Here is a 57014-nt window from a genome sequence, read left to right as displayed (position 1 = left end):
GAACAAGCTACGGTGCTGGTGACATCGCTCGGACTGCACGTTCGCGGGTAGGCTGCGCTGGGCGTCGGAGGGTTGGCGAAAGGAGTCCGCGATGGGTGTCATCACGCCGGGGTTCGCCGGTCGCGCCCGCGGCGGCAACCCGCGGCTGCCGCCCGGCCAGTACCTCACGGAGGACTTCCCCGTGCTGTCGGCGGGCCCGACGCAGCGCGTGCACCTGGACAAGTGGGAGTTCGCGGTGACCACGGAGAAGGGCGAGAAGCGCTCGTGGTCGTTCCGCGAGCTGACCGCCCTGCCGAGCGAGAAGTTCACCGTGGACATCCACTGCGTCACGCAGTGGTCCAAACTCGACACGCGCTGGCGCGGCGTGCCCGTGGAGACGCTGATCGGCGACCTCGACACCGCCGCCGACTACGTGCTCGCGCACTCCTACGGCGGCTACACCACCAACCTGCCGCTCGCCGACCTGCTCGACGGGCAGGCGTGGATCGCGTACGAGTACAACGGCAAGCCGCTCACCCCGGAACACGGCGGGCCGGCGCGGCTGCTGGTGCCGCACCTGTACCTGTGGAAGTCGGCGAAGTGGGTGCGCGGGCTGGAACTTGCCACGAAGGACGAGCCGGGCTTCTGGGAGTCCTCCGGCTACCACGACTACGGAGACCCATGGCGCGAACAGCGGTATCAGGGCGACTAGCTTGGCGCGTCGCGTACCTCGCGGAGATCCGCCAGGAGACGCCGACGGCCCGCACCCTCGTGCTCGACGTCCCCGGCTGGCCCGGCCACCTCGCGGGCCAGCACGTCGACGTCCGCCTCACCGCCGCCGACGGCTACACCGCCCAGCGCAGCTACTCCCTCGCCGCGCCCTCCGACGGCGACCGCCTCGAGCTGACGGTCCAGCGCGTCCCCGGCGGCGAGGTCTCGGAACACCTCACGGGCCCCTACGCCGTGGGCGACCCCGTCGAGATCCGCGGCCCGATCGGCGGCTGGTTCGTCTGGCGCCCCACCGACCCCGCCCCCGTCCTGCTCGTCGCGGGCGGCTCCGGCGTCGTGCCGCTGATGGCGATGATCCGCGCCCGCCGCGCCGCCGGGAGCCGCGCGTTGTTCCGCCTGGTGTACTCCGTGCGGACCCCCGCAGACCTCTACTACGCCACCGAGCTGCGCAAGCCGTACGCCGGCCTGGACGTCACGTACGTCTACACCCGCGAACTCCCCGACGGCGCCCCGGGGATTCCGCGGCGCATCAGCGTCGCGACCCTCAACACGGCGAGCTGGCCCGCGGACTTCGGGCCCACCACGTTCGTCTGCGGGCCCACCGCTTTTGTGGAAACGGTGGCCGACGCTCTGCTGGCTTTGGGCCACTCGCCGCACTCGATCCGCACGGAACGCTTCGGCCCCAGCCGCGACTGACTGAGGCGCCTGCTGTGGCTTAGGACAGGTCGGGTTTGGCGAGCAGTTCCCGGAGCGTCGCGAGCAGTTCACGCCGGTCGGCGGCGCCGTCGCTTCCGGGTGGGGATGGTCGTGCGCCGCGCCGACTTCGCCAGTGGCCGCGGGCTTGGGCAGCTGCCGGTGCGCCGGGGCCGGCAGCGTTGTGCGGGTTCGGCCCCAGCGGCGACTGACTGACGCGCCCGCCGCGCCTCAGGACAGGTCGGGTTTGGCGAGCAGCTCCCGGAGCGTCGCGAGCAGCTCACGCCGGTCCGCCGCACCCAGCTTGGCCCGGATCCGCGCCATGTGGTGTTCGACGGTTTTGCCGGAGATGAACAGCTTGCTGCCGGCCTGTTTGTACGTCAGGCCGTCGACGACGAGGCGGGCGACTTCGAGCTCGCGTTCGCTCAGGGTGCTGAGGCCGGGGGCGGCGCCGGGTTCCGGGGTGGCGGATTCGCGGCGGCCGGTGCCGGCCTGGAACTGGCGGGCGGCTTCGAGGAGCTGGACCATGGCTTTGCGGTCGGACGTGCGGATGGCGGCCTGGCCGGCCAGCCGGGCGGCGTCCCAGCAGAGGTCGAGTTCGTGGAGTTCGGCGGCGGCCGCGGAGACCTCGTCGTGGTCGAAGGCGCCGCCGAGGACCGCGAGCCAGCACGTGGCGGCGCGGGCCAGCGCCGCGGGGTAACGGCCGTGGCCGGCGAAGCTCGTCAGGGCGGCCAGCTGGTGGGAAGCGGTGTCCAGGTCTTCCACGGTGATGGCGGCGTGCAGCTCGTGCCAGCACAGGGAGACCGTCCACAGTGGAGGGTTGCCGAGCTCGCCGAGCATGGCGTGGGCGTGGCGAAGCTGCCGCGTGAGCTTCGCGTGCGCGCCGGTGCGGGCGGCGGCGATGGCCAGCTCGCCCAGCGGCAGCAGGGTGAACAGGTCGGTCTGCTGCCGCATTGACGCCTGGTACGCGCGGTCCCACGACTGCTGCAGCCCCACCAGGTCGCTCGCGCGCCGGGCGAGGCCGAGTTCGAGCGTCGCGAAGAAGAGCTCGTCGCGGGCTTCGAGGCGGGTGCCCGCCACGGCGTCGCGGTGTTCGGCGGCGGCCGTGAGGTGCCCGCTGGTCATCGCGACCCAGCCGAGCAACAGCCGGTGCCGCGCGGTGAGCAGGTCGCCGCCGACGTCGCTGGCCAGCGCGCGGTCCAGCACCGATTCGGCCAGCCCCAGCTCACCCGAGTGCAGCCCGACGAGCGCGGCCAGCGCGGCCGGGCTGTCCGGCAGCGGGGCGCCCGTGGCGGCCGGCTCCAGCATCGCGGCCGCCCCGACGAGCGCCGAGAGCGTGTCCGCGCCCTGCCCGCTCACCGAGTCGACGATGCCGCCGGCCGTCCGCGCCACTGCGCCGGCGAACAACGTCGGCGCCACCCCGGGCACGGGCGCGTCCACCAAGGTCCGCGCCGCGTCCAGCTGGCCGGACCCGACGAGCGCGATCGCGGCGAACGCGTTCGCGGCCCCGCGCCCGGCCCACCGGTACACCTCGGGCCCGCGGGCGTTGTTCCACGAAGGCGCCCAAACCTCCCCGGGCACGGGCGCGTTGTGGCCGGGTGTCGGTCGGGGCGCACCCCAGGTCGACGCGGTCAGATCCGGCCCGGCGTCACCGTCGCCGAAACCGGGCGCACAAGCGTCCGCCGCCGCGGCCCACCGATAGAGCTCCGCACTCCGCGCCAGCTCACCCCGGTGCGCCAGCACCGTCGCGGCGATCTCCGCCCCGGCGGCCCGCGCCTCGGGATCGTCGCCGCTCAACATCCCGTCACCCAGCCGCAGCGCCGTGTCCAGGTCACCCGACAACGCCGCCGCCCGGGCCCACCCCGTCGTCACGGCCGTGTCGCGCGCCCCCGCCTCGGCGGCGGCTTCGAACAGCCGCGCCGCCAGCTTCGTGTCCCCGGGCAACGCCTCACCCGCGGCCGCCGCGAAGGCAGCCGCCGCGCTCGCACCCGAACTTCCCGTGTCCAGCAACGACTTCGCCAGCTCCAGCACGGGCAACCCGCCCCGCAGCTGGATTTCCACGAGCTGCTGCAACACCGTCAGCCGACGAGCCGGCGGTCCGTACGTCCGCACGGCCTCCGCGGCGACCGGCAACAACCCGTCGTTCGCGTCGAGCAGCCCCGTCGCGCGGGCACCGTCGACGACCTCGGGCAACCGATCCGGCGCCAGCTCCAGCAAGGCGCACAGCAGGTCGAGATTGCGGCCGGCCCCGGCCTCTGCGGCGATCAAGTACCGCAGCACGTCGTCGTCGAGCTCCGCCAGCTCGGCCCGGAACTCGCCGAGCTGCCCGGTCACCGCGCGCTCCACCAGCCGCGGCACCCCGCCGGTGCGGGAGTGCAACGCGGCGGCAGCCGTCCCGTCGACGAGCCGGCCCGTGAGCTGCCGCGCGAGCGCCCCGACCTCCTCGGCGTCCAGCGGCGGCAGCGCCACCTGACGGGCGAAGGGTTCCGCCAACGCGCGCAACGCTTCCGAACGCGGGTTCGGCCGGTGCGCCAGCACGACCGGTCCCGCCAGCGCCGTCAGTCTCGCCACGTCCTCCTCGCCGAGCTGGTCGGCGTCGTCGACGAGCGTCGCGTCGACGCCGGCCTCGCGGCAGCCCGACTCGAGAGCGCCGAGCAGCGTGGTCTTGCCGTAGCCACCGGGCGCGACGACCACGAGCCGCGCGGGCGTGGCGGTCGCAGCCGCCAGCTCGGCGAGGAGCAGGCGCGCAACGGGGTGGACGGCGTCGGTGCCGGTTTTCGCCAGCAGTGCGTTCAACAGTGACCTTCACCGGTGGGGGCCGCGCCCGGGCGGGCGCATGACGTGAGGGACGCGGGGTGGGCCGGGGCGGTTCCCTTGTCCGCCGTGGCTTCGTGGGAGGAGAGGGCGGCGATCAGGACCGAGGAACCGATCGCGAGCACCGCGGCGGCCGCGGCGAGCGGACGCCAGCGGCGCAGCAGTTTCGCGGCGCCTTCGGACGGGGGCAGTTCGAACGGCGTGATGTCCACCGGCGGCGGGGAGGGCCGCTCGGCGAGCTCGGGCACCGAGTCGACCTTGGGGATCAGGGTCGTCTCCGCGACGGGCTGCTCCCGCCGGGCGGGCGGGCTCATCCGTTGAGCGGCGAGGCTACTGGCTCCGAACGCGGCCGTGAGCGGGGGCTGGGGTGAGGCGAACACGGGGCACGGCAACCGGCCCGGCAGCGCCCCCGGCCCGGGTTCACCGGAGAACACGATGCCCGCCAACGCGTCGGGCAGCACCGAAATCCCGTGGGCGAGCGCGAAAGCCGTGCTCACAGCCGCCGCGGGCGCCACGCCCTCGGTGCTCGTGCGCGCCACCCAGCCGCCCGAGCCGGACGCCGTGGCGAGCGTGACGGTGACGCCGTCGGGCCCGAACTCGCACACCGCCGCCGTCCGGTCGCCGGGTCCGGGATCGGGCAGATGGGCATAAAGGGCGCCAATGGAACTGGGCACCAAAGTCACGGCGGCGAAGCCGGATTCACCCAGCGCTCGTCGCAGAAGGTCACGCCGGTAGTCGCCCCAATCACCGGGGTGAGTGACGACGAGGTGGCGGGGTGCTCCTCCGAGTTGAGCGCCCGCGTGCTCCGCGATGCCCTCGACGAGGACTGCGGTGAGTGACTCCGGCGAGAACCGCTCGCCCCCGACGAACACGGGGACGTCGTCGCCGATGCGGCGGTGGAACCCCGTCAGCAATCGAGACGGAACGCTCGTTCCGGCGCGCGCCGCAGCGTCGCCGGTGAGCAGATAACCCTCATCGTCCAGGAATAACGCGGTGGCCGCGGCCGGCGAACTCTCGCCGAGCCACAGCGGTTCGGGGGCGCCCCAGCCGTCGGCAAGCTTCCGGCGGGTGGCGGCGTGGGTCCGGGCGTGGGCGACATCGATGCCGAGCACATAGGGCAACGCCGCTTCCTCCCTTCGTCGCACCGGGACGGGCCAAGGAGAGCAATCCGCCCCCTAGGGGAACGCCATCCTCACCCGTTCGGGTCATCCGGGCAAGCTCGGGTGGGATTTACCCAACCGAGCCCCCGAACGGATGAGCCCGTAACTCCCTAACGATCTCATATCGACCCCCTAACGGCTGAGCGAGCTGCGACTGTTAGTGAACGCCGATGTGAACGGGGGTGCGGAGCCGGTTTCGAGGGGCCGTCCCGGAGGGGTGCGCAGCCGGATCCCCGGGCCCCCGGCGATCCTCACGCGTTCGGGTCACCGACGACGCGCGAATGTCGGTTTTAACCCCACTGGTGGGCCGATGAGTCACCCCCGCTCCCTAACGGGGAGCCGCCGACCCCCTAACGGCGGAACGCGCGACAACTGGGAGTGAACCCCGATGTGGACCGGGCGCCCCGTCTCTACCTTCATCGGCAACCTGGCCGGGGACGGCCGGGCCAATCCCCCGCAGTCAACACCTCTGGAGATCCCCACATGGACCCGGTGCAGACCCTGCACGATTTCACGCTCACCCTGCTCAGCGACCCGATGTCGCTGGCCGCCTTCGCCCAGGACCCGCAGGCCGCCCTGCAGGCCGCCGGCCTCGGCGACATCAGCGCCGCCGACGTGCACGAGGTCATGCCGCTGGTGCTCGACTACATCCCGGTCGACGACCTGGGCGCGCTCCCCGCCCTGCCGCAGGCGGGCGACCTCACCGGTGTCCTCGCCGACGGCCCCGCGGGCGCCATCGAGCAGCTGCAGGCGCTCACCTCGTCGCTGGGCCTGCCCGGCGTCGACGGCCTCTCGGTCCCGACCCTCCCGGCCGTCCCGGGTCTGCCGGCGCTGCCGGCCGTCGGCGAGCTGCCCGCCGTGGGCGACCTCCCGGTCGTGGGCGAGCTGCCCGCCGTCGGCACGCTGTCCGGCGTGACCGACCTGCAGAACACCGCCGCGGGCGTCACCGCCCTCGCGCAGGACCCGACCAGCGCCTTCGGCCTGGTCAACGACCTCTCGGGCGGCCTCGACGCCGGTGCCGTCAGCGGCGCCGTCGCGCAGGTCCAGGACGTCGCCGGCCAGGTCACCGGTGCCGTCGACGGCTCCGCGCCGCTCCACGCGAGCGACCTGCCGGTCGCCGGTGGCGCCATGGCCCCCGTGGGTGGCCTGACGAGCAACCTCGCCCAGGCCGCCGGCGGCGTCGAGGGTCACGTCAGCGACCTCGCGGGCTCCGTCACCGACCAGGTCGGCAACCTCACCAGCGGCCTCGGTGCCGGCGGCCTGGACCACGCCGTGGGCGGCGTGACCAACGAGGTTCAGGGCCTCACGCACTCGGTCGTCCCGGACCTGGGCGGCGAGCGCGCCGACACCCACACCGGCACCGATGCGCACACGGGCACCGACGCCGGCCTCGGCGCGGTGCACGACACCGTCTCGGCCGTCACGGACCTGGGCCAGCACACGCTGGGCATCGACCTCCAGGCCGGCGTCGAGACCAGCCACGGCGGCGGCGGGCTCGACCTGCACCTGTGATCCGCAGGCATTGACGGGAGTGGCTCCGCGGTCTGGGTGCGACCGCGGAGCCACCACCCGGTTCGCTCACTCCTCGTGCACGGGGGACACTCCTTCGACGTGACCGCTTCCGCTTGGCTCGAAGTGCTCGACGAGACCTTGGACGCCTGCCGGTCCCACGGCCGCGAAGACCTGGTGCAACGCCTGCGCCGGCGCCGCGACCGGCCGCCAGGCGCGACCCGAGTCGCCGTGCTGGGTTTTCCCAAGCAGGGCAAGGGCTACCTGGTCAACGCCGTGCTCAACGCACCCGTCTGCGCCGTCGGCGACGCCGCGACGCCCGCCGTGCCGGTCGAGATCGGCTACTCGGCCGAACCCACGGCCACGCTCGTGGGCCGCGGCAACGAACGCGTGCCCGTGCCGGTCGAAAAGCTGACCGGCGAACTCGGCGCACGCCCCCCGGGCTCGCTGCGCCGTGTGGACGTCGGCGTGCCGCGCGAACTGCTTTCGGCGGGCCTCGTGCTCGTCGACACCCCCGCGATCGGCGACCCGCGCTCGCCGCGCACCGCCGCCGCCCTCGACGTGCTGGCCGACGCCGACGCCGTCGTGCTCGTCTCCGACGCCACGACCCCGCTCAGCGAGGCGGAGGTCGCGCTCGCCCACCACGTCCGCACGTGGTGCCCCCACGTCGTGGTCGCCCTGACCAAGATCGACGTCTGCCCGAGCTGGCGCGCCGTCGCCGAACGCGACCGCGCGCTGCTGGCAGGCGCCGGCATCGACTCGCCCGTGCTGCCCGTGTCGGCCACCGTGCGCATGGCCGCGGCGAAGGCGGGGGACCAGGACCTCAACTCGCGCTCCGGCTTCCCCCCGCTGCTCACGTGGATCGCCGAGCAGGCCGCGCGGCCGCCCGAGCACACGAGCGCCGTGCTGGCGGCCCTGAGCGTGCGTGCGGCGACCGCCGAGCTCGTGGAGATGCTGCGGGCCCGTGCGGAGCTCGCCGGGCAGGACGCGGGCGTGGACCAGACGACCCTGCTGCACCGCGCGCAGCGCAAGGCCGACGAGCTGCGCAAGCGCAACACCCGCTGGCAGAACCTGCTGGCCGACGAGATCGCCGACCTGCAGTCCGACGCCGAGTACGACCTGCGCGAGCGCACCCGCAAGATCGTCGAGACCATCGACGAGACCTTCGACAAGGGCGACCCGGTGAAGGTGTGGGACGAGTTCGGGCCGTGGCTCGACAAGACGCTCGCCGAGGCCGTGGAGACGAACTACAACTTCACCGCCGACCGCGCGGAGTGGATCGCCCAAGCCGTCGCCGCGGCGTTCGGGGCGCAGTACGACCTGCACGATCTGCGGCTCGGGGAATCGGGTGCCGAGCTCATCGCCGACGTCCGCCAGCCGCGCATCGAGGGGTTCAAGATCGGGCAGAAGCTGTTCACGGGTCTGCGTGGTTCCTACGGCGGTGTGCTCATGTTCGGCCTCGTCACGAGCCTCGCCGGGCTGCCGCTGATCAACCCCGTTTCGCTCGGCGCGGGCGCGGCCTTCGCGGCGAAGACGATCAGCGACGAGGGCGGCATGCGGCTGCAGCGCCGCCAAGCGGTGGCGAAGATGACCGCGCAGCGCCACGTCGACGACGTCTTCCTGCGCTTCTCCAAGGAGTGCCGCGACGCGATCCGCCATGTGCAGCGGAAGCTGCGCGACCACTTCACCGGCTTGGCCGAGGAGCTGGCCGACCAGCTCGCGCGCGAGCGCGAGACGATCATCGCCGGCTCGGCCGAGCGCGAACGGCGGATGGTGAAGCTGCGCCGCGAGATCGAGCGGCTGGCCGGTCTGCACCAGCGCGCCGGCGAGCTGGGTGTGCTCGCGGGCCGCGCGCCGAGGGAGCTGCCGGCGTGACCGAGGACGTCCGCGGCCTGCTGGCCGAAGCCTGCGGCCTCTACCGCGACAGCTCGCGCGCGGCCGCGTCGCTGCACGAAACACTCAACCACCTCGACGAACCGCTGCGCGTCGGCATCACCGGCGCGCCGGGCACGGGCAAGTCGACGCTCGCCGCGGCACTCGGCGAAACGCGGTCGTTGCGCGATCTGACGCTCGTCGACGACCCGTCCGCCTCGGTGGTGACCGACGCGACCGTGCGGCTGCTGCGCCACCTCGAGCCCGACGAGCTGGCGAGCACGCACCCGGCCGCGCGCTCGGCGTTCGCGCGGCAGACGGCCGTGGACACGGTCCTGGTCCTCGCGCGCGCCGACGAAACGGGCGCGGGCCGCATCGACGCGCTGCTCACGGCCAAGCAGCTGGCGCGCCGGGCGTGGCGCGAAGACCCGCTGTGCAGCGGAGCGCAGGGCGTGATCGCCGTGGCCGCGCAGCTCGCGTACGGCGCCCGCGCGTTCACCGACGACGAGTTCGAGCTGCTGGCCGCGTTCGCCGCCGTGCCGCGCGAGGAGCTGGAGCGCTACCTGCTGTCGGTGGACGCGTTCACCGATCCCGCGTTCCCGGGGCCGGTTTCGGTGGACACGCGGCGTTCGCTGGTTTCGCGGTTCGGGTTGTTCGGGGTGAAGCTGGCGCTGACGTTGATCCGCACGGGCAGCGACAGCCGCGTGAAGCTGTCCACGGAGCTCGTGCGGCGCAGTGGTCTGGGGGAGCTGCGGGACACCGTCGCGGGGTGCTTCGCGGCGCGCGCTGAGGCGCTGAAGGCGCGTACGGCCGTGGTGCGGCTGGAAACCGTGCTGCAGAACGAACCGCGGCCGGGCAGTGACCGGCTGGAGGCGCGCGTGGAGCGCTTCGCGGCGACCGCCCACGACTTCACGGAGCTGCGCCTGATCGCCGACATCCGCGGTGGCCGGACCGCGCTGTCCGGTGACCCCGCGGACGAGGCCGTGCGGCTGCTGGGGGCGCAGGGGACGACGCCGGAGGAACGGCTGGGCCTCGACTTCGAGACGGACCCGCGGGAGGTCTACGCCGCCGGTGCGGACGCCGTGCTGCGGTGGCGGCACGAGGCCGAGCGGCAGGATCGCCCGCCGGCCGAGCGCGCGGCCGCGCACGTGGTGGTGCGCAGCGCCGAAGGGGTGCTGGCGCTCTTCGCCTGAGCGAGTTTCCCCTGGCCGGGGTGTTGACGGCGGGGGTTTCGGCGTCGCACCATAGAGCACTCTATGGCGCTGGTGCCTGCGAAGGGAGCCGCTGCATGGCTGTCGACGAACGTCCCGACTTCCGTCTGCTGGGAGACGTGCTCGAACACTGGGCGCGCGAACGGGGCGACGAGCCGGCGGTGACCTTCGGCGGCGTGACGCGGACCTGGGCGCAGTTCGACGAGCGCGTGCGGCGGCTGTCGGCGGCGCTGGCGGCCGACGGCGTCGGGCGCGGCGACCGGGTGGCGTTCGTGGACAAGAACCACCCGGCGTGCCTTGAGGTGTCCTTCGCGGTGGCGGCGCTGGGAGCGGCCAACGCGATCGTGAACTGGCGGCTTTCGCCCGACGAACTGGCTTACATCCTCGCGGATTCCGGTGCGGAGATCGTGTTCGTCGGGGCGGAGCTGGTGCCGGTTCTGGAGGAGATCCGGGATCGGCTTCCTGCTTTGCGGCGGTTCGTTGTCGTGGGCGGGGAGTCCGGCGCTTTCGAGGCTCTGGTGTCGGCGGGCGATCCGTCCTCTGTGGACTTGCCGCCGGTGACCGAGGACGATGGCGTGCTCGTGATGTACACCAGCGGTACCACGGGATTCCCGAAGGGCGCGGTGCTCACTCACCGCAGTGTGCTGAAGCACGGCACCGCCGTGGGCACGGCCTTCCCGATGGCCGACGGCGACAAGAACCTCGTGGCGATGCCGCTGTTCCACGTCGGCGGAACCTGTTACGCCATCCTGGGTTTCCTCACCGGCCTGCCGACGATCATGACCCGCGAACCGGACGCCCCGTCGCTGTTCGGCGCCCTGGCCGCGGGGGCGACGCACGCCTTCCTCGTGCCGGCGGTGGTCGGCGCGATCGTGCAGGCGGGGGAACAGGCGATCGCCGGGTTCTCCCGGCTGAAGTACCTCGGTTACGGCGCTTCGCCGATGCCGCTCCCGCTGCTGCGCACGGCGTTGGCCGCCTGGCCGGACATGGAGTTCGTGCAGGTGTACGGCATGACTGAGTTGTCCGGCGCCGTGACCACTCTCGACGGCGTCGCGCACCGCGACGCGTCTCGCCCCGAGCGTCTGGCTTCGGCCGGCACGCCGGTGCCCGGGGTCGAGGTCCGGATCGTCGACCCGGCGACGTTGGCGGACACCGAGTCGGGCGAGGTGTGGATCCGCACGGACCAGCGGATGTCGGGCTACCTGGGCAAACCCGAAGCCTCCGCCGAGACGATCGTCGACGGCTGGGTGCGCACGGGCGACATCGGCCGCGTCGATGACGGTGGGTTTGTATTTCTCGAAGACCGCGTGAAGGACATGATCATCACCGGTGGCGAGAACGTCTATTCGCCCGAGGTGGAGCGCGTGGTGGCCGAGTTCCCCGGCGTCGCGGAGGTCGCCGTGATCGGCGTGCCGGACGAACGGTGGGGCGAGCAGGTGAAGGCCGTTGTCGCGCCGGTGCCGGGCGAGGTGCTCGACGTGGACAAGCTGCTGGAGTTCTGCCGGAAGCGATTGGCGCACTTCAAGTGCCCGGGCAGCGTTGACGTTCTCGAAGCATTGCCGCGCAACGCGACGGGGAAGATCCTCAAGCGCTCACTGCGGGAGCCCTATTGGCGGGATCGGGACCGCAACGTCTGATGGCCGCGGTGACCCGGGAGCAGTACTTCGAAGCAGCGCTCGGCGTGCTCGCCGGGGATGGTTTCGCCGGTTTGAACGTCGGCCGTTTGTGCCGCGATTTGGGTGTGACGAGCGGATCCTTTTATCACCATTTCGGCGGCTGGTCGGCGTTCGTCGAGGATCTACTGGTCTTTTGGGAGAACCGGCAGGTTTTGATCCTGGCCTCGGGTTCGTTCGGCCGCGCCGGCCCTGCCGCTGACTTCGCGGCGCTCATGGAACTGACGCTCGGCCTGCACCACAAGGCCGAGGCCGCGATCCGTGCCTGGGCGGCCAACGACGAGGCCGTGCGCGCGGCCCAGAAGCGGGTGGACGACGCCCGGCTGAAGACCGTGGGGCGGGCAGTCAAGGGATTGGTCGGGGACGCCGCCCTCGCTCGCACCCTCACCGCCCTCGGCCTGGCGATGCTCGTGGGACACCAGCAACTCGCGGCCGCCGGTGAGGACACGGACCTCGCCGCCTTGATCGCGGAGTACACCTGGCTGGTGCACGCCCGCGGCTAGGCGTTGCCGATGACCTTCCTGACGCGGATCTCCAACACCACCCGCTTGGGATTCGGCTTCGGCTGACGGTACCTCGCGGCGTACCGGTTTTCGGCATCCTTGACGGCTTCCGGGTCGTCGCGGAGGACCATGAGTCCTTCCAGCGTGGACCAGACGGGGCCTTCGAGCTGGCAGACCGCCGCCGCTACGCCACTCTCGCCCGCGGCCTTGGCGAGGCGCGCCTTGTGGGAGTCGGAAAACGTGATGACCCTCGCTACGCCGGCCTCGAAGTCGACGGTGACTCCCACCGCCACGACGTGCGGCGTGCCGTCCGGCCGGACCGTGGTCAGCGAGGCCAGCCTCCGCTCGGTCCAAAAGGCCCGGAACTCGTCGCTGCGGGCGGTCAGATCGATCTCCATACCGGCCACGCTAGCTGGCGGCGCGGATGGCTTCGGTGGGGGATGGGGTTCACGTGCACCGGTCAATGCTCGTCGCAGCGATATCCTTCGGCTCGACCGCAGCGACCCGAGAGGTGATCACCTCGGTAACGATGGAGACGTCCGCCGGCCTCAACCTGGAGAACCCCACCGAGAACAACATCGCTGCTGTAATGGAATCCCTGCCCCGCGGCGGTCACCTGATTCTCGATGGTGGTGTCGAGAACACCTACTGGCAGGTTTGGTATACCCCCAATGGCACTTATCAGCTTGGGTATCGCGATGGCGCCCCCTTCCCGTCATTACCAGACGCTGACTGTTTCCCGCGACAAGATCACTGCCGCGGCCGCTGATGGCTTGCCGGCGACGAGTCTTGGAAGCTGGCGTTTACCTGGAAGAACATCGGCGACTGGTTTGAAGGTGCGGCCGAAGGCTAAGCGGCCGCTTGGCATTCCCGAGCCATCTGCTTGGTTGTGCGGATGTCGTTGCATTGCCAAGCCCCCACTAGGACTGCAACGAAGACTCCTTCAACATCCTTTCCCCCGGCGCCCCCCCGATTCTTTACCTTCTCTAGGTGCTCGCTTTGTGTCAAGGTACGCTTTCCAGCCTTGACACAAAGCGAGCACCGTAGAACGATAGAAAAATCGGGGTGGTGATATGTGCAGTTCTTTTCCGCCGTAGGCGGGTCTTTTTCTTTCCTGAAGAGCATCGCCTTCGGCGAAAAGAAAAAGAAGCTCGACGAGAGCTCCCCGAAGCCGACAATTGTGGCTACGGTTCGGGGCTGGTTGTCAAGGCGGGAAAGCGTACCTTGACAACCAGCCCCGAACCGCGCTGAGGCTTCTTGTCGGGGAGCCGGGAGGGAAAGGGGAGGGGGGTGGGAGGTCTCCCGCGGTTGGGAGGGCCTGTTGCGTTTTGTGGTGGGGGAAGGGTGTGGCTTGTGTGGTGAGGAACCAGGGGTGGTCGGGAAGGGGGCTCCGTTTCGGAGGCCGTGTTGCGTTGCGTTGTTGGTACGGGTGCCTTGAGTCGTAGGGGATGGGTTGAGTTGTGTTGCGAGAGGTGGGTCAACTCGCGTTGCTGGGGTGCGTCGCGTTAGGTCTTGGGGAGTGGGCCGCGTCGCATTGCCGGGGCTGGTCGGTCAGCATTGCCTGGTGAGTCGCCCAGCGTTGCCGCGGTGGGTCAAATCGCGTTGTCAAGCATGGGCCGAACCGCTCGAATCCCACCGCGAATCAACCACCCCACCACAGACCCTCCCCAGCCTCACACCACCGAACTCCCCAACTGCACCCCATTCCATATCCCACTCAGCGATAAAATCCCATCCCCCATCCAGCTGCCCCCGTTCCCCTGAACCCCAGCCTCCAGGCCGTCAACCTGCGAAAACCCCGGGCAAAACTCCCCGACCTCGTCCACACTGTCCGTATGGGACCACAGCCGCGGACGTTCGATGAGCTCTGTCGTGCCTTGGACCGGGGGCGGCGTTTCAAGTACCTGCCCTTCTGGGGGCACCGGCCGGACCCGGGTGGGCGGATTGGGGCCGGGTGCCTCAGTCAGTGGTGGCCGGCTGGATTCGAGGTGGACGGTCGGCTCTTCGCGACCGCCGAGCACTTCATGATGTGGCGAAAGGCAACCCTCTTCGGAGACGACTCCACGGCGGAGCGCATCCGAGCCGCGAGGCATCCCGGAGCGGCGAAGGCCCTGGGTCGTGAAGTCAGAGGGTTCAACGACGAAGTGTGGAACGCCAACCGGTTCGACATTGTTGTCGAGGGGAACGTGGCGAAGTTCGGGCAGAACGCCGGGCTGGCCGAGTTCCTGGCCAACACGGGGGAGCGCGTGCTCGTCGAGGCGAGTCCGGTGGATCGGGTGTGGGGGATCGGGCTGGCGCCGGACGACCAGCGCGTGGGTGAGCCCCGCGCGTGGCGGGGGCTCAACCTGCTGGGGTTCGCGTTGATGAAGGTGCGTCAGGACGTGGGGACGCGAGGGCGCAAGCCGGCGGCCTCGTAGATCGCGTCGACGACGGTCATGGTTTCGATGGCGTCCGATGGGGGCGTCAGGCTCGGCACGTCGCGCAACACTGCGTCGGCGAAGGCGTCCAGTTGGTGGGCGTACGAGGGCCGGTGGGAGAAGCGTTCCACTGAGCGGGAATCGCCGCGTCGAATGGACAGGCGGTGCCAGAACTGCGGTGAGAGCGGGTTGATCGCCCGCAGTTCGCCAACGCTGCAGACGACGCGGGCGCTGATGCGCAGGACGTCCGACGACCACAGCGAGGCGCGCACGCGGCCCGTCGCGCCGGACGGGAAGCGCAAGGACGCCGTCATGGCGCGGTCGATTTCCGGGGAGCGCAGCTTGGCGCGAGCGTCGACGACAGTGGGGGTCGCGCCGCCCAGGACGCGTGCCATGTGGACGGCGTAGCAGCCCGCGTCCATGGTCGCGCCGCCCGCCAGGGACGGGTTGTAGCGGATGTCCTTGAAGCGCGGCAGCGGGAAGCACACCGCGGTCTCGATGTGCTGCACCTCGCCCAGCTCGCCGGACGCCAGCAGTTCCTCCATGCGCCGCGTGAACGGGTGGTAGCGGTAGTGGAAGGCCTCCATGACCACAAGCCCGGCCGCTTCGGCCGCGTCGGCAACCAGGCGGGCCTCGGAAGCGTTGGCGGTGAAGGGTTTCTCGCAGAGCACGTGCTTGCCGGCGGCCAGGGCGGCAAGGGTCCAGCGGCCGTGGAGGCCGTTGGGCGTCGGGTTGTACACGGCGTCGATGGACGGGTCCGCGAGCAACTCTTCGTAGGTCGCGTGTACTTCGGGGATGCGGTGCTTCGTGGCGAACTCGTGGGCGCGCGAGATGTCGCGCGCCGCGATCGCCGCGATGTCGACGTCCGGGTTCTCCCGGGCCGGCTTGAGCAAAGCTTCCGGGACGATTCCCGCGGCTCCGAGCACTCCGATGCGCATGATCGAACTTTAGCGAACCAGCGGACTTCAACTGTCTGTTGACCACTTCAACAACCAGTTGTACCGTTCCGCCCAACCCGACGTCCTGGAGGTCCCCGATGCCGTCGCCGTCCCGTACCCGCGCCTGGCAGGCTGCCCTGCTGACCGGTGCGCTCGCCCTCGTCACCGCGGCCTGCGGAGGTGGTCCCGACGGCGCCGGCGGCACGCGGCAGCCGGCCGGCGGAGGAGCCTCGCCCATCCCGGACAACGCCGCGCTGATCGCCGCCGTAAAGGCGGACGCGCAGCTCACCGCCGCCCTGCCGTCGGCCGTCACGCAGGCCAAGACGCTGCACCTCGCGTCGAACATCCAGTCGGCGCCCAACAACTTCTACTCGAGCGACGGCAAGACGCCGATCGGCTACGAGGTGGACCTGGCGAAGGCGATCGGCGCGAAGCTGGGCGTTTCGGTGTCGTATGAGGACATGGCGTTCGGCTCCCTGATCACGAGCCTGCAGTCCGGCCGCGTGGACCTGACCATGGCCGCGATGAACGACACGAAGGAGCGCCAGCAGCAGATCGACTTCGTCGACTACTTCTCCTCCGGCATCACGATCATGGTCCGCAAGGGCAACCCCGACGGCATCACGGGCCCGGACACGTTGTGCGGCAAGAACGTCGCCGTGGTGCAGGGCACGAGCCACCAAAAGTTCGCCGCCGCGCAGAGCGCCAAGTGCACGCAGGCGGGCAAGCCGGCGATCACCGTCACGGCCACCGACTCCGACACGCAGAACCAGAACCAGCTGCGCACCGGCCGCGTCGCCGCGATTCTCAACGACCTGCCCAGCGCCGTCTACATCTCGCGAACCGCGGGTGACGGCAAGTTCTTCGAGGTCGTGCCGGGCGCGCCGATCGGGGGCGGGCCGTACGGCATCGGCTTCACCAAGACCAACACGAAGCTGCGCGACGCCGTGAAGCAGGCGCTGCAGGAGCTCGTCGCCGACGGCACGTACGGCAAGATCCTGCAGGCCTGGGGCGTGGAGCAGGGCGCGGTCAAGGAGGCGGCCGTCAATGGCGGGAGCTGAGCCGCTGCCGATCGTCCGGCTGAAGCACTGGGGCCGCTGGGTTTCGGGCGTGGTCATCGTCGCCCTGCTCGTGCTGCTGGGGTTCGCGCTCGCGCAGGCCCAGATCGAGTGGGACTCGGTGCCCGACTTCGTGTTCTACCGGGTGATGGCCGTCGGTCTGCTCAACACGGTGGTGCTCGCGGTGATCTCGCAGGCCGTGGCCATCGTGCTCGGCATCCTGATCGCCCTGTTGCGCCGCAGCGCCAACCCGGTGGCGAAGTGGTTCGCGGCCGCGTACATCTGGCTGTTCCGCGGGCTTCCGGTGCTGCTGCAGATCCTCATCTGGTACAACCTCGCGCTGATCTTCCCGACGATCTCGATCCCGCTGCCCTTCGGCGGTTACCTCGTCCACGAGCAGACGAACGTGCTGATCAGCGCGTTCACCGCGGCTCTGCTCGGCTTGGCGTTGAACGAGAGTGCCTACATGGCCGAGATCGTGCGCGCGGGTCTGACCAGTGTGGACCTCGGGCAGACGGAGGCCGCGAAGTCCATCGGCATGACGCCGGGCGCGACGCTGCGGCGGGTGGTGCTGCCGCAGGCCATGCGCGTGATCATCCCGCCGACCGGCAACGACTTCATCAACATGCTCAAGGGCACGTCGATGGCGTCGGTGATCGGCGTGACCGAGCTGATCCACGCGGCCAACAACATCTCGTCCAACAACCTGCTGGTGATGGAAACGCTCATCGCCGCCGCGATCTGGTACATGGTCGTGGTGACGGTGGCCGGCGTCGGGCAGCACTACCTGGAACGCTCGTTCGGCGCCGCCGATCGCGGGCCCGCGGCGAGGGTGGGGAAGGCATTGCGGGGGATGCCGTTGGTGAGGAGTGCCCGTGTCTGACCCATTGCTGCGCGCGGTCGGGGTGCGCAAGAGCTACGGGAGTACCGAGGTGCTCAGGGGCATCGACCTCGAGGTGCACCGGGGGCAGGTGGTCTGTTTGCTCGGGCCGTCGGGGGCGGGCAAGAGCACTTTTCTCCGGTGCCTCAACCACCTCGAAACCATCGACGCCGGACAGGTGTGGGTGGACGGCGAGCCGATCGGCTTCCGGCTGCGCGGCGGGAAGCTGTATGAACTGCGCGAAAAGGACGTCGCTCGCCAACGGCGGGACATCGGCATGGTGTTCCAGCGGTTCAACCTGTTCGGGCACCGGACGGCGCTGGAGAACGTGGTCGAGGGACCGGTGCGGGTGCTCGGGATGAACCCGTCGCGGGCCCGCGAGGAGGCGTTGGAGCTGTTGGACCGCGTGGGGCTGGCCCATCGCGCGGACGCGCACCCGGCGCAGCTTTCCGGCGGGCAGCAGCAGCGCGTGGCGATCGCGCGGTCGCTGGCGATGAAGCCGAAGCTGATGCTGTTCGACGAGCCGACGTCGGCGCTCGACCCGGAGCTGGTGGGGGAGGTGCTGGCGGTGATGGGTACGTTGGCGCGGGAGGGAATGACGATGGTGGTCGTGACGCACGAAATGGCCTTCGCTGCCGAGGCGGCCGACGAGGTGGTGTTCCTCGCCGACGGCGCGGTGGTCGAGACGGGCCCGCCCGAGACCGTGCTGAAGAACCCGGCGCACGAGCGCACCCGCCAGTTCCTCGCGCGGGTCCTCTCGTGACGCGGATCTCGCCCCGGTACCTCCTGCAGTTCGACGAGCCTGCCGGCTACCTCGACTTCGCGCGGTTCGGGCCGCCGTCGCACGCCGTGCTCGACACCACGGCGAACCTGCTGGAAGCGGCGACGAAGGCCGGCCCGTCCACTGTGGACGAGCTGATGCGCCAGGAGACGCGCGCGAAGGCGGCCGCGGCGCGGCTGTGCGGGAGCGACACCGACCACACCGTGCTGCTGCCGCACACGAGCCTGGGGTTGTTTCAGGCGGCGTTCAATTCCCACGGCGAGGTACTGGTCTCGGCGGGAGAGTTCCCGGCGAACACGTATCCGTGGGCTCGTGCTTCCCAGGCCGGGCGGGTGCGGGTCCGCCGCTTGCCGGCCGGGTTCGTCACTCCTTCCCGGGTTGCCGAAGCGCTGACGGCCGAGACGACGGTGGTGTCGGTGAGCGCCGTCGACTTCCGCTCCGGCTACCGCGCCGACCTCGCCGCGTTGCGCGAGGTCGTGGGCGATCGGCTGCTGGTCGTCGACGGGATCCAGGGCTTCGGCGTGATCGAGGCGCCGTGGGAGGCCGCGGACGTGCTCGTGGTCGGCGGCCAGAAGTGGCTGCGCGCCGGCTGGGGCACGGGCTTCGCGGTGCTGTCCGACCGTGCGCTGGAGCGCATGGACCCGATCCTGTCCGGCTGGACGGGCGCGCGCGACCCCGGCCTGTTCGACGACGAGATCCACCCCGCCGACACGACCGCCGCGGGCTGGTCGATCTCGAACCTGAGCCCGATTACGTCCGGTGCCTTCGCGGCGGCTCTGGAGCTGGTGGAGGAGGCGGGCGTCGGGGCGATCGCCCGCCGGATCGGCGAACGCGTGGACGCCTTGGAGGAAGTGCTGCTGTCGCTGGGCGCTTCGGTCGTGTCCGCTGTGGACCGCCGGGCGGGGATCCTGGCCTTCGAGCTGCCCGGCCACCCGGCGGAACAGGTGGGTGCTGCTTTGTCGGCGGCCGGCATCGCCGCGACGGTCCGGCCGGAACACGTCCGCCTCTCGCCGCACGCGTCAACGCCGGTTTCCGCCGCCGAGGCCGTCCGGTCCGCTTTGGACGGTCTCCTGCGCCCGCGTACCTCGGTGACTTTTCCTTCGGCGGTTTCGGGTGGTGCGACACACGCGTTGCTCGCCGCCCTGATCCCCGCCGTCGACGGCCTGGCCGCCATGCTGGGCCCCGGCAACGAGGTCCTGCTCCACGACCTGTCCCGCCTGCCCGACTCCATCGTCGCCATCGCGGGCGACGTCACCGGCCGCGCCGCCGGCGGGCCCATGACGGACCTCCTGCTCGGCCTCGTCCGCCGCGGCACCACGCAGGACCTGACCAACTACCGCACCCACGGCCCGGACGGCCGCGCGATCCGCTCGTCCACCCTCTTCCTCCGCGACGCCGACGGCGTGGCGGTCGGCTGCCTCTGCGTGAACAGCGAAACGTCACCGTCCTCGGACGCGGCTTCCTCGCGGCCCGAGACCTTCCCACCCGACGTCGACAGCCTGCAACGCTTCCTGGTCGAACGCGCCATCGGCAAGGCGGGCATCCCCGTGGACCTCATGAAGAAGCGCCACAAGGCCGCCGTCGTGCGCGAACTCGACGAGGCGGGGTTCTTCCTCATCAAGGACGCGGTGGACCACCTGGCCACTCACCTGGACGTGACCCGGTACACGATCTACAACTACCTGAACGAGATCAGAGCCTGACCGCCGCCGGCTGGGTTGACGGGGGTCCCTGACCGACGCCGGGACCCCCGGACACCTCACTTCAAGAACGCCTCCACCGCATCAGCCGCCGCCGGGATGCCGCCGTGGGCGCGGATTTCCGTGGACAGCGACGACAGTCGAGAGGCCACCTCGGCGGAGCCCGCGACCTCGTCCACCGCCGAGCGCAAAGCGGCGGCGGTCACCGACGAAGCAGGCAGGTGCCGCCCCACGCCGAGGGTCTCCAGTTGCGCCGCGTTGCCGAACTGGTCGGCGGCCTGCGGGATGGCCACCGTGGGGACGCCGTACCACAGGGCTTCGGTGCAGCTGCCCATTCCGGCGTGCGTGACGAAGGCCGAGGCCGCCGACAGCACCGCCAGCTGCGGGACGCGGGAGTGCACCTCGAACGACGGTGGCAGCGGGCCCAGGTCCGAAGCGGACACGAAAGCGCCGATCGACATCACGAGATGCCAAGGCGAGTCCGTGAACGCCTCCAAACAAGCCCGGTACACCGGCAGCTGGTCGGTGAACGCCGTCCCGAACGAAACCAGCAGCACCGGTTTCCCCGACGACGGCGGCGTCCACGACTCGGCCAGTCGATCCGGCGACAGGCACGGCCCGACGAACTGGACGTGCGAGCCGACCCGGGAGGCGTTGGGCTGCATCGCCCGCGGGATCAGCGACAGCACGCGAGGTGGGTGGGACAGCCAGGTCCACGCCTCCTCGGTCTCGCCGTTTTCCCGCAGCCACGCGGTCATCGTGCGGGCGTAGTCCACACCGGACGGTGACGCCTTGATCGGGTCCATCACCGACGCCATGTCCTCGTCGTAGCCCTCCCATGCGACGAGCGTGGGCGACAGCTGCACGGCGGGCACCCCGTAGCGGGACCCGAGCAGGGGCGCGCCGAGGCCGCCGATGTCGTAGAGGACCAGGCCGGGGCGGTCGTCGTCGAACGTCGACAGCAGTTGCGGGTGCACGGCGATCGCCTCGTCCAGGAAGACGCGCATGGCGTCGGCCGGGTCTTCGGGCCACACGCCGGCCTCGCCGAGGGGCAGGAGGGTCGGGTGGGTCACGACGTGGGCGCCAGTGGGGGCGACCAGTGATTCGAGAGGCGAGCCCACCACGTAGCTCACCCGGTGCCCGCGCCGCACGAGTTCGGTGATGACGCCGAGGGACGGGTAGATGTGGCTCGGTGCGGTGGTACCGACCATCACGATGTGTTCGCGCATGAACGACTCCGTCAAAGGGGGAGGACGCGGCGCGCAGGGAAGACGGCCGCGAACGCGCGGCCGTGAAGAGTCACGCCGGGGCTAGAGCTGCCGCAAGCGCTGGAAGATCGTCATGGTGGCCACCGTAACGGCGACCCGGCGCGGGGACCAACCGAATTTCCGACGTCCACCTTTCGTAGGGACTATCGGGCAGAGCGCCGCGATCAACCGGCCGGGCGCGGCCGAGGCGACTAACGTCTGGCGGACCCGACAGACGAGAACCCCGACAGAGAAGGAACTCCCGTGAGACGTGCTGTCTTCGCGGCAGTCGCCGTCGCGACGCTGGCCTCGCTGGTCACCGCGCCCGTCGCGTCAGCGGCGCCGGCCACCGCCCCCGCCGCCTACACCCCGCCGCCCGTGGCGTGGGGTCAGTGCGACAACGCCGGCCTCAAGGCGGCCGGTGCCGAGTGCGGTTTCGTGACCGTGCCCCTGGACTACAGCAACCCGGGCGGCCAGAAGGCGCAGCTCGCCGTCAGCCGCATCAAGCACAAGACGCCGGACGCGCAGTACCAGGGCGTCATGCTCACCAACCCCGGTGGCCCCGGCGGCTCGGGCCTGACGCTTTCGCGCGTCGGAGCCAACGTGCCCAACCACGCGGGCGACGCGTACGACTGGATCGGCTTCGACCCGCGCGGCGTCGGCTCCAGCAAGCCCGCGCTCTCGTGCGACAACAGCTACACGAGCTTCGACCGGCCCTCGTACGTGCCGTTCACGCCGAGCCTCGAGAAGGCGTGGCTCAACCGCGCCAAGGGCTACGCCGAGGACTGCGCCAAGAAGAACCCGAAGGCGCTGCTCGACAACCTGAAGACCACCGACTCGGTGCGCGACATGGACTCCATCCGCGCCGCCCTGGGTGCCGACAAGATCAACTTCTACGGCTACTCCTACGGCACCTACCTCGGCCAGGTCTACGGCACGATGTTCCCGCAGCGCGTGCGCCGCATGGTGCTCGACTCGACGGTGGACCCGCGCGACGTCTGGTACCAAGCGAACCTGAACCAGGATGTGGCGTTCGATCGCAACATCAACATCTGGTTCGGCTGGCTCGCCAAGTACGACAGCACCTACCACCTGGGCAAGACGCAGGCCTCGGTGAAGGCGACCGTCGACCGTGAGCTGGTGAAGCTCTCGCTCAAGCCCGCGGGCGGCCAGATCGGGCCCGACGAGCTGACCGACGTGATCCAGCAGGCCGGCTACTACCAGCTGACCTGGCTGGACGTGGCCGACGCGCTGTCGGCGATCGTGACCAAGGGCGACCCGACGGGCGTCAAGGCGCTCTACGAATCCGACAGCGACAACGGTTACGCCGTGTACCTCGGCGTGCAGTGCACCGACGTGCAGTGGCCGACCAACTGGAACCAGTGGCGCCTCGACAACTGGAAGACCTTCCTCAAGGCGCCGTACTTCACCTGGCAGAACGCCTGGTTCAACGCGCCCTGCGTCTACTGGCCCGCGAAGGCGAGCAAGCCCGTGCAGGTCAACGGCAAGGGTGTGCAGAGCGTGCTGATGATCGACGAGACGCTCGACGCGGCCACGCCGTATGAGGGCAGCCTCGAGGTCCGCAGCCGCTTCCCGGGTGCGTCGCTGATCGCGGAGCCGGGTGGCACGAGCCACGCCATCACGCCGCGCGGCAACGCGTGCGTGGACACCAAGATCGCGGACTACCTGGCGACCGGCGCCCTGCCGGCCCGCAAGCCGGGCCGTACCGCCGACGTTGAGTGCGCGCCGCTGCCGCAGCCGCAACCGGCCCCGTCGGCGTCCGCGCAGGCGAAGGCCAAGGCGGACCTGCTTCCGCTGCTGGGTCACCTCTGACCAGCTGAAACACCGGCCGAAGCGCCGGGTGGGGCACTGTCCCCGCCCGGCGCTTCGTCGTTTCCAAGGCCCTCTAAAGACCTTGATGAACCAAGTTCGCGGCGCGTAGGACTTTTCATCGCAACGAGGTTTGTGTTACAAAGTTCCTCAGCAGGTTTGCAACGCAAAGTCGATGGGGGACGGGATGAGTGAGGCGTTCGGTCTGAGAGGCCTGACGAAACGGTTCGGGCCGGTGCACGCCGTCGAGGAGCTGACCCTCGAGGTCAGCCGCGGCGAGGTCGTGGCGCTGCTCGGCCCCAACGGTGCCGGTAAGTCGACCACCATCGACATGCTGCTCGGGCTCACGCGGCCCGACGCGGGCGAGGTGCGGGTGTTCGGCGGAGACGCGCGGGCGGCCGTCGACGCCGGGCGCATGGCCGCGATGGTGCAGAACGGCTTCCTGCTGCGCGACACGACTCCGGCGGAGCTCGTCGGGCTGATGCGCTCGATGTACCGCAAGCCCTTGGCGGCCGCGGAGGTCTTCGAACGCGCGGGCATCACGGACTTCGCGAACCGCCGCTGCGGCAAGCTTTCCGGCGGCCAGCTGCAGCGGGTGCGCTACGCGCTGGCCCTGGCCGGTGACCCCGAGCTGCTCGTGCTCGACGAGCCGACCGCAGCCATGGACGTGGACGGCCGGCGCTCGTTCTGGGCCTCGATGCGCGAGTTCAGCGCAGGCGGCCGCACGGTGCTGTTCGCCACGCACTACCTGGCCGAGGCCGAGGACTACGCCGACCGCGTGGTGCTCGTGCGCCACGGCCGCGTGGTCGCCGACGGCACGGTCGCCGAGGTCCGCGCCGCCGTGTCCGGACGCGTGCTGCGGGCCGTGGTGCCCGGTGCGAGCGAGGCCGAGCTGGCGGCGCTCGCCGGGGTCACGACCGCGCGCGTCCAGGGTGGCCGCGCGGAGCTGGCGTGCGTCGATTCCGACCTCGCGATCCGCGCGCTGCTCACCACGTTCCCGGACGCGAGCGACATCGAGATCACCGCCGTCGGTCTGGAAGAAGCCTTCCTTGCCCTGACCGGCGACCAGCACACCGACGAACCGGAAGGAGCCCTGCGATGAACCTCGTTTACCTGCGCCTGGAAATCGTCCGGATCGTGCGCAGCCCGCAGTTCGCGCTGTTCACGATCGCCGTGCCGCTGGGCATGTTCCTGCTCTTCGGCGGCCTGTTCGGCGACTACGTCGGCCCGGACGGGGTCCGGGCGAGCACCACGACGATGATCAACATGGGTGCGTACGGCGCCTTGAGTGGGGCCCTCTTCACCGGCACCCGAGTGGCCACCGAACGCACCGACGGCTGGCAACGGCAGCTGCGCCTCACGCCGATGCGCGCGCCGGACTACGTGCTCGTGAAGATCGCGTCCGCCATGGCGATGGCCTTGCCCGTGCTGCTGGTGATCTTCGTGGCCGGCGCGCTGCGCGGAGTCGACATGACGGCCTCGCAGTGGGCGCTCGCCGCGGTGTCGCTGTGGCTCGGCGCGTTGCCGTTCGCAGTGCTGGGTCTGCTGCTGGGGCTGTTCGGCAAGGGCGACACGGTCGGCGCCATGACGGGCGCGTTGATGCTGCCGCTCGGGGTATTCGGCGGGTTGTGGATGCCGCTGTCGATCATGCCCGGCTGGATGACCACGGTGGCGCACTTCTTCCCGACGTACTGGCTCGGCAAGGTCGGCACGCTGCCGGTGACGCACTCAGGTGGTCTGGGACTCGCGGTGGGTGTGCTGGCGGCGTGGCTGGTGGTGCCAGCCATCGTCGTGGTGCGACGGTTCCGGTTGGACACGGCCAAGGTCAGCTAGTTGACGGCTGTTACCAATCCGACCAGAAGTAGGCGGGCACGGAACTGGACGTTACCGTGTGTGGCAGCCCTTCCCGCCGTGACTGTGGTCGGATTGGTAACCAGCGGCACAGTAGCTTCCGTGCTGCATAGGGGTCAGCACGGTGGGAGGGCGAAGCAAGGTGGATGACGACGAAGAGCAGCCGATGTCGGCCGCCGAGTCGCTGAACCTCATCGCCCGGCAGAACGAGCGGACGCGCCGGGAGCTGGGGGCCAGCCCGGCGCGTCTGCTCGGCGTCTGGGCCTTCACGTGGCTGGTCGGCTGGGGGCTGGTGTACCTGGCCGACGACAGCCACGCGAGGCCGCTCATGCCCGGGTGGGTCGCGGGGATCGTGGTCGCGGTGCTGTTCGTGGCTGCGATCGTGTACTCCGCCTACTACGGCAGCCGCATCAGCCGCGGGATCCGCGGCCCGTCGCGCCGCACCGGCGCGATGTACGGCTGGAGCTGGATGATCTCGTTCGCCGCGCTGTCGCTGATCAACATCCGGGTGATGAACCTGGGTGACCTCGACCCGCACACGATCTCGCTGCTGTGGTCGGGCACGTCGCTGCTGCTGACCGGCGTCCTGTACCTCGCGGGCGGGATGCTGTGGCAGGACAAGCTGCAGTACGGCTTCGGCGCGTGGATCGTCGTCTGCGGCGGCGCGAGTGTGCTCGTGGGCGTGCCGGGCAACTTCCTCGTGCTGTCGCTGGCTGGCGGCGGCGGGTTCCTCGTGGCATCGCTCGTGTACTTCATCCGGGAACGGCGCTCCGGTCCGACGCGAGTGGCCGACCGGTGACCGAGGCGAGCCTGCCGGAGCTCGACCCGGTGATCCACGCCCAGGCCAGGCTGCGCGTCACCGTCGCGCTCGCCGGGCTGCACCACGGCGACCAGATCACCTTCCCGAGGCTGCAGCAGCTGCTCGACATGACGGCCGGCAACCTCTCCACGCACCTGCGCAAGCTCGAAGACGCCGAGTACGTGGAGATCACCAAGGCCTACGAGCACCGCACGCCCGTCACGCTCGTGAAGCTGACTGCCAAGGGCCGCGCGGCTTTCGAGTCCTACACGACGGCGTTGCACCGCCTGCTGGACGCGACCGGCGGGAGCTGACGTGACCCGCTGGGTCGTCCACCTCGACCTGGACGCGTTCTACGCCTCGGTCGAGCAGCTCACGCGCCCGACGCTGCGGGGCCGCGCGGTCGTCGTCGGCGGCACGGGGCCGCGTGGTGTCGTTGCCGGGGCGAGCTACGAATCCCGTGAGTACGGCGCGCGTTCGGCGATGCCGATGTCGCAGGCGCGGCGGCTGTTGCCGCCGGGCGCGGTCGTCCTGCCGCCGCGGTTCCGGTTGTACGAGACGTTGAGCAAGCAGGTCTTCGAGATCGTCGCGGACGTGGCGCCGGTGCTGGAGCGGATTTCCCTCGACGAGGCTTTCGCGGAGCCGCCTTCGCTGGCCGGCGCGTCGGTGGACGAGGTGACGCGGTTCGCGGAGGACCTGCGGGCGCGGATTCGTGCGGAGACGGGGCTGACGGCGTCGATCGGGGCCGGCACGGGCAAACAGGTCGCGAAGATCGGCTCGGATCGGGCGAAGCCGGACGGGCTGCTCGTGGTGCCGCCGGGCACCGAACGGGAGTTTCTGGCGCCGTTGCCGGTGCGGGCGTTGTGGGGGATCGGGCCGGTGGCGGAGGCGAAGCTGCGCACGATCGGCGTGCTGACGCTGGGGGAGCTGGCGGCGTTGTCGGAGCCGGACGCGGTGGCGACGCTGGGCGGCGTGGTCGGGCGAGAGCTGCGCAAGCTCGCGGGCGGCACGGACGCCCGGCCCGTGGCCGAGCGTGGGGAGGCCAAGCAGGTCAGCGCGGAGACGACGTTCGACGTCGACATCGTGGACCTGGGCCGGCTGCGGGCGGAGGTGCGCAAGATCGCGGCGGGGGCGCATTCGCGGCTGGTGAAGGCGGGCCGGGTCGCGCGCACGGTCGTGATCAAGCTGCGGCACACGGACATGAGCACGGTGACGCGGTCGGAAACCACGGCCTCGCCCACCGACGACCTCAACCAGCTCGCCGCCACGGCCGAGCGGTTGTTGCTGGACCCGCAGGAGTTCGGCGGCGTGCGGCTGGTCGGGGTGGCGTTCAGCGGCCTTTCCGTGCCACATCAGGACGCGTTGTTCACACTTGCCGTGCCTGGGAATTCGCCTGAACCCGTCGTGGCCGTGGTCCCGTCGCCGGGTGGGTCGGCGCCGGTGTCGTCGAGCGGCTGGCGCCCGGGCGACGACGTGGTCCACCCGGAGTTCGGCACCGGCTGGGTCCAGGGCGCGGGCCACGGCCGCGTGACCGTGCGCTTCGAGACACGGACTTCCGGCCCGGGCGTGGCGAAGACGTTCGAGCAGACCGACCCGGCGCTGACCCGAGGCGACCCCCAGGACTGTCTCAAGTAGACGGAAGGGGCCGCCACTGCCAGAGTGGCGACCCCTTCACCCAAAGCACCTCAGCTGGCAGACGGCAGAGCGCAACCTGGGGTGAGGTCGGCGACCTGCTGACCGGCCAGGAGGAACGCGCCGACGCCGGCGGCCGAAGTGTCGGTGGCCTTGGCCGAACCCGGTCCGTCGGTCTTCGGCTGGACGTAGCCGACGAAGCCGTCGGTGGTCTCCGCCTTGGTGGACAAGGACTTCCACGCCCGGTCGACCACCGGTGTGAACCAGCGGCTGTCGAGGACACCCGCGTTGACGCCCCACGCGAGGCCGTAGGTGATCAGCGACGTGCCGCTGCTCTCCGGGCCGCCGAACGGGTTGAGCAGGTTGGCGTTCCAGAAGCCGTCCGGCCGCTGCAGGACGCTCAGCGTCGTCGCCATCTTCTTGAACACGCGCAGGTACTCCGGTCGCCGCGGGTCGTTCGCGGGCAGCACCTGCAGCACCTTTGTCAGGGCGGCCAACGCCCAGCCGTTGCCCTGCGACCAGTACGACAGCGAGTGCGCGTCGGTGCGCCACAGGCCGGAGAACTCGTCGAACAGGCTCTTCTCCGTGTGCTGGAACAGCTTCTGCATCGCGGCGAGCGTCGGCTCCGAGGAGTCCATCACGCCGATGCGGGCGAACGAGGGCATCGCCATGTTCAGCGCGCTCACGTGGTCCCAGTAGCCCGGGTGCCCGGCCTGCACGCTCGCGACCTCGTCGGCCAGGCGCGAACGCAGGTCGGCGAGGATCGGCGGGTCGGGGTGGAAGTAGGTGTACAGGTCGAGGTAGGCCTCGCCCGCGGCCTCGTCCTCGGGCGAGAACGGCTGCCCCGGGGTCGTGGGCAGCAGGTAGTTGTTGGCCTCGCCCCACGGCAGGGTCTGGTGGTTGGACACGCCGGTCGTGCGGACCACGGCGAGGTTGCCCACGTGGAACGTCGCGTTCTGCCAATCGGCCGGCGCGAGGTTCGTCCCGTGGGCGACCCAGTAGTCACCGGCCTTCACCATCGCGTCGGCGACCGAGCACTGCGCGGCCGGCGCCGCCGGTGCCGCACTCGCCACGGCTGCCGGTGCCAGCCCACCGGCCGTCACCGCCGCCGCGAGCACGGCGAAACCGCGGATTCCCGGGAAACGCATGGGTGCGTCCTCCTCAAGCAGCTCATGGCGGCGGAGGCCATCGTGATCGGTGGCCGGTCGATCACGGACTATGGTGTGGACCACTGGGCGTGTCAAGGTGCCGGTGAGCGGTACGCCGCAACGGTTTCCAGCAGCCGTCGGGCGGCGTTCTCCGCTCCGTCGGCGTTCTTCGAGAGCACGGTGGTGAGCACGCGCGAGTGCGCCACGAGCGTGCCCGCCGTCGGCTCGGGTGCAGCCCGCAGGGCGGCGACGACCGGCACCTGCAGCTGGGTGAGCAACGCGTTGCCCGCGGCTCGCACGAGTGCGGCGTGGAACAGCGTGTCGGCCTCGGTGAACGCCTCGGTGTCCTCGCGTTCGACGGCGTCGGTCATCAGCTCGTACGCCGCCGCCAGCGCGGAGAGCTCGTCCGGCGCCCGGTGCCGGGCCGCCAGCCGCGCGGCCTGCGGCTCCACGAGGTGGCGCAGCTCCATCAGGTCGTGCAGCTGCCGCGGCGAATCCGGGCCGCTGACGCGCCAGGCGATCACGTCGGGGTCGATCGCGTTCCACGTCTCCGGTGGCTGCGGCCATGTGCCGACGCGCGGTCGCGCGGCCACGAGCCCCTTCGACTCCAGGACCCGCAAGGCCTCCCGGACCACCGTCCGGGAGGCGGAGAAGCGGCGCCCGATGTCCTCGGGCACGATCGGCTCGCCCGTGGGCAGTGCCCCTTCGACGATCAGCCGGCCGAGCGCGTCGACGATGCGGGCGTGCAGCCCGGCCCCGTCGGCGCCCACGTCAGGCCGGAAGACCGACGCGGCGCTCCCCGCTGCGCAGCTGCTGCAGCACGACGGCGACCACGAGCAGCGCGCCGTGGGCCACGTTCTGCCAGAACTGGTTGATGCCCAGGCCCGACATGCCGTTGTCGAGCACGCCGAGGATGAACACCGCCAGCACCGTGGAGACGATGGATCCCTTGCCGCCCTTGAGCATCGTGCCGCCGAGCGCCGCACCCGTGACGGCCTGCAGTTCGAGGCCTTCGGAACCGGACGTCGGCTGGCCCGAGCCCGTGCGCGCCGTGATCAGCACGCCCGCGATGGCCGCGACCACGCCGACGAGCGCGTAGACGCCGATGATGTAGCGGTTGATGTTGATGCCGGCCAGGCGCGCGGCCGTGTCGTTGCCGCCGATGGCGAACACGTTGCGGCCGATGTCGGTGTACTTCAGCAGGAAGTGCAGCACCGCCGCCACGATCAGGAACACCCACACCAGCGTCGGCAGCCCGAGCACGCTTCCCTTGGCCAGGAAGATGAACAGGTCGTCGGCGCCCGTGTAGCCCTGCGCCTTGCCGTCGGACACGACCTGCGCGATGCCCTTGTACGTGGCGAGCGTGGCCAGCGTGGCGACGACCGGGTTCACCCGGCCGAAGATGATGATCAGGCCGTTGACCAGACCGCACAGGATGCCGGTGCCGACCGCGGCGAGGATGCCGACGATCGAGCTGCCGGTGGACGTGAAGGCCATCGCCGAGATCACCGACGCGAGCCCGGCCATCGAGCCGACCGAGATGTCGAGCGCGCCGAGGATGATCACCAGCGTCTGCACCAGCGACAGCAGGCCCATGATGGTGATCGCGCTGCCGATGAGCAGCAGGTTGTTGGTGCGGAAGAAGTTGTCGTTCAGCGTGGAGAGCAGCACGACGAGCACCACGAGCGTGATGATCAGGCTGCTGTTCTGCACGCCGATGCCGTTGAGCACCTTGCGTGCGGTGGACACCCGGTGCGGGTCGGGCTGTTCGGTCGGCTGCTCCTGCGCGGGGCTGGGCCGGGTCGGGGTGCTCACGCCCCCACCTCCTGGATGTCTTCGGCGGCCGGCTCCGTCGCCGGGATGGCCAGGGTCAGTACGGCTTCTTCGGTCGCGTCGTCGCGGCTCACCTGGCCCGCGACGCGCCCGGCCCGCATCACGACGATGCGGTCGGCCAGCGCGAGCACCTCGGGCAGGTCGGATGAGATCACGAGCAGGGCGACGCCTTCGGCGGCGAGACCGTCGATGATGCGGTAGATCTCGGCCTTCGCGCCGACGTCGACGCCGCGAGTGGGCTCGTCGAGGATCAGCAGCTGCGGACGGCGGGCGAGCCAGCGCGCGAGCACGGCCTTCTGCTGGTTGCCGCCGGAGAGCTTGCGCACCTCCTGCTCCATCGACGGCGTGCGCACGCGAAGCTCGCGGATGTACTCCGCCACGAGCTCGCGCTCCTTCCCCCGCTTGATCACGCGGAAGCGGCGGAGGCGGTCGAGCACGGCGATGGAGACGTTGTCGCGCACCGAACGCTGCATCAGCAACGCGTCGGTCTTGCGTTCCTCGGGCGCGAACCCGATGCCCGCCTTCACGGCGTCGCCGGGCGTGCGGGCCTTGAACGGTTTCCCGTCCAGCTCGAGGGTTCCCGAGCGCACGGGCAGGTCGCCGACGATCGCGCGCGCCAGCTCGGAGCGCCCGGCGCCGACGAGCCCGGCCAGGCACACGACCTCACCGGCGCGCACCTCGAACGAGACGTCGGTGACGTCATCGGTGGTCACGTGGTTCAGGCGCAGCACGACCTCGCCGGTGTCAGCCGTCTCGCGCCGCTCCAGCGCGGAGAGGTCGCGGCCGATCATCATGCGCACCAGCTGGTTCTCGTCGGACTCCGCGGCCTGCTGCACGCCGACGAGCTTGCCGTCGCGCAGCACGGCCACGCGGTCGGCGAGCTGGAAGATCTCCTTCATGCGGTGCGACACGTAGACCACGGCCACGCCGGAGTCGCGCAGCCGGCGGATGAGCCGGAACAGCGCGTCGACCTCGTGCTCCGAGAGCGACGAGGTGGGCTCGTCGAAGGCGATCACGCGCGGCGGGGTGGCCGCGGTGAGCACCCGCAGGATCTCGACGAGCTGGCGCTGCGCGGCCGAGAGCTTGCTGCCGAGCGTGGCGGGGTCGAGCACGCCTTCGAAGCCGTATTCGACGAGTGCTTCGTGCGTGCGCTGGTTGAGCGTGCGACGGCTGAACACGCGGGCGCGCGAGGGCAGCTCGCCCACGAACACGTTCTCCGCCACCGAGACGTGCGGGATGATCTCCGGTTCCTGGTAGATCACGCGCACGCCCGCGGCCATCGCGGCGCGCGGGTTGTCGAACACCACCGGCTCGCCGTCGACCCGCAGAGTGCCGTCGCTGGGCTCGTGGTCGCCCGAAAGCACGCGCAGCAGCGTCGACTTGCCGGCGCCGTTCTCGCCCATCAGCGCGAGCACCTCGCCGGAGTGGAACTCCAGCGTCACGTCGTCGAGCGCGGTGACGCCGGAGAAGCGCTTGCCGATGCCCTCGGCGATGAGCGCCGTGGAACTGCCCATGGTGAGCCTTCCTCAGCCTTCCTCACAGGAGAGCCCGGGGGTGTCGCGAGTGGACACCCCCGGGCCGCGGTCGGGTCAGGTGCAGTTGACGCCGGCCGCCTTGAAGTTGTCCTTGTTCACCATCGTGGTCTTGGCGATCGTCTCGGCCGGGAGGTCCTTGCCGTTCTTGACCTTGTCGACGAGGACCTGGATCGCGCTCTTGCCGACCTCGGCGCCCGAGATGTAGAGCGAGGACTTGTTGCCGGTGTCCTTGCCCGCAGCCCAGTCCTTGCAGTCGAGGTAGGCGCCGAGGCCCACACCGATGATGTCGTTCGCGCCGACTCCGGAGTTGGCGAGCGCGGTGACGACGCCGGTCTCGTTCTCGTCGTTGCAGCCCCACACGACCCAGTGCTTCACGCCCGGGTTGGAGCTGATCACGGCGCCGGCGCGGTTCTGCGCGTCGACGGGGGAGTTGTCGGTGCCGACGTTGATCACCTGCACCTGGGCGCCGGAGTCCTTGTCGAACGCGGCCTTGGCGCCGTTGACGCGGTCGGTGCACACGGTGAGGTCCTGCTTGTAGGCGCTGATCACCTTGGTGTCGGCGGCGGACCAGCCGGCGGCCTTGAACAGCTTGGCGGCCTCCTGGCCGACCGAGGTGCCCATCTGCGTGCCGTTGAAGCCGACGAACGCGGCGGCCTTGCCGGTGCCGTCCTTGATCACGTCGTCCGACGCGATGATCGGGATGCCGGCGCTCTTGGCCTTGTCGATGACCTCGGGGCCGATGGCCTGGTCCGGCACCACGATGGCGACGCCGTTGGCGCCCTGCGCGACCGCGGCGTCGAGTTCGGTGATGGCCTTGTTGGCGTCCTGGCCGAGGTTCACGACCTTGAGGTCGACACCCAGCTCCTTCGCCTCCGCCTGGGCGCCCTGCGCCTGCTCCACGAAGTACTGCTGGTCACCCTGCTTCTGCAGGTAGTACAGCGTGATCTTGCCGTTCGTCGGCGCCTGCTGCGCGGGCGCGGCGGTGTCCTTGCCGGAGGAGCATCCGGCCAACACTGCACCGGCAACCAAACAACAACCAACAACGCTCCAGGTACGTGACCTGTGCGGGTATGTGGACATCGAGTGCTCCCATTGGGGCCGAGGACGACTGTTGCGTGGGCGTGAATTCCGCGTGACTCGTATTACAAGACACTTGATCGGGTGACGTCAACCACGGGATCTGCCGCAGTTAGCGGATGGATACCTACGGAGAGTGATTTTCCGCCTGGTGGTTGGCGGGCTAATTATCGTATTTTTTCCTGACTGACCAGGGTTTGTTGCTCCGTGCTGATCGTGCTGGTGTTTCGGTTGCTGGTGGGTTTTCTTGTTGACTTGGGTTCGATTACGGTCCGTTATGGCGGGCGTTGCGTCTTGTCCGGTCGACATGCGGCAGGATGTGGCCCGCAGCTGGACAAAGGGGGCGAACATGACGCACATCCGTCGCTCGATCGTGGGATGGGCCGGTGCCGTGCTGGTGCTGGCCGGGTGCAGCGGGGCTCCGCAGGCCGCGTTGCCCGCTTCCGCTCCTTCGGCCCCCGCAGGCGTGCCTTCTTCGGCCACGCCCGGGTCGTTCACGGTCGTGGCCACCGGCGACGTGCTGATCCACCCGGCGCTCACCGACCAGGCGCAGGCCGATGGTGGCGGCGAGATCGACTACCGGCAGATCCTCGCGGGGGTGAAGCCGCTCGTGTCGGGCGCCGATCTGGCCATCTGCCACCTCGAGACGCCGCTCGCGCCGGAGGGCGGGCCGTACACGGGGTACCCGTCGTTCAGCGCGCCGCCCGAGATCGCCGACGCCATCAAGGACACCGGCTACGACACCTGCTCCACGGCTTCGAACCACACTCTGGACAAGGGTGCCGCCGGCATCACGCGGACGCTGGACAAGCTGGACGAAGTGGGCCTCGAGCACACGGGTTCGGCGCGCTCGGCCGCCGAGGCTGACAAGCCGCTGATCCTCGACGTCCACGGTGTCAAGGTGGCGCAGCTGTCGTTCGCCTTCGGCTTCAACGGCATCAAGGTTCCCGCCGGCAAGCCCTGGCTGGCGAACCAGATCGACGCCGACGACATCCTCGCGGCGGCCCACGCCGCCCGTGCGGCCGGCGCGGAGGTGGTGATCGCCAGCCTCCACTGGGGGATCGAATACCAGCACTCGGTGACGGACGACCAGGCTTCGCTGGCGAAGGAGCTACTGGCTTCCCCGGACATCGACCTGATCGTCGGCCACCACGCCCACGTGGTCCAGCCGTTCGAGAAGGTCGAGGGCAAGTGGGTCGCCTACGGCCTCGGCAACGAAATCGCCCGCCACGACGACCCCCGCGGCTCCACCGAAGAAGGCACGGCCGCGCGCTTCACCTTCACTCAGGCGGACGGCCACTGGGCTGTTTCCAAGGCGGAGTACATCCCCACACTCATCGACCTCGGCCCGCCCATCCGCCTGCGCGACCTGAGCTCCGCGCCGCCGAGCCCGCGCGGCACGGAGGCGCTGTCGAACACCGACAAGGTGGTCTTGTCCCGCGGTGCTGCCGACGACGGCCTGACTCGGCCGGGCAAGTGAGTGTGCCGTCGATTCGTCTGGCTGACCTGACGGCGTACCCGTCCGCCGTGTGCGGCGCGGAAGCCCCGACGAACACCGACCAGGTCGTTCGAAGGTGCCGATCTCGATAGCCTCACTCGGCCGGGCAAGTGAGCGATTCTCGGTCGAGGGGCTGGGAAAGTGCGGCCTTGAGCCGCCGCGCCGCTTCGTCGACCAGGACCTCGACGCGGTCGTCCAGCAACGCCTGCATGGTCTTCGCCGCGACCTCGGCGGGCCCGATCTTCGGGACGTCCAGCCACGCGGAGCCGTCGGTGTCCACGTAGCCGGCGTGCACGCCCACCACCAGCGTGCCCTGGTCGCGCAGGCCCTCGCGCAGCGCGTCGGTCATCGACCAAAGCGCCGCTTTCGACGCCGAGTAGGAGACGGTTCTCGCGTTTCCCTTCCAGGACGCCACGGAGAGCATGATCCTGCGCCAGCTCTTCCGGGGCCAGACGCGGTTCAGCGAACTGCGCGAGTCGCTGGGCATCGCGCCCAACCTGCTCAGCGCGAGGCTGCGCACGCTGACCGAGGCCGGGGTCGTGGAAACCGCGCCTTACCAGGAGATCGGGGCGCGGCAGGGGGGCAGGGTCGTCCGGTTGACCAGGGTCTTGACCGCGGCGATGGGCCGCCGACCGAGCAAGTAGGCCTTCCCCGCCGCCACGACTGGACCTTTCGTGCTTTGTCGTCCGCGCGACTGGTCCTGTCACACGTGCGCGGCGGCACGAACTGACCACTCGCGTCTGCCTGCGGTGGCGACGGGACCTTTCGTGCTTTGTTGTCCGCGCGACTGGTCCTGTCACACGTGCGCGGCGGCACGAACTGACCACTCGCGTCTGCCTGCGGTGGCGACGGGACCTTTCGTGCTTTGTTGTCCGCGCGACTGGTCCTGTCACACGTGCGCGGCGGCACGAACTGACCACTCGCGTCTGCTCGCGACTGCGACTGGACCGTTCGTGCATCGGCCGCGGTGCGACGGGACCGTTCGTGCCAACGCCCGATCGCGGCCTGGCCGAAGACTGCGGCCGGCGCGAGTGGATCCTCGTCCGTCGGAACCCGCGTGGCTGGACCGTTCGCGCTCCGGGTTCCCGTACGAGCGGACCGTTCATGCCGCGCTGTCGCCGCGAGTGGACCTCTCGCCCCCCGATCTTGGTGCGAGGGGACTTTTCGTGCCGCGGGCGAGTCGCGACTGGACCGTTAGCGTGTTGTTGCCTGTGAGAGTGGGCCGTTCGTGCCGCGGCGGAGGCGCCACTGGGCAGGTGGGTGCGCCCGGCGCGAGGTGACTTTTCGTGCACCGGGAGCCGGCGCGAGTGGGCCCGTTCGTGCAAGGATCGCGGTGCGAAGTGACCGTTCGTGCCGGGCGGGAAGCGCGAGGCGCCGGTCGTGCGCCCCGGCGGCGGGCGAGGGGACCGTTCGCGGACCGAAACGCACCCCGGGAAAGAGAACGGCGCGCTCGTGCACTGGGGGAGGAGCACAAGCGCGCCAGGTCGGTCAGCGCGGCTCAGTGGTCCCGGCGGGTGATGTGGTGCGCCAGCAACGTGAGTTCCGCCGCGGGGCGCGGCGCCGGCGTCGTGGAGGCCAGCGAGGCCAACGCCGAAGCCAGCAACCGCGCAGCCTCCGAAGAGCTCCACGAACGCCCACCCGCCGAGTCGACCAAGGAAGCGGCCCGGGCCAGCTCCCCAGCCGACAGCGGAGCCTCCTGTCGGTACAACCCCGCCAGCTCCTGGGCAGCCGGGGTCTCCGAGGCCAAAGCCGCCACCACCGGCAGCGACTTCTTCCGGTTCTGCAGATCCGAGTAAACCGGCTTCCCCGTCACGGCCGGGTCGCCCCAGATGCCGAGGAGGTCGTCGACATGTTGGAACGCCAGGCCGAGCGAGCGGCCGAACGCGCCGAGTTCCGAGACGTGCGTGCCGCGGCCGCCGACGACGAGCACGCCCAGGGTGCAGGCGGCACCCAGAAGTGCGCCCGTCTTGCCCTCGGCCATGCGGATGCAGGAGGACCGATCCACGGACGCTCGTCGTTCGAAGGCCAGGTCCTCGTTCTGGCCGTGCAACAGGTCCAGCACCGCCGTGCTCAGGACGCGAGCAGCGGCGGGACCGTCCGTGGCCAGGACGTCGAAGGCCAACGTCAGCAACGCATCCCCCGCGAGGATGGCCGGGCTGGTGCCGAAGACGGTCCACGCGGTCGCCCGGTGGCGGCGGGTTTCGTCGCCGTCCATGACGTCGTCGTGGAGCAGCGAGAAGTTGTGCACCAGCTCCACCGCCACGGCGGCGGCGATCGCGTCGCCCGGATCGCCGCCGGCCGCCGCGGCGGACAGCAGCACCAACGCCGGCCGCAGGGCCTTGCCGGCCGGTACGGCCGACTCGGCGCCCGACGCGTCCCACCAGCCGAAGTGGTAGCCGGCGATGCGGCGCATCGAATCGGGCAGCCGGTCGACCGCCGCGCGCATCGCCGGTTCCCACAGGTCCCGGCTCCAAGCCAGCACCTCCGGCACCGTCCGCGCCCGGGCGTCCACTGTGGTCATACATCCCCTCCGAAAAAGAAGCTCAGCGCCCGATCTCGACGTCGTCGAGCACTCCCAGCGCGTCCGGCACGAGCACCGCGGCCGAGTGGTACGCACTGACCAAGTAGGACGTCACGGCCCGGTCGCTGATGCCCATGAACCGCACGTTCAGCCCCGGCTGGTACTCGTCCGGCAATGCCGCCGGCCGTAGCCCGATCACACCCGCGTCGTCCTCGCCGGTACGCATGACGAGGATCGAGGTGGTTCCCTGCGGCGAGATCGGGATCTTGTCGCACGGCAGCAGCGGCACCCCGCGCCACGTCGTGACCCGGCGTCCGTCGAGCACCGAGTTGGCCGGGTAGAGGCCCCGCGCCGTGCACTCGCGCCCGAACGCGGCGATTGCCTTGGGGTGCGCCAGGAAGAAGCGCGACTTGCGACGACGGCACAGCAGCTCGTCGAGGTCGTCGGGCGTCGGCGGGCCGCTGCGCGTGGTCACGCGCTGGCCGAGGTCCGCGTTGTGCAGCAGCCCGAAGTCCGTGCTGTTCACCAGCTCGTGCTCCTGCCGCTCCCGCAGCGCCTCCACGGTGAGCCGCAACTGCTGCTCCAGCTGGTTCATCGGCTGGTTGTAGAGGTCGGTCACGCGGTTGTGCGTGTGCAGGATCGTCTGCGCGACGGCGAGGTCGTACTCCCGCGGCGCCGGGTCGTAGTCGACATACGTGCCCGGCAGCGCGACCTCGCCGTCGTGCCCGGCGGACAGGTCGATGCTCGCCTCGCCGGCCTTGTTGTGCTCGCGGCCCGGGCTCGCCAGCACGGCACTGATGTGCGAGCGCAGACTTTCGACGGAGGCGTTGAGCCGCTCGAACGCCTCCGCCGGCAGCGCCAGCACGATGCACCGCGTGGCCGCCTTGGCGGTGAAGGTCCAGTTCCCCGCGGTGCCGCCCAGCAGTTCGGCGCCGAAGTGGTCGCCCGCGGTGAGCGTGCCGAGGTGCGCGTCCTCGCCGTAGGAACCGGGCGCGGTGCGCGAAACCTTGCCGTACGCCAGCAGCACCACCGAGTCGAGCGGCGAACCCGCCGTCACGATGGTGTCGCCCGGCTCGTACTCGCGCTGCTCGAAGCGCTCGGCCAACGCCGACAACGCGTCGGCGTCGGCGAACCCGCGCAGCAGCGGCAGTTCCGCCAGCTCCGCAGGGACCACCTGCACCCGCGCGCCGGTGTTGAAGAAGCTCACCCGGCCGTCGCCGACGGTGTAGGTCAGCCGGCGGTTCACGCGGTACGAACCGGCCGGCACCTCCACCCACGGCAGCTGCGACAGCAGCCAGCGCGGGGTGATGCCGCGCATCTGCGGCAACGACTTGGTGGTGGTGGCCAGGGTCCGGGCCGCGCGCGTGGAAAGGGAAAGCGGCGGCTCTTCGGTCACGGTCATGCGGTTCCTCGCTTGGTGGGCTCAGCTTCTCCAGGTCGCTGGGACGCGGGTCTCGACACGATCCGCAGCGCGCTCGTGCCCAGGCCCGTCGGCCCGAACGCCGACGGGGGCAGCGGCGCCGGCCCGGACCGCACAGGGGCGGTCTCGGGCGGGCGCGGCGGGGTGGCGGGCGCGGCCATGCTCACTCACCGCGCCCGATCTCGGCGTTCTCCAGCACGGCCAGCGCGTCGGGCACCAGCACGGCGGCGGAGTAGTACGCGCTGACCAGGTACGACATGATCGCCTGCTCGCCGATGCCCATGAACCGCACGTTCAGGCCCGGCTGGTACTCGTCGGGCAAGCCGGTCTGGTGCAGACCGACGACACCCTGCGACTGCTCGCCCGTGCGCAGCAGCAACACGGAGCTGGTGCGCGTCTCGGTGACCGGGATCTTGTTGCACGGCAACACGGGCACACCGCGCCACGCCGGCACCTGGTGCCCGCCGAGGTCCACCGCGTCGGGGTACACACCGCGGCGGCTGCACTCGCGGCCGAACGCCGCGATCGTCTTCGGGTGCGCCAGGAAGACCGCAGGGTCCTTCCACACCAGGGAAAGCAGGTCGTCGAAGTCGTCCGGCGTCGGCGGGCCGGTGCGGGTGGACACGCGCTGGGAGTAGTCCGCGTTGTGCAGGAGGCCGAAGTCGCGGTTGTTGACCAGCTCGTGTTCCTGTCGTTCGCGCAGGGCCTCGACCGTGAGCCGCAACTGCTGCTCGATCTGGTTCATCGGCTGGTTGTAGAGGTCGGCGACGCGGCTGTGCACGCGCAGCACGGTCTGCGCCACGCTCAGCTCGTACTCGCGCGGCGAGCTGTCGTAGTCCACGAACGTGCCGGGCAGCTGCGGTTCGCCGTCGTGCCCGGACGCGACGTCGATCACCGCCTCACCGTGGTCGTTTGCCGGGCCGGCCGAACCGGCGGCGACGGCGGCGAGGTGCTCGCGCAGCGCGTCGGAGCGGTCGAGCACGCCCTGGAACTCGCTGCGGGACAAGGAAAGCACCGTGCACGCGGTCACGGCTTTGGCCGTGTACTCCCAGATCCCGTCGGCGTTGGTGAGCACGGCGTCGCCGAAGTAGTCGCCGTCGGCGAGGGTGCCGAGCACCGTCTGGTCGCCGTACGCGCCGGTGCCGACCTTGCTGATCTTGCCGTGCGCCAGGAGGAAGACCTGGTCGGCCTGGTGGCCGAGTTCCACGAGCGCGTCGCCGGGGGAGAACTCGTGCTGCACGAACCGGCCGGCCAGCTCGATGAGCACCTCTTCGTCGTCGAAACCGCGCAGGGCCGGCAATTCACCCAGCTCCGGCGGGATCACGCGGACCTCGGCGCCGGTGGTGGAGAACGTGACGCGGCCGTCGCCCACCGCGTAGCTCAGCCGGCGGTTCACGCGGTACGCGCCGCCCGAGACCTCCACCCACGGCAGCACTTTGAGCAGCCACCGCGTGGTGATGCTCTGCATTTGGGGAACGGACTTCGTCGTCGTCGCGAGCGTGCGGGCCGCGGCCCGGCCCAGGCTCAGTTGCGGTTGTTCCTGATTCGCGGAGTCCACGGGGTCCGTGACGGTCACAGCGAAAACCACCTATCGTCGGATTTCGGAACGTGTGAGAAAGTTTCCAGCACGAATTGGAGTTCGTTATCCTGCTGCAATTCATTCGGGTCGGCACCGCGGAATCAACATAGCAAGCCGGCCTCGCCCGACAATCCCACGATCGGGTAGCCGGGTCGGTTCACCTGTTTGCCAGAAAGGGTAATCGGACATTCCAGTTGCTGTTGTCGGAGCGCCAGATTTAGACGATCTTCGTCGGCGCAACGTTCGTCACCCTCGGTCGGCAGGACTCACCCGGACGGGAAGTTCGACCGAAGATCGCCGGTGTATCCCAGGTGAACGAGCGTATCCAGAGCAGGTGTTCCAACATTCAACTGCTCCGTTCCAGTGATCATCGGGGGCCTCGCAGGGCCACTCGAATGAACCGAACTGCCGCTTCTTGTCGCTCGGGAATCAGATGACTAACTTGAGCGGGCCCACTTCCGGGAATTCGCCGAACAATGGCGGACGCAGTGGTCTTCGAGTGTGAAAGGGGTCGGATGAACGTCTACCTGACCGGGATCTTCTGGGTGGTCGGAGCGGCCGTGGTCGGCGGCGGCATCGGCTATCTGGTGAGGCGGTTCGGCTGGGATGAAGGTCGTCGTGACAACAACGATGCGGCCGGTCAGGTGTTCACCATTGTCGGCGGTCTCCACGCGGTGCTCGTGGCGTTCGTGCTGATCTCGCTCTTCGACGCGGTGGGGACCGCGCGCGACGGCTCCTACACCGAGGCCGACAGCCTCGTCTCCATGACCTGGGCCGCCGAAGCGCTGCCGGGCGACACCGGCCAACGCGTGCAGCAGCTCGCGACCGCGTACGCCAGTACTGTGCAGCACCAGGAATGGCCGCGTCTGGCCGACGGTGGCACGGTCCCCGACACCGGTTGGACGCAGCTCGACCAGCTGCGCCGCACCATCGCCGGCGCGCAGGCGAGCAGCGACTGGGAGAACGACCGCAAGACCGAGGCCGCCAACGATCTGTGGCAGGTCTACCAGGCCAGACAGGCGCGTCTCACCGACGCCGCCTCGAGCGGCGTCGGCTCCGTGGTCTGGTTCGCGTTGATCCTCGGCAGTCTGATTTCCGTGCTGCTGCCCAACCTCTTCGGCGGCACGCGCATGGCGGCGCACCTCGTGATCGTGTCGACGCTGGCCGGCACGATCGCACTGCTGCTCTACGCGATCTTCCAGCTGCAGAACCCGTTCGCAGGCGGGGCGAGCATCCAGCCCGACGCGTTCAGCTCGGCACTGGCGCGACTGGGCTGAGGGTCGTGCGCATTCCCCGTTTCCTCCCGGTGGCGGCCGCCGCGGCGGCCGTGTCGGCGCTGCTCGTGGCGTCGGGGTGGCTCGAACCACCCGGCCGGACGCACCCGGCCGCGCCGGCGACGTGCGCGATTCTCCAGGTGGAGAGCCAGAACTCGCACTCGTCGTCGTTCGTCCGGCTCACGTTGCCGACCGGGCAGCGGCAGTCGCTCGGCAACCCCGGCTACAGGATCAACGCGATGGCCTACTCCGCCTCGCAAGGTGTGGTCTACGGCGTGGCCGACGGTCCGACCTCGGGCCACTTCCACGACGGCGCCCATGCGGTGCGGATCGACGGTTCGGGTCACGTCACCGACCTCGGCGGCGTGTTCCGCGCCGGCGCGCGCCACGGCATCTGGAGCTGGGCGACCGGCTCCACGGGCGGCGCGATGGCCGGCAACTCGTGGTACCTGCTGCATGCCAACAGCCTGTACACAGTGGACGTCGACCCGGCCAGTCCCCACTACCTCGACGTGGTCGCGCACCTGCAGCTGCGGCCCGTCGTCCTGTCCGCCGGTGTCGACGACTTCGCCTACAACCCGGCGGACGGCTTGCTCTACGGCGTGTCGGTCACGGCCGCGGGCCACGGCTCGGTGGTCACGATCAACCCGCGCGACGGCCGCGTCGCCATCGTGCCGGGCTTGAAGTTCCCCCTCGCCACGGCGTACGGCTCGGTCGTGTTCGGTCCGGACGGTGCCCTCTACGCGACGGCGAACCGCATCGGCCACCGCAGCGTGACCTATCGCCTGCCGCGCGACGGCTCCGGTGGGGCGCAAGAGATCAGCACCGGGCCCGAGCTCTACACCTCCGACGCGGCCGGGTGTCTCGCCGGGGCAACGGCACCGCCCCCGCCGCCCCCACCGCCTCCGCCGTCCCCGCGACTGGATCCCCCACCGTCGTCGAACTCGGTGAAACCTTCGCAGACCGCGGAAGACCCCCCGCCGCCCGTGCTCGCGGAGCAGTCGCCGGCGGTGCCCCAGCCGCCGAACGCGCCTTCGCCCGCCCCGATCGTCGCCTCGACCTCGGTCGCGCCACCGACGAAGTTCCGTCCCGTTGCGACACCGCAGCCGGTGGCCGACGCCGGCCACCGCGTGGAGAAACAACGCAGGTGGAGCGTTGCCGTGCTGGTTCTCGTGATCGGTGGTGGAGCGGCGGCAGCGCATGTGAGACGAGGCCGTTAACGCGGGCGTCGCCTCGAAGACGGCGGTTGTCCAACTCCGTTAACCAGACTCCTCCTCCGGTGTCGTGTGACGCCGGAAGAGGAGAAAACAGATGAAGCGCGTGAGAATCGGGGTCGCCGCGGGGATCCTCGCCCTGCCGCTGCTGGCCACGGGCACGGCGTCGGCGCACGGAGGCGACGGGCACGCCGCGTTCGCCGCCCGCGACGACCACTACGGGACGCGAGCCGGCCGGGCACTGCAGGTGCACGGCGACGGGGTGCTCGGCAACGACAGCCGCGGTGACGCGAGCGGCGCCATCGTGCGCCACACCGCGCCGGAACACGGGTCGCTGACCCTCGACCCCAGCGGGTCGTTCAGCTACACGCCCGCGCCGGGCTTCCACGGCCGCGACACGTTCACGTACTCGGTGTCGGACGCGGTGCAGCTCTACCCGACCTCCCTGCCGCCGCTCGCGACCATCGGCGGCGTGAAGCTCACCGGTGGTGCCTACGGTTCCGCGCTCACACCGGTACCGGGCTCGCGCGACGAGTTCTACGGCCTCACCGACCGCGGCCCGAACGTCGACGCGCCGGACGGGTCCAAGGTGGAGCCGCTGCCCGCGTTCGACCCGGCCATCGGCAAGTTCCGCCTCAAGGACGGCAAGGCCGTGCTCGAGAAGCGGATCCCGTTGCGCGCCAAGGACGGTTCGCCGTACAACGGGCAGGTCAGCACGGCGGCCGACACCGGCGAGACGATCGTGGGCCTCGACGGGAAGCCGTTGCCGGCCACTCCCAACGGGTACGACTCCGAGGGCCTCGTCGCCGAACGCGACGGCACGTTCTGGGTGTCCGACGAGTACGGTCCCTTCATCACGCACTTCCGCGCCGACGGCCGCGCGATCGAGCGGCTCTCGCCGTTCGACGGCTCGCTGCCGAAGGAGCTGAAGTACCGCGTGCCCAACAAGGGCATGGAAGGCCTCGCGCTCACGCCGGACGGCAAGACGCTCGTGGGCATCATGCAGTCGGCCCTGCAGCAGCCGGACCTCACCAAGAAGCCCGGCAACGTGACCACGCTGCGGATCGTCACGGTCGACCTGCGCACGCACGCGACGCATGAGTACCTGTACCTGCTGCAGGACCCGGACGACACGGGCACGGCCGTCAGCGAGATCACCGCGCTGTCGTCGACGAAGTTCCTCGTGGACGAGCGCGACGGCAACTTCGAGCCCGGCGCGTTCAAGAAGATCTACGAGATCGACCTGCGCGGCGCGACCGACGTCGGGCCGAAGGCGAAGGTGGCCGGTGCCGCCTACGACTCCGCCAAGGGCGGGCTGCTCGTCGGTGACACGCAGTCGAGCATCGACGCCTACGTCGGCAAGGACACCACCGAAGAGGCCACCGCGGACCTCGCCAAGGTCGGTATCACCCCGGTGGCGAAGAAGCTGTATGTCGACCTCGGCGCGCTGGTGACCGGGTTCGACCCGACCGGCGGCTTCTTCGGCCACGACAAGGTGGAGGGCGTCGCGACCACCGACGGCGGCCGCACCCTCGTGGTCAGCAACGACAACGACTTGGGCATCGACGGCCTCTCGAACACCGCGCCGCCGTACGCGCTCCACGCCAAGACGCTGCCCAACGGTCAGCAGGACGACGGGGAGTACTTGAAGATCGACACGACGAAGCTGCCCGCCCGCGTCACCACGGCGACGGTCACCATCGACGTGCGCTGAGTTTCTGTTTCACAGCAAGGCACTGGTTTGTCGCAAGGCACTGGTTTGTAGCAAGGACTGCGGCCGGGGCTCCGTCAACGGGGCTCCGGCCGTCAGTATTTGAACTGGTCCACGTTGTCCTGGGTGATCAGCAGTGGATCGCCGAGCAGCATGGTCTTCGAGCGCGCGTCGTACTTCACCGCGGGCAGCTCGAGGCTCACGTTGTTGCTGGGCCCGAAAGAGTGGCCCTCCACGAGCTGTTCCGCCGCCCACGCGGTGAGGTAACCCAGCGATTCGACGTTCCACAGCACCGACATCGAGCAGGAACCGTCGAGCAGGTAGGGCTTCATCGTTTGCGGTGTGCCCGTGCCGACGGTGTAGACGCGGCCGATCTTCTGCTGGTCCCGCACCGCTTGCGCGACGCCGGGAGCCGACGTGGTGCACTCGCCGATCAGGCCCGTGAGGTCGGGGTGGCGGTCGAGGACCTGCTTCGCGAGCTCGGTCGCCGTGGTCGTGTCCTCGCCGGCGTAGACGGTCTCCACGAGCTGCGCCTTCGGGTAGCGCTGGGCCGCGTAGGTCTGCTCGACGGAGATCCACGCGTTGAGGTTCGCGGCGGTCCGCCCGCACGAGACGATGGCGAACTTGCCGCTGCCGCCCGTTTTCGCCATCAGCGCGTCGACGAGCGCGGTGCCGACGCCTTCGGGAGATGCCTGGTTCACGAACACCTCGCGCTGAGTTGCCGGCGCATCGGTGTCGGTGGTCAGCACGTGGACGCCCTTGGCTCGAGCGTCGGCGATCGCGGGCGCGAGCGCGCGGGGATCGTTGGGCGCCACGGCGATCACGTCGACGTGCTGGGCGACGAGGTCGTTCAGGATGGCGGTCTGGGCCGCCGGGTCGACGGTCGCGGGGCCGCGCGTGATCCACTGCGCGCCGAGCCGCTTCGCCGCTTCCAGGCCGCCGGCGTTCATGGCGTCGAAGTACGCGATGCCCGCGACCTTCGGCACGAAGGCGATCCGGACCGGGGCTTTGTCACCGTCGGCCGTCGGCGTCCGGAGCGAGGAGGAACAGCTGCCGAGCCCCACCACCGCGCTCAGCAGCAGCGCGACGCCCAGGAAGAGCGTCTTGGACGGCCCTCGCATCCCCACCATTCCTTCAGTTCACGGTCTGCGCACCGCCGGCGACCTGGAGTGAACGTAAGGGAGCGTGCTCACAGGGGTCAACCGGTCGTGTGCAAAGGGTTACGGAAGCGAGTTCAACGGTGATCTTGGCAGCACCTGATACCCGTTTGGGGTATGTGGCTAGCCTGGTGGCGATGACTCGACCGTCCCGCGGGTTCCGGTTTTCGGCCCCGGCGCGCCGGCTGTTGCTCGGCGCGCTGGTCTTCGGTGTGCTCGCGATGCACCACGTCCCGGCGCCGCACGGTGGTGAGATGAGCGGGATGCCGGCGGTGTCCGTTGCGCACTCGGCGATGGACGCACCTGCGGTGGCGATGGTTCCGGTGCCCGTGGCTTCGACGTCGGCGGATCCGGTTGCCGCGCCGCCCGCGAGCGACGGCGGCCACGTGATGCTGCACCTGTGCCTCGCGGTGCTGCTGGCCGCGGCGGGGTTGTTGCTCGCGCTGGCCTGGCTGCGCCGGCGCCGCGAGAGTGCGGTGTCGGGTCCGGTCGAACGCGGGCCCGCCGGGTTTGCCCGGGCGCCGCCTTCGCGGACGGGCCGAGAACTCCTCACCGCTTCCTGCGTACTGCGGATCTGATCGGGCACGGGCTCCAGCGTGTCCGAACTTCGTCGTACCCAGTGAGGAAAGAAACGTCATGAATCGCAAGTTCCTGGTGGGCATCGCGGCGCCCGCGATCGCCGCCGTGCTCGTCGGCTGCTCGTCGCAGGCCGCCGCCCCGCCCGCTGATCACAACACCGCGGACGTCACCTTCGCGCAGGACATGGTCCCGCACCACCGCCAGGCTGTGGAGATGTCCGCGCCCGTGCCGGACCACACTGGCGACCAGCGAGTGATCACGCTGGCGAAGCAGATCCAGCAGGCTCAGCAGCCCGAGATCGACCAGCTCACGGCGTGGCTGAAGGCGTGGGGTGCGCCGGCGCCTTCACCGATGGGCGGCATGGACCACGGTCAGATGTCCGGCATGGTCGACACCGCCGGCCTCGGCCAGCTGCGCGACGTGGCCTACGACCGCAAGTGGCTCGAGCTGATGATCCAGCACCACAGCGGTGCCGTCGCGATGGCGCGCACCGAACTGGCCCAGGGGAGCAGTGCGGATGCGAAGGCCATGGCCCAGCGGATCGTCGACACCCAGGAGGCCGAGATCACCGCGATGAAGTCGCTCCTCGGCGGCTGAGCATGTGATCGAGATACCCTAAGGGGGTATAGTGGACGACATGACTGACCACCAGCACGGCGCGTCCTGGTCCACCGCGATCCAGGCGACGCTGCACTGCCTCACCGGCTGTGCCATCGGTGAGGTGCTCGGCATGGTTCTCGGCACTGCGTTCGGGCTGCACAACGCGGCCACCGTGGTGCTGTCCATCGTGCTCGCGTTCGTCTTCGGCTACGGCCTGACGATGCGCGGTGTCCTGAAGTCGGGCCTGAGCGTCTCGGCGGCGTTCAAGGTCGCCCTGGCCGCCGACACCGTGTCGATCGCGGTGATGGAGATCGTCGACAACCTCGTGATCGTCATGGTCCCGGGCGCGATGGACGCGGGTGTGACGTCGGCGTTGTTCTGGCTCTCGCTGCTGTTCTCGCTCATCGTCGCCTTCGTGGTCACGGTGCCGGTGAACAAGTGGATGATCGGCCGGGGCAAGGGGCACGCCGTGGTCCACGCACACCACCACCACTGAGTGGTCCGGACCGGAGTGAGCACGTGGTTCACTCCGGTCCGGCGCGGAATAACGAGTTCACATCCATGAACAATTCACAACCGTGAAAGCACGCTTTGGTGGGTGTACAACCACATGACGGTCGTGTACGGTGCCGATTATTACTAATCCGACCACAGTCACGGCCGAATGGCTTCGTGGCAACAGTTGCGTGCCGTGTGGGGGGCGGCCTACTTTTGGCCGGATTAGTAAAACTGCAGGCGGCCTTCTCGTGAGGCATTTCCCCACTGGCGTTTTCCACGACTGTGAAATGGCGGGCAATCGTGAGCGTTTCCCGGCGTACCCTGCTGACCACCGCGGCCGGTGCCGCCGTGGCGGCGACCGCGACCAGCACCGTTCCGGCGGTGGCTTCGGAGCAGGGAGTGTCCGACATCGCGAGCCAGGAGAAGGTGTTCCGCTCAGCGGCAGACTACGCGGTGAAGAAGCTGCGCGCGGTCGCCCCGGGCGTCACCTCGTTTCCCACCGGGACCAAGTTCGAGAAATGGGCCTTTTCGCAGAATGGTGACTGGGTCGGCGGATTCTGGCCCGGCACGCTCTGGATGGCATACCTGCACACCGGCGACGAACAATTCCGCACGCTCGCACTCGCGTCGGCCGACAAACTGGCGCCGCGCCAGAACGACACCAGCACGCACGACCTCGGATTCCTGTTCTATCCGTCGTGGGTCACCGCGTGGCGCGTCACCGGCGACGACAAGTGGCGCGCCGGCGCGATCCAGGCGGCCTCGTCGCTGATCAAGCGCTACAACGCCAACGGCCACTTCATCCGGGCCTGGGGTTCGCTGACCGACCCGAAGGACGCGGGCCGGATCATCATGGACACGATCATGAACCTCGACCTGCTGGACTTCGCGACCAAGCAAACCGGCGACAGCCAGTACCTCGACATCGCCATCGAGCACGCGAAGACGGCGCAGCGCGTGTTCCTGCGTCCCGACGGCTCCACGCCCCACGTGTTCGACTTCGACCCGGCCACCGGCGCCGAGATCGGGCCGAACACCGTGCAGGGCTACAGCCCGGCATCCTGCTGGTCGCGCGGGCAGTCGTGGGGCATCTACGGCTTCACCACGATGTACCGCCGCACCGGAGACCGCTCGTTCCTCACCACCGCGCGACGGCTCGCCGACTTCGCGCTGAAGGCCCTCACCCCGGACAACGTGCCGGTGTGGGACTACACCGCCCCACAGGCGCCCAACGACATCAAGGACGCCTCCGCCGGTGTCGTGATGGCGTGCGGCCTCATCGACCTCGCCTCGGCCGCGGGCCGCCCGGAGTACCGCGCCGCCGGTCTGCGCCTGCTGGAGGCGACTTCGCGCACGTGCCTCACGACGAAGTCGAGCCGCGCCGACGCGGTGGTGGCCCGCTGCACGCGCAACCGCCCGGCCGAGGACGGGATCGAGATCTCGTTGCCGTACGCGGACTACTATCTGCTCGAAGGCATCCTGCGCGTGCTGAAGCCCCGCGAACTCGACAAGGCGATCGACCTGTCCGGGCACTGAGTTCCCGGCCCGGGTGGGTGCCGGCCGCCGTGTCCGCGGGCGGCCGGCACCGTGGTCCGGTCCGGCGACTTGTCAGACGGCCACCGCGGGCCGGATGTTGGCGCCCAGGTGGAAGACGTTGCCGGGGTCGTACTTCGCCTTGATCAGCGCCAACCGGTCGTACTTCTCGGCGCCGTACGCCGCGCGCACGCGGTTCTCGTCGTACTCGGTCATGAAGTTGACGTAGCCGCCGGCGCTCGACGCGAACGGCGTGAGCGCGGTCCAGAACGCGCGTACCCACTCGCGGTCCGCCTCGAACTCCTGCGGGTCGGCCGTGGTCGCCGCGAGGTTCACGGCGATCTTGGGCGTGCGCGTGCCGCCGAAGGCCGTCGCGTCCTCGGCCACGCTGCAGTAGGCCTCGCGCATCAGAAACATCGGTGTGATCGACAGCGGCGACGACTTCCGCGGCAGGTACTCGGCGATCACGTCGAGCACCTCGTCGCTCAGATCGTCGATGTACAGCCCCTTCTCGTACGCCAGCAGCCCGCGCGGAGCGGCTTCGTCGAGCATCTTCTGCAGACCGACGTACGGGATCGGTGTCACCAGCTCAAACGCCGCCGGCAGCCCGCGCCGGACTCGCGCGACCACCTCGGCGTGCTCCTCCGGCCCTTCGAACCCGGCGATGATCAGCGCGTACCCGGGCGCGAAGTGCGCTTCGGGCGGCACGAAGTCGGCCGGCGGCGCGTTGAGGCCCACCAGCATCGCGCCCATCGTCGGCGGCAGCGTCGCGAGCGTGTCGCGGATGAACCGCAGTGCCTCGGGAGCCTGCGCGAGCGGCCAGAAGAACAGGCCCAGCTCGATCATCGGGCCGACCGGGTGCGCGCGGAACTCGAACTCCGTCACCACGCCGAAGTTGCCGGCCCCGCCGCGCAGGGCCCAGAACAGGTCGGCGTTCTCGTCCGCCGATGCGTGCAGCGGCACACCATCGGCCGTGACGACGTCGGCCGCGAGCAGGTTGTCGATGCTGAGGCCGTGGCGTGCGGTCAGCCAGCCGACGCCCCCGCCGAGCGTCAGACCGCCGACGCCGGTGTCGCTGATCGTGCCGCCCGGGACCGCCAGCCCCTCCTGCTGGCCTGCCGCGTCGAGCTCGGCCCACGTGGTGCCGCCGCCGCAGCGGATGGTGCGCGTGTGCGTGTCCACGGTGATCGCGCGCAGCGCGCTCAGGTCGATCACCACGCCGTCGTCGCACATCGAGAACCCGCCGAAGCTGTGCCCGCCGCCGCGCACGCCCACCGGCAGCCCGTGCTCGCGGGCGAACCCCAGCGCCGTCGCGACGTCCGCGGTGCCGGCGACCTGGGCGATCACGGCCGGGTGCCGGTCGATCTGACCGTTCCAGATCTTCCGCGCGTCGTCGTAGCCGTCGTCGCCCGGCGTGAAGACGGTCCCCGCGAACCCCAGCCGCAACGGAGTCACGTCCTTCGTGTCGAGTGTGGTCATGCTGCCCCCTCAGGCTTGGCGAATTGTCCAGTATTGGTCGCCTGTCGTCGCAGCTCAAGGGCATATCGGCGCGACGGGACCGGCGGCGCCGGTTTTCACGTAGGTGTCCGAGACGTAGAGGTCCGGGCCAACGCGGTCCCAGATCGCGCTGGTGCCGAGGGCGCCGCTCACGGACTCACCGGGCACCGAGCACTCGATCGGCACGCGTGCGTAGGGCGCTGCGACGCCCTTTGTCGCCGCTGACGTGCTGGGGCTCTCGCGCAGGTTCAGCGGCGCGCCGGCGGTGGTGATCACGCCGGCGGGGCCGCCGGTGCCGGTCCAGAGGTAGGTCACGTCGACCCACGAGCTGCCGGTGAGGCCGAGGCCGTCCCAGAAGACGCCGTCGGCGAGATCGATGCCGGCCGGATTTTTCACCGCACGTCCGCGGGAGTCCTTGCCACCGTTGAAGCCGTCCTGGAACGCGGCCTGCGCTTCGGGCGTGCCCTGCGGCAGCGTGGGGAAGGTGGCGCGCTCCTCGGCCGGGTTCCAGTAGTCGTCGTGGGTGTTCCAGGGGCCGACCTCCCACACGGGCGCGAACTCGCAGCGGGTGCCGTCGGTGCGGCAGACCTTCGCCGTGTAGGAGCCGGTTCCCTTGGGGGACACCGATTTCGTGGAGGGGAACGACACGAAGTGGTCGCTTTTGGCGATCACGTGACCGTTGGACGTCTTGCCGCCGACGAGGCCTTCGCGCGTCGCGTAGATCCGGTAGGTCAACGGCTCGGTGACGACCGCGTCCCGAGCCGAGCCGGCCGATGCGGCGAGCGTCACCGCACGCACGGTCGGCCGCACACCGTCGGCCGTGCTGGACAGGGAGATCCGGGCCTGGACCACCTGGACGGCGAACGGGAGCTCTTGGCCTGCCGGTATCCACTCGGTCCAGTCGCCGGCCGTGTCGCGGCCCCGGACGTCGACCTCCACGGTGGTGCCGGCCGGGACGTCGTCCGCCACCCGAGCGGTCAGCCGGCCCACCGAGGAGGCGAGGTGACGGGTTGCCGTGACGAGAACACCCCAACTCCGTGCGGTCACCGGGTTCCACGCCGAGTCGGCCAACGTCAGGAAACCCGAAACCGAGGACACGTTCACGTCGTCACCGTCCACCGTGGACAGATCCACCTGCCACGACCCGGCCGCGGCGGCCGGCGTCACGGGTACCACCGTGAGCACCGCCGCCAGCACCACGAGCACCCGCCGAACCAGACCTCTTCGGACCATTCCCGCTCCTCCACGACAAAGGGGTCCTGTCGAGACGCAATCCTCGTCTCGGCAGGACCCCTTGCCGCGCAAGCGAGCCCGCGCGTACGGGTCAGGCGGACACGATCCGCGGCCCCTCACCTGGAGCGGACTCCAGCCGCGTTTCCAGCGCCGATTGCTGCGGCCGCGCCGAAAGCTCCCGCCAGATCGCCAGCGCCCGCTCGGAGTACGTGCGCGAGCGCTCCGGCTGGCTGAGCGCGGAATGCAGCTCACCGAGCAGCTGCGACACCTCGGCCTCCGAGCGCCGGTCACCGTTGCGGCGGTGCACGCTCAGCGAGTTGACCAGCAGCAGCTGCGCGTGGGCGAAATCGCCGCTGTGCAGGCACAGCTCACCGAGGTTCTGGTTGGCGTAACCCACGCAGTGGTCGTCGCCCAGATCGGTGAACACCGCGATCGCGCGCGTCACGAACTCGCGCGCCGGCCCGAGGTTGCCCTCGTGCTGGTGCAGCAGCCCGAGCCGTTGCAGGGCGTGGGCCTCGCGGTGCCGGTCGCCGATCGCGGCGGCCAGCTCGAGCGCGTCGGTGAACCACCGCTTGGCCGGCGCGTAGCACTTCTGCGCCATCCAGACGGCACCCACGGCGATGCGGATCACCGCCTCGCCGTGCCGGTCGCCGGCTTCGGCGAACAGCTTCGACGCTTCGTGGCAGCGTTCCAGCGCGAGGTCGTTGTCGCCCTGGATGCGCAGGATCGTGCCGAGCCCGGCGAGCGCGATGCCGGTGCCTTGCGCGTCGCCGACGCGTTCGTACAGCTCCCGCGCCGCGTCGAACGCCACGAACGCTTCGGCGTAGCTGTCCTGGTACAGGTGGATCTGCCCCAGGTTGCGCTGCACGATCGCCTCGCCGCGCTCGGCCCCCGCACGCCGGGCCGCCGCCAGCGCCACCTCGTGCGTGGCGTGCCAGTCGTCCTGGTGCCCGCGCAGGTCGAAGTACGGCGTGAACGCGGCCGTGAGCTGCCACGCCAGGTCGTCGAACCCGAGCTGCGCGGCCAGCGTCACCGCGGCGACACCGGAATGGCGCTCCGCGGCGAACCACGCCGCCGGGTCGGCCAGGAGCTGCTCCGTCCCCTCCGGCAGCTCCGGGTGCGGCACGGCGTGGTCGCGGTACTGGCCGAAGAAGTGGATCGGCATCCGCTCCGCCGCCGCGACGGCCAGCGCGAGGTAACCCTCGAGCACCCGTCGCGCCGCGCGTCGCGTCTTCTCCGGCGCGTCCCGCCCGGCCAGCTCCGCCGCGTACACGCGGAGCAGGTCGTGGAGCCGGTACCGCGGCTGGCCGGTGGCGTCGGACGCCACGAGCTCCACCAGGTGGGCATCGACGAGCACGTCGAGCACGTCGTCGGCCGACGGACGGCCCAGCGCGGCCGCGACGACCCAAGCGGGGAACTGGATCGGCCCCAGCGCACCCAGCCAGCGGAACGCCGCGGCCGCCGACATCGGCAGCAGGTCGTAGCTCAGCGTCACGCTGGCGCGCACGGCGAGGTCGCCGACGCGCAGCTCGTCGAGCCGGCGCCGCTCGTCGTGCAGCCGATCGGCGAGGATCCGCAGCGACCAGCTGGGCCGGTTGGTGAGCTTCGCCCCGGCCACGCGGATCGCGAGCGGCAGGTGCCCGCATTGACGCAGGATCACGGCGGCGTTGCCGGGCTCGGCCGCCACCCGCTCGGCCCCGACGATGCCCTCCAGCAGCCGCGCGGCCTCCGGTTCGGGCAGGAGGTCCACGTCGACCGCCACCGCGCCGTCGAGGTCGGGCAGCCGCACCCGGCTCGTCACGAGCACCGCGCACGCACCCGTGCCCGGCAGCAGCGGCCGCACCTGGGCGGCGCTGCCCGCGTCGTCGAGTACCACGCACATGCGTTTGCCGGCCAGGCGCGAGCGCAGCAGCGCCGAGCGTTCCGGCAGATCGCGCGGCAGGCCCGCGTCGGGAATGCCGAGCGCGCGCAACAACTCCGCGAGCACACCCATCGGCGCCCTTGGCGACGACGACGTGCCGGCGAGGTCCACGTGGAGCTGCCCGTCCCCGAAAGCGTCGCGCACCGCGTGGGCCACCCGGACCGCGATGGCGGACTTGCCGACGCCGGGCGCGCCCGAGAGCACCACCACCGTCGGCCGGCCCGTCTCGCCGTGTTCGCGCAGGCGCGTGACCAGCCGGCCGACCACGTCCTCGCGGCCGGTGAAGTCCGGCAGATCGAGCGGGAGCTGGCAGATCGGCAGCCCCGGTTGAGCTCGCGGTAGCGGCACCGCGAGCTCGGCCGGCAGCCCGGGCAGCTCGGGCACCGCGGCGGGCGTCACGAGCGTGGCCCGCAACTCTCGCAGCCGGGGGCCGGGCTTCGCCCCGAGTTCCTCTTCCAGCGTGTGCTCGGCCAGCTCGTAGGCCTCGACGGCCTCGGCGATCCGGCCGCCGTCGCGAAGCGCCGTCACGAGCTGCTGCCACAGCTGTTCGCGCAACGGGTGTTCGGTGACGAGGCCGCGCAGCTCGGCGATCGCCTCGCCGTGGCGCCCCAGCGCGAGGCGGGCCCGCAGCCGCTGCTCCTGCACCGACAGGCGCAACTCGGCCAGCCGCGCGATCGCCGCGCCCCAGCCGTGGTCGTGTGGCAGGCCTTCGAGCACTTCGCCGCGCCAAAGCGCGTCGGCTTTGTCGAGCAACGCGAGCGCCGCTTCCGCGTCACCGCGTTCGAACGCTTTCCGCGCTTCGGCAGCGTGGTTGGCGAACAGCACATGATCGAGTTCTTCGTCTGCGGCGATGAGCAGATATCCCGACGCGCGGCTGCTGATGCGATCACCCAGCTCGGGTGCCGTTTCCGCGAGCCGCCTGCGGAGGGAGTGGACGTAGGTGCGGATGTTGGCTGCCGCGGAGCGAGGTGCGGTACCCGGCCAGAGGACTTCGACCAGCACTTCGGTGGACACCACGACATTCGGCTGCAAAGCCAGCGCGGCCAGCAGCAACCTCGGCTTCGGCCCGCCCAATGGGACGGTCCGGCCTTCAGCAATGACCTCCAACGGTCCGAGAATTCGGAACGCCAGCGAAGTCAACAATTTACCCGCCTGAGCGGCAAGGTCCCCATGACCGGGCATGCTAGGAGCGTTTGCGCAGGTTAGCTAGATCCATTCGGAGGCTCACGTCCCCTATATCGCGATTTGTACGGGTCGTGTACAAGGCTTCGACACGCTATGGCCATGAAGCGTTCGAAGCTCCGGCGCCTCGCCGGATTCGGGGTTGTCCTGGCCGCGATCGGCGGGTTCGCGTTTTCCTCGGGAGTACCCGCGTCGGCAGTGTCGTCAACCGTGCCCGGCAAGGTCCAGACCGCGGGTGACCCGCTCAACGTCCGCCGCGCACCCAACGCCGCCGCCACCGCCGTGAAGACGGTGGCCAACGGCGCGACCGTCGCCATCGAGTGCCAGACCACCGGCAGTTCCGTGGCCGGCCCGCTCGGCACCACCACCATCTGGGACTACGTGCCCGCGCTCGGCGGCTACGTGTCCGACGGCTACGTGCAGACCGGCTCCGACGGCCGCGTCGCACCCGATTGCGGCACCGGTACCGGCAGCGCCCAGTGCGCCGCGTCCTGCGCCGCCGAAGGCGTGTTCCGCTCGTCCGACTCGCACTTCGTCGCCTACGACACCAATGCCGACGGCAGCTCCGGCGTCGTGCAGTACTGGCTCGCCGACGGCTCGGGCCCGTACTACGTCTGGGCTTCCGGCGGAAACGGCACGTCGGTGGACAAGGCCGCGCCCGTCGCGCAGGGCAAGTGGGTCTTCTACAAGGTCTGCACGGGCCACAACACCTCGCCGCCGACGTTCGCCGGCTGCAGCGCCGGCCTCACCGACTTCGCGGCCTGACAACCCCTACTCCCTGAAAGGATCCCTGACATGGGCCAGGTGAACCGGCGCTCGGTGCTGCTGGGCGGACTCGCCGCCGTGACCGCGGCCGCCGCGACGACCGCACTGCCTTCGTGGGCCGACGCGCGCACCGCCGTCGCCGCCCCGGCGATCCACGACCCGTTCCAGCTCGGCATCGCCTCGGGCGACCCGTTGCCGGACAGCGTGGTGCTGTGGACGCGGCTCGCCCCCGCGCCGCTCAACGCCGACGGCTTCGGCGGCATGCCGGACGCGACGTACGCGGTGGACTGGGAAATCGCGAACGACGAGGCGTTTTCCTCGATCGTGCAAAGCGGTTCGGTGAACGCGGTGCGCGCGTCGGCGCACAGCGTGCACATCGAGCCGACGGGTCTCGAGCCGGCGCGCGAGTACTTCTACCGCTTCAAGACCGCCGGCTACATCTCGCCGGTCGGACGCACGCGCACGGCGCCCGCCGCGGGTGCGGCCGTGAACCAGCTGAAGTACTGCTTCACGTCCTGCCAGCACTGGGAGGAAGGCTGGTACCACTCGTACAAGGGTGTGGTGCGCGACGATCCGGACCTGGTGCTGTTCCTCGGCGACTACATCTACGAAAAGCCTTCCGGACGCAAGAAGGCGGAACTCAACCCGCGGCGGCTCGCGGTGCCTTCGGACACCACGACGCTGGCTCTGTACCGGGCTCGGCACGGCCAGCACAAGACCGATGTGGACCTTCAGGCCGCGCACGCGCTGGCGCCGTGGCTGGTCGTGTTCGACGACCACGAGGTGTGTCAACTGACAACATGCTAGCACCCTACGACCAGCGAGAATCCGGCTGATTGCCACGTTCTCGGTCTGGCTGTTGGTTACGCTGGCTCGGTCGGCTGATGCTGCCCGGCGCTGCGGCCGGTGCCGCGTGTGGCGACGTAGTACAGCAACGGCACCAGCGCCCCCGCGCCGAGAAGTTCTTCCCGCTGCGCCAGTTCCGGTATCCGGCTGAGCGGAACCCATTCCAGCCTGCCGACTTCTTCGGTATCCGTGGGTTCGCCGACCTTCTCGGCCGCCCGCCAGAGATACACCTCGGTGCCTGCGGTCACTTGTCCGGGCAACGGCTCGAAGCTGATCAGGTGTTCGGCCTCGCCAAGCGGCTGATAGCCACTCTCTTCGCGGATCTCGCGGGCCGCTGTGGTTGCCGGTTCCTCGCCCTCTTCGACCAGACCCCCGAGCAGTTCGTAGCCCCATTGGTCAGTGGGGAAGCGGTAGCGCCAGAGCATGAGCACCCGATCCCGGTCATCCACGATCAAACCGATGGCGATCTTCGCCAGGTGCACCACGTGGTAGTCCCAGCGTTCGCCGTTCGGCGCTTGCACGTCGGCCAGGCCGAGCCGGACCCACTTGTTGTCGTAGACGGTGCGCTCACCGAAGGTCTTCCATGCCCCAAGCTCGTCAGTCACGCCCAGCACCCTACGGGGCTGTCGACGTCCATGGCACGCCCATCCGATGGGCGTTCAACGTCCGTTGGACGCACCTCGCTGATTGCCGATCCAGCCCTGTACGGCCTGGTCAGAGCGGGTGTGGGCGGCCACGGGTGTGATCTTCGGCGTTCTTGAGACGGTTTGTTGCCGATTGGCTACTATCGGTGTGAGTACGAGCCCACGGTGTGTCAGGGGAGGCTTGCAGTGGCCGGGCAAGAGCAGGCGTTGAAGGCTGCCAGATTCGTGGTGGCCGGTGAAGGTGGCGGAGGCGCCGCTGGCGGCGGGTCGGCTGCCGGGGCCTTCGCTCTTGACCGGGACGCTATGACCGCCGAGCTCGGGAACCTCAAGAAGCTCCAGGACCGGATATCGGATCAGCTCCGCGTTGCAGTGCCAATGTGGTCTATCCAATCTCCGGGCAACGATCCGGCGTCGCTACGCAACACGGCGGCGTGCAACAAATCAGGTCTCGCCTATCAGGATGCGCTTGTTCG

50 protein-coding genes and 1 pseudogene (2 of these 51 running past the window's edge) are annotated in these 57014 nt (G+C 70.2%); 32 read left to right on the top strand and 19 right to left on the bottom strand.

Annotated elements, in window-relative coordinates; translation table 11 throughout:
- The 3 genes in view from AB0383_RS35665 to AB0383_RS35655 are tightly spaced (at most 40 nt apart) and all read left to right on the top strand, a layout consistent with a single transcriptional unit that may run on beyond the window.
- On the top strand, window positions 1–51 hold the end of the coding sequence (locus tag AB0383_RS35665; protein ID WP_366189666.1) for a pentapeptide repeat-containing protein. The gene continues 525 nt to the left of window position 1, outside the view; only the last 51 of its 576 coding nucleotides appear in the window; its start codon lies beyond the left edge, outside the window; its stop codon occupies window positions 49–51.
- A 40-nt stretch (window positions 52–91) separates the two neighbouring features.
- Window positions 92–691 (top strand): sulfite oxidase-like oxidoreductase, encoded by a 600-nt coding sequence (locus AB0383_RS35660; RefSeq protein WP_366189652.1) that lies wholly within the window; start codon window positions 92–94, stop codon window positions 689–691.
- The gene (locus AB0383_RS35655) at window positions 661–1404 is read left to right on the top strand and encodes a ferredoxin reductase (RefSeq protein WP_364186225.1); all 744 of its coding nucleotides are present in this window, start codon (window positions 661–663) and stop codon (window positions 1402–1404) included. Before AB0383_RS35660 ends, AB0383_RS35655 begins: the two co-directional genes overlap by 31 nt.
- A gap of 228 nt (window positions 1405–1632) precedes the next feature.
- Here the strand turns inward: AB0383_RS35655 and AB0383_RS35650 are convergent, their stop codons facing one another.
- Entirely contained in the window at window positions 1633–4197 is a 2565-nt protein-coding gene (locus tag AB0383_RS35650; RefSeq protein ID WP_366189651.1) for a helix-turn-helix transcriptional regulator, read from the bottom strand.
- Window positions 4194–5336 carry a molecular chaperone DnaK gene (locus tag AB0383_RS35645; RefSeq protein WP_364186228.1) on the bottom strand — a complete coding sequence of 381 codons (1143 nt, stop codon included), beginning with the start codon at window positions 5334–5336 and terminating at the stop codon, window positions 4194–4196. Before AB0383_RS35645 ends, AB0383_RS35650 begins: the two co-directional genes overlap by 4 nt.
- Window positions 5337–5858: 522 nt before the next feature.
- Between AB0383_RS35645 and AB0383_RS35640 the strand changes: the two genes are divergently transcribed.
- From AB0383_RS35640 to AB0383_RS35620, 5 genes are all read left to right on the top strand, one after another.
- On the top strand, window positions 5859–6887 hold the full coding sequence (locus tag AB0383_RS35640) for an IniB N-terminal domain-containing protein (protein ID WP_366189650.1): 1029 nt from the start codon (window positions 5859–5861) through the stop codon (window positions 6885–6887).
- Between the two features lie 99 nt (window positions 6888–6986).
- Window positions 6987–8759, top strand: a complete 1773-nt coding sequence (locus tag AB0383_RS35635) for an isoniazid inducible protein IniA (RefSeq protein WP_366189649.1) — start codon at window positions 6987–6989, stop codon at window positions 8757–8759.
- Window positions 8756–9949: a GTPase gene (locus AB0383_RS35630; RefSeq protein WP_366189648.1), complete on the top strand. Its 1194-nt coding sequence runs from the start codon at window positions 8756–8758 to the stop codon at window positions 9947–9949. Before AB0383_RS35635 ends, AB0383_RS35630 begins: the two co-directional genes overlap by 4 nt.
- A 95-nt stretch (window positions 9950–10044) precedes the next feature.
- Entirely contained in the window at window positions 10045–11604 is a 1560-nt protein-coding gene (locus tag AB0383_RS35625) for a long-chain-fatty-acid--CoA ligase (protein WP_366189647.1), read from the top strand.
- Entirely contained in the window at window positions 11604–12143 is a 540-nt protein-coding gene (locus AB0383_RS35620) for a TetR/AcrR family transcriptional regulator (protein ID WP_366189646.1), read from the top strand. The genes AB0383_RS35625 and AB0383_RS35620 overlap by 1 nt, the downstream gene beginning before the upstream one ends.
- Here AB0383_RS35620 and AB0383_RS35615 read toward each other — a convergent pair.
- Window positions 12140–12541, bottom strand: a complete 402-nt coding sequence (locus AB0383_RS35615; RefSeq protein ID WP_364186241.1) for a pyridoxamine 5'-phosphate oxidase family protein — start codon at window positions 12539–12541, stop codon at window positions 12140–12142. The two genes, AB0383_RS35620 and AB0383_RS35615, sit on opposite strands and share 4 nt — an antisense overlap.
- Window positions 12542–12606: 65 nt before the next feature.
- Between AB0383_RS35615 and AB0383_RS35610 the strand changes: the two genes are divergently transcribed.
- Complete coding sequence (locus tag AB0383_RS35610) at window positions 12607–12912, top strand: hypothetical protein (RefSeq protein ID WP_366189645.1); 306 nt, start codon at window positions 12607–12609, stop codon at window positions 12910–12912.
- Window positions 12913–14020: 1108 nt separating this feature from the next.
- Window positions 14021–14560 carry an NADAR family protein gene (locus tag AB0383_RS35605; protein WP_364186319.1) on the top strand — a complete coding sequence of 180 codons (540 nt, stop codon included), beginning with the start codon at window positions 14021–14023 and terminating at the stop codon, window positions 14558–14560.
- On the opposite strand, the gene AB0383_RS35600 is transcribed toward AB0383_RS35605, so the two are convergent.
- Window positions 14518–15498, bottom strand: coding sequence for a Gfo/Idh/MocA family oxidoreductase (locus AB0383_RS35600; protein WP_366189643.1), 981 nt, complete (start codon window positions 15496–15498; stop codon window positions 14518–14520). The genes AB0383_RS35605 and AB0383_RS35600 overlap by 43 nt on opposite strands.
- 98 nt (window positions 15499–15596) lie before the next feature.
- Between AB0383_RS35600 and AB0383_RS35595 the strand changes: the two genes are divergently transcribed.
- The 4 genes from AB0383_RS35595 to AB0383_RS35580 are packed head-to-tail and all read left to right on the top strand — an operon-like array spanning window position 15597 to window position 19920.
- Window positions 15597–16559: an ABC transporter substrate-binding protein gene (locus tag AB0383_RS35595; RefSeq protein ID WP_366189642.1), complete on the top strand. Its 963-nt coding sequence runs from the start codon at window positions 15597–15599 to the stop codon at window positions 16557–16559.
- Window positions 16546–17439, top strand: a complete 894-nt coding sequence (locus AB0383_RS35590) for an amino acid ABC transporter permease (RefSeq protein WP_364186248.1) — start codon at window positions 16546–16548, stop codon at window positions 17437–17439. The genes AB0383_RS35595 and AB0383_RS35590 overlap by 14 nt, the downstream gene beginning before the upstream one ends.
- Window positions 17432–18199, top strand: a complete 768-nt coding sequence (locus AB0383_RS35585) for an amino acid ABC transporter ATP-binding protein (protein ID WP_366189641.1) — start codon at window positions 17432–17434, stop codon at window positions 18197–18199. Before AB0383_RS35590 ends, AB0383_RS35585 begins: the two co-directional genes overlap by 8 nt.
- The gene (locus AB0383_RS35580; protein WP_366189640.1) at window positions 18196–19920 is read left to right on the top strand and encodes an aminotransferase class V-fold PLP-dependent enzyme; all 1725 of its coding nucleotides are present in this window, start codon (window positions 18196–18198) and stop codon (window positions 19918–19920) included. The genes AB0383_RS35585 and AB0383_RS35580 overlap by 4 nt, the downstream gene beginning before the upstream one ends.
- Before the next feature lie 56 nt (window positions 19921–19976).
- Here AB0383_RS35580 and AB0383_RS35575 read toward each other — a convergent pair whose 3' ends face one another.
- Window positions 19977–21146 (bottom strand): macrolide family glycosyltransferase, encoded by a 1170-nt coding sequence (locus AB0383_RS35575; RefSeq protein ID WP_366189639.1) that lies wholly within the window; start codon window positions 21144–21146, stop codon window positions 19977–19979.
- Window positions 21147–21428: 282 nt separating this feature from the next.
- On the opposite strand from AB0383_RS35575, the gene AB0383_RS35570 reads away from it, so the two are divergent.
- The 6 genes from AB0383_RS35570 (at window position 21429) to AB0383_RS35545 (ending at window position 27279) form a co-directional block, all read left to right on the top strand.
- Window positions 21429–22997 carry an alpha/beta hydrolase gene (locus AB0383_RS35570; protein WP_366189638.1) on the top strand — a complete coding sequence of 523 codons (1569 nt, stop codon included), beginning with the start codon at window positions 21429–21431 and terminating at the stop codon, window positions 22995–22997.
- Between the two features lie 184 nt (window positions 22998–23181).
- Window positions 23182–24096: an ABC transporter ATP-binding protein gene (locus tag AB0383_RS35565; protein ID WP_364186257.1), complete on the top strand. Its 915-nt coding sequence runs from the start codon at window positions 23182–23184 to the stop codon at window positions 24094–24096.
- Complete coding sequence (locus AB0383_RS35560; RefSeq protein ID WP_364186258.1) at window positions 24093–24827, top strand: ABC transporter permease; 735 nt, start codon at window positions 24093–24095, stop codon at window positions 24825–24827. The genes AB0383_RS35565 and AB0383_RS35560 overlap by 4 nt, the downstream gene beginning before the upstream one ends.
- A gap of 184 nt (window positions 24828–25011) precedes the next feature.
- Window positions 25012–25644, top strand: a complete 633-nt coding sequence (locus AB0383_RS35555; RefSeq protein WP_366189665.1) for a hypothetical protein — start codon at window positions 25012–25014, stop codon at window positions 25642–25644.
- Window positions 25641–25958, top strand: a complete 318-nt coding sequence (locus AB0383_RS35550) for a transcriptional regulator (RefSeq protein WP_220246822.1) — start codon at window positions 25641–25643, stop codon at window positions 25956–25958. Before AB0383_RS35555 ends, AB0383_RS35550 begins: the two co-directional genes overlap by 4 nt.
- A 1-nt stretch (window position 25959) precedes the next feature.
- The gene (locus AB0383_RS35545; protein WP_366189637.1) at window positions 25960–27279 is read left to right on the top strand and encodes a DNA polymerase IV; all 1320 of its coding nucleotides are present in this window, start codon (window positions 25960–25962) and stop codon (window positions 27277–27279) included.
- Window positions 27280–27329: 50 nt separating this feature from the next.
- Here AB0383_RS35545 and AB0383_RS35540 read toward each other — a convergent pair whose 3' ends face one another.
- The 5 genes from AB0383_RS35540 to AB0383_RS35520 form a co-directional block, all read right to left on the bottom strand.
- Window positions 27330–28424, bottom strand: coding sequence for a glycoside hydrolase family 88 protein (locus AB0383_RS35540; RefSeq protein WP_366189636.1), 1095 nt, complete (start codon window positions 28422–28424; stop codon window positions 27330–27332).
- Between the two features lie 92 nt (window positions 28425–28516).
- Window positions 28517–29194, bottom strand: a complete 678-nt coding sequence (locus AB0383_RS35535) for an FCD domain-containing protein (RefSeq protein ID WP_364186264.1) — start codon at window positions 29192–29194, stop codon at window positions 28517–28519.
- A gap of 1 nt (window position 29195) precedes the next feature.
- Window positions 29196–30239, bottom strand: coding sequence for an ABC transporter permease (locus AB0383_RS35530; RefSeq protein WP_255638722.1), 1044 nt, complete (start codon window positions 30237–30239; stop codon window positions 29196–29198).
- A complete protein-coding gene (locus AB0383_RS35525; RefSeq protein WP_366189635.1) occupies window positions 30236–31771 on the bottom strand; it encodes a sugar ABC transporter ATP-binding protein in 1536 nt (511 codons plus the stop codon). The genes AB0383_RS35530 and AB0383_RS35525 overlap by 4 nt, the downstream gene beginning before the upstream one ends.
- A gap of 75 nt (window positions 31772–31846) precedes the next feature.
- The gene (locus AB0383_RS35520) at window positions 31847–32806 is read right to left on the bottom strand and encodes a substrate-binding domain-containing protein (RefSeq protein ID WP_364186267.1); all 960 of its coding nucleotides are present in this window, start codon (window positions 32804–32806) and stop codon (window positions 31847–31849) included.
- Between the two features lie 412 nt (window positions 32807–33218).
- On the opposite strand from AB0383_RS35520, the gene AB0383_RS35515 reads away from it, so the two are divergent.
- Complete coding sequence (locus AB0383_RS35515) at window positions 33219–34349, top strand: CapA family protein (RefSeq protein WP_366189634.1); 1131 nt, start codon at window positions 33219–33221, stop codon at window positions 34347–34349.
- A 112-nt stretch (window positions 34350–34461) separates the two neighbouring features.
- On the opposite strand, the gene AB0383_RS35510 is transcribed toward AB0383_RS35515, so the two are convergent.
- On the bottom strand, window positions 34462–34782 hold the full coding sequence (locus AB0383_RS35510) for an SDR family NAD(P)-dependent oxidoreductase (RefSeq protein WP_366189633.1): 321 nt from the start codon (window positions 34780–34782) through the stop codon (window positions 34462–34464).
- 7 nt (window positions 34783–34789) lie between these two features.
- Between AB0383_RS35510 and AB0383_RS35505 the strand changes: the two genes are divergently transcribed.
- Window positions 34790–35011, top strand: coding sequence for a winged helix-turn-helix transcriptional regulator (locus AB0383_RS35505; RefSeq protein ID WP_366189632.1), 222 nt, complete (start codon window positions 34790–34792; stop codon window positions 35009–35011).
- A gap of 854 nt (window positions 35012–35865) precedes the next feature.
- On the opposite strand, the gene AB0383_RS35500 is transcribed toward AB0383_RS35505, so the two are convergent.
- The 3 genes from AB0383_RS35500 to AB0383_RS35490 form a co-directional block, all read right to left on the bottom strand.
- The gene (locus AB0383_RS35500; RefSeq protein WP_366189631.1) at window positions 35866–36888 is read right to left on the bottom strand and encodes a family 2 encapsulin nanocompartment cargo protein polyprenyl transferase; all 1023 of its coding nucleotides are present in this window, start codon (window positions 36886–36888) and stop codon (window positions 35866–35868) included.
- A 22-nt stretch (window positions 36889–36910) separates the two neighbouring features.
- Window positions 36911–38290, bottom strand: coding sequence for a family 2B encapsulin nanocompartment shell protein (locus AB0383_RS35495; protein WP_366189630.1), 1380 nt, complete (start codon window positions 38288–38290; stop codon window positions 36911–36913).
- A 181-nt stretch (window positions 38291–38471) separates the two neighbouring features.
- Entirely contained in the window at window positions 38472–39884 is a 1413-nt protein-coding gene (locus AB0383_RS35490) for a family 2B encapsulin nanocompartment shell protein (protein ID WP_366189628.1), read from the bottom strand.
- A gap of 518 nt (window positions 39885–40402) precedes the next feature.
- On the opposite strand from AB0383_RS35490, the gene AB0383_RS35485 reads away from it, so the two are divergent.
- The 3 genes from AB0383_RS35485 (at window position 40403) to AB0383_RS35475 (ending at window position 44089) form a co-directional block, all read left to right on the top strand.
- Window positions 40403–41164: a hypothetical protein gene (locus AB0383_RS35485; RefSeq protein ID WP_364186280.1), complete on the top strand. Its 762-nt coding sequence runs from the start codon at window positions 40403–40405 to the stop codon at window positions 41162–41164.
- Window positions 41165–41169: 5 nt separating this feature from the next.
- On the top strand, window positions 41170–42381 hold the full coding sequence (locus AB0383_RS35480; RefSeq protein ID WP_366189627.1) for a hypothetical protein: 1212 nt from the start codon (window positions 41170–41172) through the stop codon (window positions 42379–42381).
- A 91-nt stretch (window positions 42382–42472) separates the two neighbouring features.
- Window positions 42473–44089: an esterase-like activity of phytase family protein gene (locus AB0383_RS35475; RefSeq protein ID WP_366189626.1), complete on the top strand. Its 1617-nt coding sequence runs from the start codon at window positions 42473–42475 to the stop codon at window positions 44087–44089.
- A gap of 92 nt (window positions 44090–44181) precedes the next feature.
- Here the strand turns inward: AB0383_RS35475 and AB0383_RS35470 are convergent, their stop codons facing one another.
- Window positions 44182–45207, bottom strand: coding sequence for an autoinducer 2 ABC transporter substrate-binding protein (locus tag AB0383_RS35470; protein ID WP_364186286.1), 1026 nt, complete (start codon window positions 45205–45207; stop codon window positions 44182–44184).
- A gap of 173 nt (window positions 45208–45380) precedes the next feature.
- Between AB0383_RS35470 and AB0383_RS35465 the strand changes: the two genes are divergently transcribed.
- From AB0383_RS35465 to AB0383_RS35450, 4 genes are all read left to right on the top strand, one after another.
- Window positions 45381–45821, top strand: a complete 441-nt coding sequence (locus AB0383_RS35465; RefSeq protein WP_366189625.1) for a hypothetical protein — start codon at window positions 45381–45383, stop codon at window positions 45819–45821.
- A gap of 58 nt (window positions 45822–45879) precedes the next feature.
- A complete protein-coding gene (locus tag AB0383_RS35460) occupies window positions 45880–46419 on the top strand; it encodes a DUF305 domain-containing protein (protein ID WP_366189624.1) in 540 nt (179 codons plus the stop codon).
- 40 nt (window positions 46420–46459) lie between these two features.
- Complete coding sequence (locus AB0383_RS35455; protein ID WP_366189623.1) at window positions 46460–46918, top strand: DUF4396 domain-containing protein; 459 nt, start codon at window positions 46460–46462, stop codon at window positions 46916–46918.
- A 302-nt stretch (window positions 46919–47220) separates the two neighbouring features.
- On the top strand, window positions 47221–48456 hold the full coding sequence (locus tag AB0383_RS35450; protein WP_366189622.1) for a glycoside hydrolase family 88 protein: 1236 nt from the start codon (window positions 47221–47223) through the stop codon (window positions 48454–48456).
- Between the two features lie 72 nt (window positions 48457–48528).
- On the opposite strand, the gene AB0383_RS35445 is transcribed toward AB0383_RS35450, so the two are convergent.
- The 3 genes from AB0383_RS35445 to AB0383_RS35435 form a co-directional block, all read right to left on the bottom strand.
- Entirely contained in the window at window positions 48529–49932 is a 1404-nt protein-coding gene (locus AB0383_RS35445; RefSeq protein WP_366189621.1) for an FAD-binding oxidoreductase, read from the bottom strand.
- A 54-nt stretch (window positions 49933–49986) separates the two neighbouring features.
- Complete coding sequence (locus AB0383_RS35440) at window positions 49987–51183, bottom strand: hypothetical protein (RefSeq protein WP_366189620.1); 1197 nt, start codon at window positions 51181–51183, stop codon at window positions 49987–49989.
- Between the two features lie 91 nt (window positions 51184–51274).
- A complete protein-coding gene (locus AB0383_RS35435) occupies window positions 51275–54286 on the bottom strand; it encodes a BTAD domain-containing putative transcriptional regulator (RefSeq protein ID WP_366189619.1) in 3012 nt (1003 codons plus the stop codon).
- A gap of 102 nt (window positions 54287–54388) precedes the next feature.
- Here AB0383_RS35435 and AB0383_RS35430 point away from each other — a divergent pair, with 102 nt between their 5' ends.
- Window positions 54389–55051, top strand: coding sequence for a hypothetical protein (locus AB0383_RS35430; protein ID WP_364186298.1), 663 nt, complete (start codon window positions 54389–54391; stop codon window positions 55049–55051).
- A gap of 30 nt (window positions 55052–55081) precedes the next feature.
- Window positions 55082–55837, top strand: a pseudogene (locus AB0383_RS35425) (PhoD-like phosphatase N-terminal domain-containing protein); the annotation flags it as partial.
- 77 nt (window positions 55838–55914) lie between these two features.
- On the opposite strand, the gene AB0383_RS35420 reads toward AB0383_RS35425, so the two are convergent.
- Window positions 55915–56502 (bottom strand): NUDIX hydrolase, encoded by a 588-nt coding sequence (locus AB0383_RS35420; RefSeq protein WP_366189618.1) that lies wholly within the window; start codon window positions 56500–56502, stop codon window positions 55915–55917.
- 225 nt (window positions 56503–56727) lie between these two features.
- Here AB0383_RS35420 and AB0383_RS35415 point away from each other — a divergent pair, with 225 nt between their 5' ends.
- Window positions 56728–57014, top strand: partial view of a PE domain-containing protein gene (locus AB0383_RS35415; RefSeq protein ID WP_366189617.1) — the 5' portion only. It continues 121 nt past the right edge of the window; 287 of the gene's 408 nt are visible here — the first part of the coding sequence; the start codon lies at window positions 56728–56730; the stop codon falls past the right edge of the window.

This window comes from Amycolatopsis sp. NPDC051373 (assembly GCF_040689465.1).
Lineage (GTDB): Bacteria > Actinomycetota > Actinomycetes > Mycobacteriales > Pseudonocardiaceae > Amycolatopsis.
This window is presented reverse-complemented; position numbering and strand designations above follow the sequence as displayed.

Bases quoted from the DNA above. Each gene is read 5' to 3' on its own strand.
- AB0383_RS35660 (WP_366189652.1), top strand. From the start codon at position 92: ATGGGTGTCATCACGCCGGGGTTCGCCGGTCGCGCCCGCGGCGGCAAC.
- AB0383_RS35655 (WP_364186225.1), top strand. From the start codon at position 661: ATGGCGCGAACAGCGGTATCAGGGCGACTAGCTTGGCGCGTCGCGTAC.
- AB0383_RS35640 (WP_366189650.1), top strand. From the start codon at position 5,859: ATGGACCCGGTGCAGACCCTGCACGATTTCACGCTCACCCTGCTCAGC.
- AB0383_RS35625 (WP_366189647.1), top strand. From the start codon at position 10,045: ATGGCTGTCGACGAACGTCCCGACTTCCGTCTGCTGGGAGACGTGCTC.
- AB0383_RS35620 (WP_366189646.1), top strand. From the start codon at position 11,604: ATGGCCGCGGTGACCCGGGAGCAGTACTTCGAAGCAGCGCTCGGCGTG.
- AB0383_RS35615 (WP_364186241.1), bottom strand. From the start codon at position 12,541: ATGGAGATCGATCTGACCGCCCGCAGCGACGAGTTCCGGGCCTTTTGG.
- AB0383_RS35610 (WP_366189645.1), top strand. From the start codon at position 12,607: ATGCTCGTCGCAGCGATATCCTTCGGCTCGACCGCAGCGACCCGAGAG.
- AB0383_RS35600 (WP_366189643.1), bottom strand. From the start codon at position 15,498: ATGCGCATCGGAGTGCTCGGAGCCGCGGGAATCGTCCCGGAAGCTTTG.
- AB0383_RS35595 (WP_366189642.1), top strand. From the start codon at position 15,597: ATGCCGTCGCCGTCCCGTACCCGCGCCTGGCAGGCTGCCCTGCTGACC.
- AB0383_RS35590 (WP_364186248.1), top strand. From the start codon at position 16,546: ATGGCGGGAGCTGAGCCGCTGCCGATCGTCCGGCTGAAGCACTGGGGC.
- AB0383_RS35575 (WP_366189639.1), bottom strand. From the start codon at position 21,146: ATGCGCGAACACATCGTGATGGTCGGTACCACCGCACCGAGCCACATC.
- AB0383_RS35565 (WP_364186257.1), top strand. From the start codon at position 23,182: ATGAGTGAGGCGTTCGGTCTGAGAGGCCTGACGAAACGGTTCGGGCCG.
- AB0383_RS35560 (WP_364186258.1), top strand. From the start codon at position 24,093: ATGAACCTCGTTTACCTGCGCCTGGAAATCGTCCGGATCGTGCGCAGC.
- AB0383_RS35555 (WP_366189665.1), top strand. From the start codon at position 25,012: ATGTCGGCCGCCGAGTCGCTGAACCTCATCGCCCGGCAGAACGAGCGG.
- AB0383_RS35540 (WP_366189636.1), bottom strand. From the start codon at position 28,424: ATGCGTTTCCCGGGAATCCGCGGTTTCGCCGTGCTCGCGGCGGCGGTG.
- AB0383_RS35525 (WP_366189635.1), bottom strand. From the start codon at position 31,771: ATGGGCAGTTCCACGGCGCTCATCGCCGAGGGCATCGGCAAGCGCTTC.
- AB0383_RS35515 (WP_366189634.1), top strand. From the start codon at position 33,219: ATGACGCACATCCGTCGCTCGATCGTGGGATGGGCCGGTGCCGTGCTG.
- AB0383_RS35505 (WP_366189632.1), top strand. From the start codon at position 34,790: ATGATCCTGCGCCAGCTCTTCCGGGGCCAGACGCGGTTCAGCGAACTG.
- AB0383_RS35500 (WP_366189631.1), bottom strand. From the start codon at position 36,888: ATGACCACAGTGGACGCCCGGGCGCGGACGGTGCCGGAGGTGCTGGCT.
- AB0383_RS35495 (WP_366189630.1), bottom strand. From the start codon at position 38,290: ATGACCGTGACCGAAGAGCCGCCGCTTTCCCTTTCCACGCGCGCGGCC.
- AB0383_RS35485 (WP_364186280.1), top strand. From the start codon at position 40,403: ATGAACGTCTACCTGACCGGGATCTTCTGGGTGGTCGGAGCGGCCGTG.
- AB0383_RS35475 (WP_366189626.1), top strand. From the start codon at position 42,473: ATGAAGCGCGTGAGAATCGGGGTCGCCGCGGGGATCCTCGCCCTGCCG.
- AB0383_RS35470 (WP_364186286.1), bottom strand. From the start codon at position 45,207: ATGCGAGGGCCGTCCAAGACGCTCTTCCTGGGCGTCGCGCTGCTGCTG.
- AB0383_RS35465 (WP_366189625.1), top strand. From the start codon at position 45,381: ATGACTCGACCGTCCCGCGGGTTCCGGTTTTCGGCCCCGGCGCGCCGG.
- AB0383_RS35460 (WP_366189624.1), top strand. From the start codon at position 45,880: ATGAATCGCAAGTTCCTGGTGGGCATCGCGGCGCCCGCGATCGCCGCC.
- AB0383_RS35455 (WP_366189623.1), top strand. From the start codon at position 46,460: ATGACTGACCACCAGCACGGCGCGTCCTGGTCCACCGCGATCCAGGCG.
- AB0383_RS35445 (WP_366189621.1), bottom strand. From the start codon at position 49,932: ATGACCACACTCGACACGAAGGACGTGACTCCGTTGCGGCTGGGGTTC.
- AB0383_RS35440 (WP_366189620.1), bottom strand. From the start codon at position 51,183: ATGGTCCGAAGAGGTCTGGTTCGGCGGGTGCTCGTGGTGCTGGCGGCG.
- AB0383_RS35435 (WP_366189619.1), bottom strand. From the start codon at position 54,286: ATGCCCGGTCATGGGGACCTTGCCGCTCAGGCGGGTAAATTGTTGACT.
- AB0383_RS35430 (WP_364186298.1), top strand. From the start codon at position 54,389: ATGAAGCGTTCGAAGCTCCGGCGCCTCGCCGGATTCGGGGTTGTCCTG.